The organism is Cupriavidus sp. 22TCCZM04-2 (assembly GCF_057798895.1).
Map to the genome: position 1 here is coordinate 1 of NZ_JBYOJS010000028.1, position 55,449 is coordinate 55,449.

General features: G+C 66.7%; 58 protein-coding genes (1 of these 58 only partly in view). 19 read left to right on the forward strand and 39 right to left on the reverse strand.

Annotation, left to right across the window (positions count from 1 at the left end):
• The 13 genes from AC3FKG_RS27485 to AC3FKG_RS27545 form a co-directional block, all read right to left on the reverse strand.
• A partial coding sequence (locus tag AC3FKG_RS27485; protein ID WP_488744660.1) for a carboxyl transferase domain-containing protein occupies positions 1–1,463 on the reverse strand: 1,463 nt, incomplete at its 3' end.
• Positions 1,464–1,537: 74 nt separating this feature from the next.
• Entirely contained in the window at positions 1,538–2,224 is a 687-nt protein-coding gene (locus AC3FKG_RS27490; protein ID WP_488744661.1) for a glutathione S-transferase family protein, read from the reverse strand.
• Positions 2,221–2,652 (reverse strand): YchJ family protein, encoded by a 432-nt coding sequence (locus AC3FKG_RS27495; protein WP_483710137.1) that lies wholly within the window; start codon positions 2,650–2,652, stop codon positions 2,221–2,223. Before AC3FKG_RS27495 ends, AC3FKG_RS27490 begins: the two co-directional genes overlap by 4 nt.
• Positions 2,649–3,356 (reverse strand): HAD family hydrolase, encoded by a 708-nt coding sequence (locus tag AC3FKG_RS27500; RefSeq protein ID WP_488744662.1) that lies wholly within the window; start codon positions 3,354–3,356, stop codon positions 2,649–2,651. Before AC3FKG_RS27500 ends, AC3FKG_RS27495 begins: the two co-directional genes overlap by 4 nt.
• Entirely contained in the window at positions 3,353–4,012 is a 660-nt protein-coding gene (locus AC3FKG_RS27505) for a 2-hydroxychromene-2-carboxylate isomerase (protein WP_488744663.1), read from the reverse strand. The genes AC3FKG_RS27500 and AC3FKG_RS27505 overlap by 4 nt, the downstream gene beginning before the upstream one ends.
• Before the next feature lie 106 nt (positions 4,013–4,118).
• The gene (locus tag AC3FKG_RS27510; RefSeq protein WP_488744664.1) at positions 4,119–5,249 is read right to left on the reverse strand and encodes an acyl-CoA dehydrogenase family protein; all 1,131 of its coding nucleotides are present in this window, start codon (positions 5,247–5,249) and stop codon (positions 4,119–4,121) included.
• A 32-nt stretch (positions 5,250–5,281) separates the two neighbouring features.
• Positions 5,282–5,962 carry an SDR family oxidoreductase gene (locus tag AC3FKG_RS27515; protein WP_488744665.1) on the reverse strand — a complete coding sequence of 227 codons (681 nt, stop codon included), beginning with the start codon at positions 5,960–5,962 and terminating at the stop codon, positions 5,282–5,284.
• 81 nt (positions 5,963–6,043) lie between these two features.
• A complete protein-coding gene (locus tag AC3FKG_RS27520) occupies positions 6,044–7,225 on the reverse strand; it encodes an acetyl-CoA C-acetyltransferase (protein WP_483710132.1) in 1,182 nt (393 codons plus the stop codon).
• A 53-nt stretch (positions 7,226–7,278) separates the two neighbouring features.
• Positions 7,279–7,950, reverse strand: a complete 672-nt coding sequence (can, locus tag AC3FKG_RS27525) for a carbonate dehydratase (RefSeq protein ID WP_211946889.1) — start codon at positions 7,948–7,950, stop codon at positions 7,279–7,281.
• Positions 7,947–9,770 (reverse strand): bifunctional isocitrate dehydrogenase kinase/phosphatase, encoded by a 1,824-nt coding sequence (gene aceK, locus AC3FKG_RS27530; protein WP_483710131.1) that lies wholly within the window; start codon positions 9,768–9,770, stop codon positions 7,947–7,949. The genes can and aceK overlap by 4 nt, the downstream gene beginning before the upstream one ends.
• A 90-nt stretch (positions 9,771–9,860) precedes the next feature.
• Positions 9,861–11,042, reverse strand: coding sequence for an isovaleryl-CoA dehydrogenase (locus tag AC3FKG_RS27535; protein WP_483710130.1), 1,182 nt, complete (start codon positions 11,040–11,042; stop codon positions 9,861–9,863).
• A gap of 43 nt (positions 11,043–11,085) precedes the next feature.
• Positions 11,086–11,562, reverse strand: a complete 477-nt coding sequence (locus AC3FKG_RS27540; protein WP_488744666.1) for a PaaI family thioesterase — start codon at positions 11,560–11,562, stop codon at positions 11,086–11,088.
• 92 nt (positions 11,563–11,654) lie between these two features.
• Positions 11,655–12,110, reverse strand: coding sequence for a MerR family transcriptional regulator (locus tag AC3FKG_RS27545; protein WP_488744667.1), 456 nt, complete (start codon positions 12,108–12,110; stop codon positions 11,655–11,657).
• Positions 12,111–12,330: 220 nt separating this feature from the next.
• Between AC3FKG_RS27545 and AC3FKG_RS27550 the strand changes: the two genes are divergently transcribed.
• Positions 12,331–13,407, forward strand: coding sequence for an MBL fold metallo-hydrolase (locus AC3FKG_RS27550; RefSeq protein WP_488744668.1), 1,077 nt, complete (start codon positions 12,331–12,333; stop codon positions 13,405–13,407).
• 84 nt (positions 13,408–13,491) lie between these two features.
• Here the strand turns inward: AC3FKG_RS27550 and AC3FKG_RS27555 are convergent, their stop codons facing one another.
• The 5 genes from AC3FKG_RS27555 to argS all read right to left on the reverse strand — a co-directional run bounded on the left by AC3FKG_RS27555 (position 13,492) and on the right by argS (position 18,598).
• Positions 13,492–14,319, reverse strand: coding sequence for a helical backbone metal receptor (locus AC3FKG_RS27555; RefSeq protein ID WP_483710126.1), 828 nt, complete (start codon positions 14,317–14,319; stop codon positions 13,492–13,494).
• 2 nt (positions 14,320–14,321) lie between these two features.
• Entirely contained in the window at positions 14,322–15,119 is a 798-nt protein-coding gene (locus AC3FKG_RS27560; RefSeq protein WP_488744669.1) for an SDR family oxidoreductase, read from the reverse strand.
• A gap of 66 nt (positions 15,120–15,185) precedes the next feature.
• A complete protein-coding gene (locus tag AC3FKG_RS27565; RefSeq protein WP_483710124.1) occupies positions 15,186–15,821 on the reverse strand; it encodes a thiol:disulfide interchange protein DsbA/DsbL in 636 nt (211 codons plus the stop codon).
• Positions 15,822–15,913: 92 nt separating this feature from the next.
• Complete coding sequence (locus AC3FKG_RS27570; RefSeq protein ID WP_488744670.1) at positions 15,914–16,669, reverse strand: SPOR domain-containing protein; 756 nt, start codon at positions 16,667–16,669, stop codon at positions 15,914–15,916.
• A gap of 141 nt (positions 16,670–16,810) precedes the next feature.
• Positions 16,811–18,598, reverse strand: a complete 1,788-nt coding sequence (argS, locus tag AC3FKG_RS27575; RefSeq protein ID WP_483710122.1) for an arginine--tRNA ligase — start codon at positions 18,596–18,598, stop codon at positions 16,811–16,813.
• Between the two features lie 287 nt (positions 18,599–18,885).
• Here argS and AC3FKG_RS27580 point away from each other — a divergent pair, with 287 nt between their 5' ends.
• Positions 18,886–19,203 carry a DUF1840 domain-containing protein gene (locus tag AC3FKG_RS27580; RefSeq protein WP_483710121.1) on the forward strand — a complete coding sequence of 106 codons (318 nt, stop codon included), beginning with the start codon at positions 18,886–18,888 and terminating at the stop codon, positions 19,201–19,203.
• Positions 19,204–19,361: 158 nt separating this feature from the next.
• On the opposite strand, the gene AC3FKG_RS27585 is transcribed toward AC3FKG_RS27580, so the two are convergent.
• Together AC3FKG_RS27585 and AC3FKG_RS27590 are read right to left on the reverse strand one after the other, a co-directional pair.
• Positions 19,362–19,787, reverse strand: coding sequence for an ElaB/YgaM/YqjD family protein (locus AC3FKG_RS27585; RefSeq protein ID WP_483710120.1), 426 nt, complete (start codon positions 19,785–19,787; stop codon positions 19,362–19,364).
• A 46-nt stretch (positions 19,788–19,833) separates the two neighbouring features.
• On the reverse strand, positions 19,834–19,998 hold the full coding sequence (locus AC3FKG_RS27590; RefSeq protein ID WP_211946877.1) for a DUF1328 domain-containing protein: 165 nt from the start codon (positions 19,996–19,998) through the stop codon (positions 19,834–19,836).
• Between the two features lie 299 nt (positions 19,999–20,297).
• Between AC3FKG_RS27590 and AC3FKG_RS27595 the strand changes: the two genes are divergently transcribed.
• A complete protein-coding gene (locus tag AC3FKG_RS27595; RefSeq protein ID WP_483710119.1) occupies positions 20,298–21,704 on the forward strand; it encodes a sensor histidine kinase in 1,407 nt (468 codons plus the stop codon).
• A 58-nt stretch (positions 21,705–21,762) separates the two neighbouring features.
• On the opposite strand, the gene AC3FKG_RS27600 is transcribed toward AC3FKG_RS27595, so the two are convergent.
• The 5 genes from AC3FKG_RS27600 to AC3FKG_RS27620 all read right to left on the reverse strand — a co-directional run bounded on the left by AC3FKG_RS27600 (position 21,763) and on the right by AC3FKG_RS27620 (position 27,591).
• Complete coding sequence (locus tag AC3FKG_RS27600; RefSeq protein WP_483710118.1) at positions 21,763–22,173, reverse strand: response regulator; 411 nt, start codon at positions 22,171–22,173, stop codon at positions 21,763–21,765.
• Between the two features lie 75 nt (positions 22,174–22,248).
• Positions 22,249–22,881 carry a response regulator gene (locus AC3FKG_RS27605; protein ID WP_011296311.1) on the reverse strand — a complete coding sequence of 211 codons (633 nt, stop codon included), beginning with the start codon at positions 22,879–22,881 and terminating at the stop codon, positions 22,249–22,251.
• A gap of 217 nt (positions 22,882–23,098) precedes the next feature.
• A complete protein-coding gene (locus AC3FKG_RS27610; protein WP_488744671.1) occupies positions 23,099–23,509 on the reverse strand; it encodes a hypothetical protein in 411 nt (136 codons plus the stop codon).
• A 261-nt stretch (positions 23,510–23,770) separates the two neighbouring features.
• Positions 23,771–26,518: a methionine synthase gene (gene metH, locus AC3FKG_RS27615; RefSeq protein ID WP_483710116.1), complete on the reverse strand. Its 2,748-nt coding sequence runs from the start codon at positions 26,516–26,518 to the stop codon at positions 23,771–23,773.
• 17 nt (positions 26,519–26,535) lie between these two features.
• On the reverse strand, positions 26,536–27,591 hold the full coding sequence (locus AC3FKG_RS27620) for a homocysteine S-methyltransferase family protein (RefSeq protein ID WP_483710115.1): 1,056 nt from the start codon (positions 27,589–27,591) through the stop codon (positions 26,536–26,538).
• A gap of 175 nt (positions 27,592–27,766) precedes the next feature.
• Here AC3FKG_RS27620 and AC3FKG_RS27625 point away from each other — a divergent pair, with 175 nt between their 5' ends.
• A complete protein-coding gene (locus AC3FKG_RS27625) occupies positions 27,767–28,159 on the forward strand; it encodes a rhodanese-like domain-containing protein (protein WP_483710114.1) in 393 nt (130 codons plus the stop codon).
• Between the two features lie 87 nt (positions 28,160–28,246).
• Here the strand turns inward: AC3FKG_RS27625 and AC3FKG_RS27630 are convergent, their stop codons facing one another.
• From AC3FKG_RS27630 to AC3FKG_RS27645, 4 genes are all read right to left on the reverse strand, one after another.
• Positions 28,247–28,504, reverse strand: a complete 258-nt coding sequence (locus AC3FKG_RS27630) for a BTH_I0359 family protein (protein ID WP_211946871.1) — start codon at positions 28,502–28,504, stop codon at positions 28,247–28,249.
• A 215-nt stretch (positions 28,505–28,719) separates the two neighbouring features.
• The gene (gene pcaD, locus AC3FKG_RS27635; RefSeq protein WP_488744672.1) at positions 28,720–29,568 is read right to left on the reverse strand and encodes a 3-oxoadipate enol-lactonase; all 849 of its coding nucleotides are present in this window, start codon (positions 29,566–29,568) and stop codon (positions 28,720–28,722) included.
• 51 nt (positions 29,569–29,619) lie between these two features.
• Positions 29,620–30,609 carry a DUF3108 domain-containing protein gene (locus AC3FKG_RS27640; protein WP_488744685.1) on the reverse strand — a complete coding sequence of 330 codons (990 nt, stop codon included), beginning with the start codon at positions 30,607–30,609 and terminating at the stop codon, positions 29,620–29,622.
• Positions 30,610–30,694: 85 nt separating this feature from the next.
• The gene (locus AC3FKG_RS27645; RefSeq protein ID WP_483710112.1) at positions 30,695–31,528 is read right to left on the reverse strand and encodes an IclR family transcriptional regulator; all 834 of its coding nucleotides are present in this window, start codon (positions 31,526–31,528) and stop codon (positions 30,695–30,697) included.
• A 251-nt stretch (positions 31,529–31,779) separates the two neighbouring features.
• Here AC3FKG_RS27645 and AC3FKG_RS27650 point away from each other — a divergent pair, with 251 nt between their 5' ends.
• From AC3FKG_RS27650 to rfaE2, 8 genes are all read left to right on the forward strand, one after another.
• Complete coding sequence (locus tag AC3FKG_RS27650; protein WP_483710111.1) at positions 31,780–32,787, forward strand: Bug family tripartite tricarboxylate transporter substrate binding protein; 1,008 nt, start codon at positions 31,780–31,782, stop codon at positions 32,785–32,787.
• Between the two features lie 40 nt (positions 32,788–32,827).
• Entirely contained in the window at positions 32,828–33,808 is a 981-nt protein-coding gene (locus AC3FKG_RS27655; RefSeq protein ID WP_483710110.1) for a fumarylacetoacetate hydrolase family protein, read from the forward strand.
• Positions 33,809–33,926: 118 nt separating this feature from the next.
• Positions 33,927–34,760: an enoyl-CoA hydratase/isomerase family protein gene (locus AC3FKG_RS27660; protein WP_488744673.1), complete on the forward strand. Its 834-nt coding sequence runs from the start codon at positions 33,927–33,929 to the stop codon at positions 34,758–34,760.
• A gap of 74 nt (positions 34,761–34,834) precedes the next feature.
• Positions 34,835–35,602, forward strand: a complete 768-nt coding sequence (locus AC3FKG_RS27665) for a PhaM family polyhydroxyalkanoate granule multifunctional regulatory protein (protein WP_488744674.1) — start codon at positions 34,835–34,837, stop codon at positions 35,600–35,602.
• Positions 35,603–35,632: 30 nt separating this feature from the next.
• A complete protein-coding gene (locus tag AC3FKG_RS27670) occupies positions 35,633–36,916 on the forward strand; it encodes a patatin-like phospholipase family protein (protein ID WP_488744675.1) in 1,284 nt (427 codons plus the stop codon).
• Between the two features lie 193 nt (positions 36,917–37,109).
• Positions 37,110–37,967, forward strand: a complete 858-nt coding sequence (locus AC3FKG_RS27675; protein ID WP_483710106.1) for a ferritin family protein — start codon at positions 37,110–37,112, stop codon at positions 37,965–37,967.
• Between the two features lie 660 nt (positions 37,968–38,627).
• Positions 38,628–39,581, forward strand: a complete 954-nt coding sequence (locus AC3FKG_RS27680) for a LysR family transcriptional regulator (RefSeq protein WP_488744676.1) — start codon at positions 38,628–38,630, stop codon at positions 39,579–39,581.
• Positions 39,582–39,646: 65 nt separating this feature from the next.
• Positions 39,647–40,141 (forward strand): D-glycero-beta-D-manno-heptose 1-phosphate adenylyltransferase, encoded by a 495-nt coding sequence (rfaE2, locus tag AC3FKG_RS27685; RefSeq protein WP_483710104.1) that lies wholly within the window; start codon positions 39,647–39,649, stop codon positions 40,139–40,141.
• Between the two features lie 55 nt (positions 40,142–40,196).
• Here the strand turns inward: rfaE2 and AC3FKG_RS27690 are convergent, their stop codons facing one another.
• The 3 genes from AC3FKG_RS27690 to AC3FKG_RS27700 form a co-directional block, all read right to left on the reverse strand.
• The gene (locus AC3FKG_RS27690) at positions 40,197–40,946 is read right to left on the reverse strand and encodes an SPOR domain-containing protein (RefSeq protein ID WP_488744677.1); all 750 of its coding nucleotides are present in this window, start codon (positions 40,944–40,946) and stop codon (positions 40,197–40,199) included.
• A 74-nt stretch (positions 40,947–41,020) separates the two neighbouring features.
• A complete protein-coding gene (locus AC3FKG_RS27695; protein WP_483710102.1) occupies positions 41,021–41,848 on the reverse strand; it encodes a type III pantothenate kinase in 828 nt (275 codons plus the stop codon).
• Positions 41,845–42,705, reverse strand: a complete 861-nt coding sequence (locus tag AC3FKG_RS27700) for a biotin--[acetyl-CoA-carboxylase] ligase (RefSeq protein WP_483710101.1) — start codon at positions 42,703–42,705, stop codon at positions 41,845–41,847. The genes AC3FKG_RS27695 and AC3FKG_RS27700 overlap by 4 nt, the downstream gene beginning before the upstream one ends.
• A gap of 183 nt (positions 42,706–42,888) precedes the next feature.
• On the opposite strand from AC3FKG_RS27700, the gene AC3FKG_RS27705 reads away from it, so the two are divergent.
• From AC3FKG_RS27705 to AC3FKG_RS27725, 5 genes are read left to right on the forward strand one after another with little or no spacing between them, the layout of a single operon-like run.
• The gene (locus AC3FKG_RS27705) at positions 42,889–44,025 is read left to right on the forward strand and encodes an MlaE family ABC transporter permease (RefSeq protein WP_483711578.1); all 1,137 of its coding nucleotides are present in this window, start codon (positions 42,889–42,891) and stop codon (positions 44,023–44,025) included.
• Positions 44,022–44,894 carry an ABC transporter ATP-binding protein gene (locus AC3FKG_RS27710; RefSeq protein ID WP_488744678.1) on the forward strand — a complete coding sequence of 291 codons (873 nt, stop codon included), beginning with the start codon at positions 44,022–44,024 and terminating at the stop codon, positions 44,892–44,894. Before AC3FKG_RS27705 ends, AC3FKG_RS27710 begins: the two co-directional genes overlap by 4 nt.
• Positions 44,891–45,832 (forward strand): MlaD family protein, encoded by a 942-nt coding sequence (locus AC3FKG_RS27715; protein ID WP_483710099.1) that lies wholly within the window; start codon positions 44,891–44,893, stop codon positions 45,830–45,832. The genes AC3FKG_RS27710 and AC3FKG_RS27715 overlap by 4 nt, the downstream gene beginning before the upstream one ends.
• A 37-nt stretch (positions 45,833–45,869) precedes the next feature.
• Entirely contained in the window at positions 45,870–46,505 is a 636-nt protein-coding gene (locus AC3FKG_RS27720) for an ABC-type transport auxiliary lipoprotein family protein (protein WP_483710098.1), read from the forward strand.
• Between the two features lie 12 nt (positions 46,506–46,517).
• Positions 46,518–47,777 (forward strand): VanZ family protein, encoded by a 1,260-nt coding sequence (locus AC3FKG_RS27725; RefSeq protein WP_488744679.1) that lies wholly within the window; start codon positions 46,518–46,520, stop codon positions 47,775–47,777.
• 15 nt (positions 47,778–47,792) lie between these two features.
• Here the strand turns inward: AC3FKG_RS27725 and AC3FKG_RS27730 are convergent, their stop codons facing one another.
• The 7 genes from AC3FKG_RS27730 to pxpB all read right to left on the reverse strand — a co-directional run bounded on the left by AC3FKG_RS27730 (position 47,793) and on the right by pxpB (position 52,944).
• Entirely contained in the window at positions 47,793–48,023 is a 231-nt protein-coding gene (locus AC3FKG_RS27730; protein ID WP_488744680.1) for a hypothetical protein, read from the reverse strand.
• A gap of 61 nt (positions 48,024–48,084) precedes the next feature.
• Positions 48,085–48,735 carry a pyroglutamyl-peptidase I gene (gene pcp / locus AC3FKG_RS27735; protein WP_483710095.1) on the reverse strand — a complete coding sequence of 217 codons (651 nt, stop codon included), beginning with the start codon at positions 48,733–48,735 and terminating at the stop codon, positions 48,085–48,087.
• 15 nt (positions 48,736–48,750) lie between these two features.
• A complete protein-coding gene (locus AC3FKG_RS27740; protein WP_488744681.1) occupies positions 48,751–49,701 on the reverse strand; it encodes a DUF979 domain-containing protein in 951 nt (316 codons plus the stop codon).
• 3 nt (positions 49,702–49,704) lie between these two features.
• Positions 49,705–50,433, reverse strand: a complete 729-nt coding sequence (locus AC3FKG_RS27745; RefSeq protein ID WP_483710093.1) for a DUF969 domain-containing protein — start codon at positions 50,431–50,433, stop codon at positions 49,705–49,707.
• Positions 50,434–50,524: 91 nt separating this feature from the next.
• Positions 50,525–51,265, reverse strand: coding sequence for a 5-oxoprolinase subunit PxpA (gene pxpA, locus AC3FKG_RS27750; RefSeq protein WP_483710092.1), 741 nt, complete (start codon positions 51,263–51,265; stop codon positions 50,525–50,527).
• Positions 51,266–51,277: 12 nt separating this feature from the next.
• A complete protein-coding gene (locus AC3FKG_RS27755) occupies positions 51,278–52,297 on the reverse strand; it encodes a 5-oxoprolinase subunit C family protein (RefSeq protein WP_488744682.1) in 1,020 nt (339 codons plus the stop codon).
• A complete protein-coding gene (pxpB, locus tag AC3FKG_RS27760; protein WP_483710090.1) occupies positions 52,294–52,944 on the reverse strand; it encodes a 5-oxoprolinase subunit PxpB in 651 nt (216 codons plus the stop codon). The genes AC3FKG_RS27755 and pxpB overlap by 4 nt, the downstream gene beginning before the upstream one ends.
• Before the next feature lie 407 nt (positions 52,945–53,351).
• Here pxpB and AC3FKG_RS27765 point away from each other — a divergent pair, with 407 nt between their 5' ends.
• Together AC3FKG_RS27765 and AC3FKG_RS27770 are read left to right on the forward strand one after the other, a co-directional pair.
• Positions 53,352–55,319, forward strand: coding sequence for an IucA/IucC family protein (locus AC3FKG_RS27765; protein ID WP_488744683.1), 1,968 nt, complete (start codon positions 53,352–53,354; stop codon positions 55,317–55,319).
• Positions 55,316–55,449: the 5' end (the start) of a rhizoferrin export MFS transporter gene (locus AC3FKG_RS27770; protein WP_488744684.1), read on the forward strand. It continues 1,114 nt past the right edge of the window; 134 of the gene's 1,248 nt are visible here — the first part of the coding sequence; it begins with the start codon at positions 55,316–55,318; its stop codon lies off the right edge, out of view. Before AC3FKG_RS27765 ends, AC3FKG_RS27770 begins: the two co-directional genes overlap by 4 nt.

A 55,449-nucleotide genomic window follows, 5' to 3' on the forward strand; every position in this document is an offset into this window, starting at 1 on the left:
TGGTGTTCGTACTGGTCGCGGATCGGCTGCTTGAACGCGTCTTCCTCTTCCTGGCTCCACTGGCCGCCCTTCGCCTCGATGCCATCGCGGCGCACGGTCGCCAGCACGCTCGCGGCCTGCTCGCCGCCCATCACCGAGATGCGCGCGTTCGGCCACATCCACAGGAAACGCGGCGAATACGCGCGGCCGCACATGCCGTAGTTGCCGGCGCCGAACGAGCCGCCGATGATCACCGTGAATTTGGGAACCTGTGCGGTCGCCACCGCCGTCACCATCTTGGCGCCGTTGCGCGCAATGCCTTCGTTCTCGTACTTGCGGCCCACCATGAAGCCCGTGATGTTCTGCAGGAACACCAGCGGAATCTTGCGCTGGCAGCAGAGTTCGATGAAGTGCGCGCCCTTGAGCGCCGCTTCCGAGAACAGGATGCCGTTGTTGGCCACGATGCCGACCGGGTAGCCCCAGATGCGCGCGAAGCCGCATACCAGCGTGGTGCCATAGCGCGCCTTGAATTCGTCGAACTCGGAGCCATCGACGATGCGCGAGATGACCTCGCGCACGTCGAACGGCTTGCGCGTGTCGGTCGGGATCACGCCGTACAGTTCTTCCACCGGATACAGCGGTTCGGCCGGCTCATGCAGGCGGATCTGGTCGGGCTTGCGCCGGTTCAGGTGCCCCACGATATTGCGCGCCAGCGACAGCGCGTGATGATCGTTCTGCGCGAAATAGTCGGCCACGCCCGATAGGCGCGTGTGGACATCGGCACCGCCAAGGTCCTCGGCGCTGACCACCTCACCTGTTGCGGCCTTCACCAGCGGCGGGCCGGCGAGGAAGATGGTGCCCTGGTTCTTGACGATGATCGACTCGTCGCTCATCGCCGGCACGTAGGCGCCGCCGGCCGTGCACGAGCCCATCACCACGGCGATCTGCGGGATGCCCTGCTTCGACAGGTTGGCCTGGTTGTAGAAGATGCGGCCGAAGTGGTCGCGATCGGGGAACACCTCGTCCTGGTTCGGCAGGTTGGCGCCGCCCGAGTCCACCAGGTAGATGCAAGGCAGGTTGTTCTCCTCGGCAATCTCCTGCGCGCGCACATGCTTCTTGACCGTCATTGGGTAGTACGTACCGCCCTTGACCGTCGCGTCGTTGCAGACGATCACGCATTCCTGCCCGGCCACGCGGCCGATGCCGGTGATGATGCCGGCGCCCGGGGCGGCATTGTCGTACATGTCGTATGCCGCTAGCTGCGACAGCTCCAGGAACGGCGTGCCCGGGTCCAGCAGTTGCTGCACGCGGTCGCGCGGCAGCAGCTTGCCGCGCGACAGGTGCTTGTCGCGCGCGGCATCGCCGCCGCCTTCGGCGAGCTTCGCCACCTTGGCCTTGAGGTCGGCCACCAGCGCCTGCATGGCTTCGGCGTTGGCCTTGAACGATTCGGAACGCGCGTTGAGTTTGGTTTCCAGCGTGGGCATGTTGAGGTCTCTTTCCGGTCTCTTGCCGCTTGGTGGCTCGAAATCTTTCGCGTCAGGATCGCCGCCTGCCAGCGTCAGCCGCTGCGCTTGGGCAGCGGATGCCCGGGCATCAGGTCATACGGATGCTTCCACCCCGGCAGCACACGCATGCGCTCGGTCCACGCGTGGATGTGCGGATACTCCTTGCGCCAGTGCACGCCGATCTCGTCGTCGAAGAACACATAGCCCGCCAGCGAGAAGTCCGCGATGGTCGCATGCTCGCCCGTGACGAAGCTGCGGCCGGCCAACTGCGCGTTCAGCACGCTCCATGCGCCTTCGCAGCGCGTGCGGAAGAACTGCAGCACCGTCTGGTCCGGTGTCGCGGTGAAGGCGCGCAGGAAGCGATAGGTAGCGGTGTACGACGTGAACTTGTGGTTGTCGAACAGCAGCCAGCGCAGGATTTCGGCGCGTTCGGCCTGGTTCGCGGCGCCGTAGGCATCGAGGCGCGATGCCAGCGTTTCGAGGATCACGCCCGACTGGGACAGGCGTTGCCCGCCGAACTCCAGCACCGGCACCTCGCCCATGACATTGATGGCGCGGTACTCCGGCGTGCGCGTCTCGCCGTTGAAGTAATCGACAAAGCGCGGCTGCCACAACGGCCGGTCGCGTTGCGCGCTGACGGTCTCCAGCAGCAGTGCCACCTTGTAGGCATTACCGGACTGGGCAAAGCAGTACAGCAGGTATTCCGGCGTGCTGCCGGATGCCGTCGATTCGATGCTCATGACGCCTCCCCGATCATGTCGCCATCCACATACAGCCACACCGGCGCCTCGCCGGCCGCGCGCGGCTCGCGCACGAACCGGCTGCGCTCATGCAGCCGCCACGCGCGCCCGCCCACCTTGTAGCGCGCCACGAATTCCACCTCGGCATGCGTATCGTCCTGCTGCGAATGGGCCTTGATGGCGAGACCCAGCCAGCGCGTGCCCGTGTCCGGCGCCAGGTCGGCCGGGCAAGTGGACGGGTGCCAGGTCTGCCGCAACCAATCCATATTGCCCATGACATACGCGGTATAGCGCGAGCGCATCAGCGACTCCGCATTGGGCGGCACGGCTTCGCCGCGATGATAGCGGCCGCAGCACGCGGCATAGTCCGCGCCGAGGCCACAGGGGCATGGCGCGGTGGTGGCGCGAGGCGGTCGCTTTGCGCTCATCCCAGCAACTCCGCCAGTTCGCGCATGTCAGTGAACAGATGGTGGGCGCCGGCTTCGCGCATCAGTGCAGGATCGTTGCGCGCCGCATAGCCGAAAACAGTCATGCCCGCCGCCACGCCGGCGGCGATGCCGGTCGGGCTGTCCTCCACCACCGCGCAGCGCGACGGCTCCACGCCCATGGTGCGTGCGGCGAGCAGGTACACATCCGGTGCAGGCTTGCTGCGCTCCACCTCGGTGGCCGAGAAGATATGCTCGCGTTCGTCCTGCTGGAACAACTCCACCAGGCCCGTGCGCGTGAGCTGCAGCTTGACCTTGACGCGGTCCGCGCCCGATGCGACGCACACCGGCATGCCGGTCGCGGCAATCGCGGATACCGCTTCGCGCACGTAGGGCACGCTCTGCACTTCGGCCTCCAGCACCTGGTTGCGTCGCACAAACCATTGCGACAGCCAATTCTCCGGCAACGGCGCGCCGCGCCTGCGCTCGATATTGCCGAGCTCTTCGCGCACGGCACGCCCCAGGAACCACTTTGTCGAATCCTCGAGCGAGATGGCGATGCCAAGCTCGTTGAGCATTTCGTTGAGCAAGCGGTTGACGATCGGCTCGCTGTCGACCAGCACGCCGTCGCAGTCGAAGATCACACAATCAAAACGCGACGATGGGCCGGAGGTTGGACCATTCACGGCCCGGTTTGCTGCAGTCATGCGGGTTTCTTTTCCTTGTTGCCGTCCACGCTGCTCACGGCGCGCAGTTCGGTCTGGCGGTCGCGCTTCAGGTGGTCTTCGATCTGGTTGAAACGGTCGAAGCCCCAGAACGGCTCGCCGTCGATGATGACGAATGGCGAGCCGAACACGCCCTTGGCCATGGCGACCTCGATCTCGGCCTTGAGCTGGTCCTTGATCTGGTAGCCGGTCGCGCCGGCATCCATGGCATGCACGTCCACGCCAAGGGGTTCGGCCAGCTTCGAGATCTCGGCCGGCTCGGCGATGTTGATGTCGTCCACGAACAGCGCGTGGTACACCGACCTGGCAAACGCCGTGGCGACATCCGCGCCGTGGTGGTTCTGCAGCCACAGCATGGCACGCGCGGCATGCGTGGTCGGCAGCGGGAAGTGCGTCGGGCGCTTGTATTCGATGCCGTGAAAGCGCGCGCTGCGCTCGAAATCGCGCCAGCAGTATTCGCCCTTGAGCGGGATCTGCGGCAACGGCGAGGAGCCGGTGGTCTTGAACACCACCCCGAGCAGGATCGGATGCCAGGCCACGAAGCGACCGTACTTCTGCGCCAGCTCGTCGATTCGCGTACTGGCGAAGTAGCCATACGGCGACGAGAAATCAAAGTAGAAGTCGATCGCAGCGGTCATGGTCGGGGGCCCTTGGTCGTGGTGGATGGTCGGATGGCTCGGGAAGCCTCCAGGACGCCTGGCCGTGCTTCCCCAGCCCCATGGTACGCGTGTCGGCGCGCCGCGGCTACGCCAGGGCGCGCGCGATCAGGATCTTCTGGATGTCGCTGGTGCCTTCGTAGATCTGGCACACGCGCACGTCGCGATAGATGCGCTCGACCGGGAAATCGCTGACGTAGCCATAGCCGCCGAAAACCTGGATCGCATCGGAACAGACCTTCTCCGCGATCTCGCTGGCAAACAGCTTGGCCATGGCCGCCTCTTTCAGGCAGGGCCGGCCGGCGTCCTTGAGCGAGGCCGCGTGCCAGATCATCTGGCGCGCCACGTCGATGCGCGTGGCCATCTCGGCCAGGCGGAACTGCACGGCCTGGTGCTGGAACAGCGGCTGGCCGAAGCTCTCGCGCTCCTTGGCGTAGGCCAGCGCTGCGTCGAACGCCGCGCGCGCCATGCCGATGCTCTGCGAGGCAATACCGATGCGCCCGCCTTCCAGCCCCGATAGCGCCATCTTGTAGCCCGCGCCTTCGTCGCCGAGCAGGTTGGCGGCCGGCACGCGGCAATCCTCGAACAGGATCTGGGCGGTGTCCGACGAATGCTGGCCGAGCTTGTCTTCGATGCGCGCCACCACATAGCCAGGGGTGCTGGTCGGCACCAGGAACGCGCTGATGCCGCGCTTGCCTGCGGCCTTGTCGGTCACGGCCATGACGATGGCCACGTCGGCATTCTGTCCGCTGGTGATGAACTGCTTGACGCCGTTAAGGACGTAGTGATCGCCATCGCGCACGGCGGTGGTACGCAGCGCCGCGGCGTCCGAGCCCACGTGCGGCTCGGTCAGGCAGAACGCGCCGAGCATTTCGCCGCGCGCGAGCGGCACCAGCCACTTCTGCTTCTGCGCTTCATCGGCGAACGCCATCAGCATGCTGCAGACGGGGCAGTTGTTGACGCTGATGACGGTCGAGGTGCCGCCATCGCCCGCGGCGATTTCCTCCAGGATCAGCGCCAGCGACAGGTAGTCGAGGCCGGCGCCGCCATACTGTTCCGGGACCGCCACGCCGTAGGCGCCCAGCGCCGCGAGTTCGCGATGCACGTCCTTGGGGAAGGTCTTGTCGCGGTCCCACTGCGCGGCCTGAGGCGCGATCACCTCCTGCGCGAACTGGCGCACGGCGTCGCGGATCATTTCCTGTTCGGATGTCAGCAGCATGTCGTTTCTGTATGAGTGAGTCCGGCCCGCGCTTACCAGGGGATGGGGGTGCCGTCGTAGTTGAAGAAGCTGCCGTTATCGCGGCGTTTGGCCCCCGCCAGCAGCTGGCGCATGCCCTTCACGCTCTGCTGCGGCGTGATGTCCGCCGCCTTGCCGCCCATGTCGGTCTGCACCCAGCCCGGATGCAGCGCCACGCAGGTGGCATGGCGCGCGTCGAGCGATACCGACTTCAGCGCCGCGTTGACGCCGGCCTTGCTGACGCGGTAGAGCCAGCTGCCATTGCTGTCCATCGAGCCAAGGCTGCCCATGCGCGATGACAGCACCGCCAGCACGCCGCCATGGCCGCCCTGCCCGGTCTCGACATAGGGCAGCACCAGCGGCAGCGCCATCATCGGGCCGAGCACGTTCACGTGCATCACGCGATCAAAGTCCTCGCGCGTGACCGGCTGCGCGCCTTCGGTGCGCGGTCCCAGCACGCCGGCGTTGTAGATGGCCACGTCGAGCGATTCGCCATCGAGCTTCCAGCCCAGGCCGGCCACGGCACCGGGATCGGCCAGGTCGGCCTGGTGGGCTTCGGCGCCCAACGCGTTGAGCGCGGCGACGCCTTCAGGCGTGCGCGCCGCCGCGATGACGCGCCAGCCGCCGGCACGGTACTGGCGGACGAATTCGAGACCGATGCCGCGCGAGGCACCGAGGATAAGTGCGGTTGGCATGGCTGGGCTCCTGGCAAGGGTTCATCGATTGTCTTTCGGTTCCTCCCTCTCCCATAAATGGGAGAGGGGAGAAGCCGCGCCTCAGACGATCTCGATCCCCACCGCCGTCGCCTCGCCACCACCGATGCACAAACTGGCCACGCCGCGCTTGCCGCCGGTCTTGCGCAGCGCGCCGATCAGCGTGGTCATGATGCGCGCGCCCGAAGCGCCGATCGGGTGGCCCAGCGCACAGGCGCCGCCGTGGATGTTGACCTTCTCGCGCGGGATCTTGAGGTCGTGCATGGCGGCCATCGGCACCACGGCAAAGGCCTCGTTGATCTCGAACAGGTCGACGCTGTCGGTGGTCCAGTCGAGCTTGCGATAGAGCTTGGCCATGGCTTCCACCGGCGCGGTGGTGAACCAGCCCGGCGCCTGCGCGTGCGTGGTGTGGCCCAGCATGCGCGCGATCGGCTGCAGGCCGAGCTTCTTCGCGGTGGATTCGCGCATCATCACCAGCGCCGAGGCGCCGTCGTTGATCGACGACGACGATGCCGCCGTGATGGTGCCGTCCTTGGCGAACGCGGGCTTCAGCGCGGGAATCTTGTCGAGCTTGATGCGGCGCGGGCCTTCGTCGGTATCGATGACGGTGTCGCCGCCCTTGCCCGACACGGTGACCGGGGCGATCTCCCAGCGGAAATCGCCCGACTCGGTAGCCTGTTGCGCGCGGCGCACGCTTTCGATCGCGAAGGCGTCTTGCTGCTCGCGCGTGAAACCGTATTTGGCGACGCAGTCCTCGCCAAAAGTGCCCATGGCGCGGCCCTTGTCGTAGGCATCTTCCAGGCCGTCCAGCATCATGTGGTCATAGATCATGCCGTGGCCGATGCGGTAGCCGCCACGGCCCTTCGGGATCAGGTACGGCGCATTGGTCATGCTTTCCATGCCGCCGGCAATCGCGATGTCGAACGAGCCGGCCACCAGGCCGTCATAAACGTTCATGGCCGCGCGCATGCCCGAGCCGCACATCTTGTTGACCGTGGTACAGCCCACGCCCAGCGGCAGGCCCGCGCCGAGCGCCGCCTGGCGCGCCGGGGCCTGGCCCTGGCCGGCCGGCAGCACGCAGCCAAACACCACTTCCTCGACCTGCTCCGGCTTGATGCCGGCGCGTTCGACCGCTGCGCGAATGGCAACGGCGCCGAGCTGCGGCGCGGTCAGCGACGCGAATTCACCCTGGAATGCCGCCATGGGGGTACGGGCGGCGGAAACGATGACGATGGGGTCTTGCATGTCTGTTCTCCTGGTATCGGTATGCGCGAATCGTGTGGTGTTGGCGGCCGCGATCAACGGATCGACGCCTGCGGCGGGTCGCCGAACTGGCGATAGGCGGCGGCCAGCTGCTCGTGCAGCTCGTCGTTGTTGCTGGCGGCCATGCCGAGGTCACGCAGCAGGCCGTCTGACACGCCGTAGACCCAGCCGTGCACGGTCACGTCCTGACCGCGTGCCCATGCGTCCTGCAGCACGGTGGTCTGGCAAACGTTGTTGACCTGCTCGATCACGTTCAGCTCGCACAGGCGGGTGTGGGCGTCGTCCTCGCGCAGGATGGTGCCGAGGTAGGCCTCATGCTTGTCGGCCACGTCGCGCACATGGCGCAGCCAGTTGTCGGCCAGGCCGATGCGCTCGCGCTTGAGCGCCACCTTCACGCCGCCGCAGCCGTAGTGGCCAACCACCGTGATGTGGCGCACCTTGAGCACTTCCACGGCGAACTGGATCACCGACAGCGCGTTCAGGTCGCTGTGCGCGATCACGTTGGCGATATTGCGATGGACGAACACCTCGCCCGGCGCCAGCCCCAGGATCTGGTTGGCGGGCACGCGCGAGTCGGAGCAACCGATCCACAGGTATTCAGGCGCCTGCTGGTTGGCCAGGCGCATGAAGAAGGTCGGGTCTTCCGCATTGACGCGGTCGACCCAGTCGCGGTTGTTGCGGAACAGCTGGGCGATGGCGTCACTCATGCGACTCTCCTTGCAATGCCGGCGACAGGCGCGCTGCGACCGGAACCATAGCGGTGGATGAAGCGTTCGGAGATGGGATAGGCAAAGAAGTCATGAACTTGTCCGGCCAGCAGCCGGTCCTTGTGGCCCTGCCACATGGCAGGGTCGAATAAATCTTCGTGATGGCGCAGGAATGGCTCGCGCACGCGCGGGTTGCCCAGCAGGAAGGTGCGGAAGGTCTCGGGGAAGATGTCGTGCGGACGCACGGTGTACCAGGGTTCGCCCGACATCTCCTCCTCTTCGTTGCGCGGCTCGGGCACGTGGCGCACGTTGCAGTCGGTGAAGTACTCGATCTCGTCGTAATCGTAGAACACCACGCGGCCATGGCGCGTTACGCCAAAGTTTTTATACAGCATATCGCCAGGGAAGATATTCGCGGCGATCAGTTCCTTGATGGCATTGCCGTACTCGATCACGCCGTGCTCCACCTGCTCGTCCGTGCCTTCCTGCAGCCACAGGTTCAGCGGCGTCATGCGGCGCTCGATATAGACGTGCCGCACCACGATTTCCTCGGCGCCATCCTTGGCGCGCTGATACTCGATCATCGACGGCGCGTGGTGTTCGAGTTCGCGCACCAGCTCGTCATCGAAACGCGACAGCGGGAAGGCCACGTTCGAATACTCCAGCGTATCGGCCATGCGGCCGACGCGGTCATGCTGCTTGACGAGCAGGTACTTGGACTGGACCAGCGCGCGCGTGGTTTCTTTCGGCGCCGGATAAAAGTCCTTGATCACCTTGAACACATACGGGTACGACGGCAGCGTGAATACCAGCATCACCAGCCCCTTGATTCCCGGCGCGCTGATGAACTTGTCGGACGAGTGCTGCAGGTGGTGCAGGAAATCCCGGTAGAACAGGTTCTTGCCCTGCTTCTGCAAACCCAGCGAGGTATAGATCTCCGCGCGCGGCTTGCGCGGCATGATGTCGCGCAGGAAGGTCACATAGGCCGACGGAATTTCCATGTCGACCATGAAGTACGAGTGCGTGAACGAGAACAGGATCATCACCTGGAGCTTCTTCAGCAGCACCGCATCGAGCACCAGCTTGCCCGACGCCCCGTGCACGATCGGGATCGCCAGCGGATAGGTGCGGTCGGCGTTCAGGATGCGCCCGATGATGAAGGCCGTCTTGTTGCGGAAGAACAGCGACGACAACACGTGGATCTGGAAATTTGGCGCGATGCGCGCATCGCCGAAATGCTCCTCGACGGTGCTGACCACGTAGCCGATATCGCGCCGCAGGTCCTCGAACGGCCGCTCGAGCTGGTAGTTGTGCACGATGCGCTCGAAGCAATCCGCCATGCCGTGGCGGCTGCCTGGATAGTAGGCGCGAAACGTCGGCTTGATCGGCGACTCCTCGTTCTCGATGTACTCGGTCGAGATGGCCGGGCGCACGAAAATGAAGTCGTTATTGAAGTACGAGCGGTGCAGCAGGCGCGTGCAGACGGAGTTGAAGAAGGTCTCGGCCAGTTCGGGCTGGTGGTGGTTGGTCAGCAGCCCGATGTAGTGCAGCTTGATCTGCTGCCAGATTTCGTCCTCGATATTCTCGGCGTCGTACTCGTCTTCGAGCAACACGCTGGTCTCGCGCACGCGCTCGTTGTAGAAATCAATGCGGTCGCGCTGGATCTGCTGCAGGCCCAGCCAGTCGCCCGCCTCGAACTTCACCTTGGCCTGGTGGCTGACCTCGCGGAACAGCCGGTAATGCTTGTCGAACCCGTCCAGCATGGTCCGCGCCACGTCGAAGGCAATCTGCGAAGAGAGCAGTTTGGGGAAGTGGGACATGGGACGGGGTGGACAGTAGGGCGGGGGCTGGGAGAATTGTAAATGGGTTTTGAGGCTCGATTTTGGGGCGCGAGACGAGCGCCCCGAAAATCACATCGTCTCGGCAAACAACTCCCGACCGATCAGCATCCGCCTGATCTCCGAAGTCCCCGCACCGATCTCATACAGCTTGGCATCGCGCCACAGGCGACCAGCCGGGTATTCGTTGATGTAGCCGTTGCCACCCAGGATCTGCACGGTCTCGCCGGCCATCCACGTGGCCTTTTCAGCCGTATAGAGGATCACCGCCGCACAATCCTTGCGCACCTGCCGCACGTGATCGACACCGAGCGAATCCAGGTTCTTGCCCACCGTGTACAGATAGCTGCGGGCCGCCTGCAGCGTGGTGTACATATCGGCCACCTTGCCCTGGATCAGCTGGAATTCGCCGATGCTCTGGCCGAACTGCTTGCGGTCGTGGATGTAGGGGGTGACCACGTCCATGCAGGCCTGCATGATGCCGACTGGTCCCCCCGACAGCACGGCGCGCTCGTAGTCGAGGCCGCTCATCAGGACCTTGGCACCGCTGTTCTCGCCGCCGAGGATGTTCTCGACCGGTACTTCCACGTCCTCGAACACCAGCTCGCCGGTATGCGAGCCGCGCATGCCGAGCTTGTCCAGCTTTTGCGCCACCGAGAAACCCTTCATGCCCTTCTCGACGATGAAGGCCGTCATGCCGCGCGCGCCGAGGTCCGGTTCGGTCTTGGCATAGACCACCAGCACGTCGCAATCCGGACCGTTGGTGATCCACATCTTGGTGCCGTTGAGCACGAAGCGATCGCCCTTGAAATCAGCGCGCAGCTTCATGCTCACCACGTCCGAGCCGGCATTGGGCTCGCTCATGGCCAGCGCGCCGATCCATTCGCCCGACACCAGCTTCGGCAGGTACTTTGCCTTCTGCGCGGCGCTGCCATTGCGGTGGATCTGGTTCACGCACAGGTTCGAGTGCGCGCCGTACGACAGGCCGACTGAAGCCGAAGCCCGGCTGATTTCCTCCATCGCCACCATGTGGGCGAGGTAGCCCATGTTGGCGCCGCCATACTCTTCCGCCACGGTGATGCCGAGCACGCCAAGGTCGCCCATCTTCTTCCAGGCGTCCATGGGGAACTGGTCGGTGCGGTCGATCTCGCCGGCGCGCGGGGCCAGTTCCGCCTGGGCCCAGCCGCGCACGGCGCCGCGCAGCATCTCGATGTCTTCGCCCAGGTCGAATTTCAGGCCAGGGAGTTCGGTCATGATGGTCTCCGGTTGGAAGCTTGCTGGCGTCGCAATGTGCGCGTCAGACGTGTTCGAGCGTGCGTACCACGCAAAGGGTCATCAGCATGGTCGCCACGAGCTTGCGGCGGCCCTGCTGCTCGACGAAGACATCGCCCTGCGCCACGATCAGCGTGCGGCCGGGCTTGAGCACGCGCCCCACGGCGATCAGGCGTTCGCCCTGCGCCGGCGACAGCAGGTTGATCTTGTACTCGGCGGTCAGGCCTGCCTCGCCCTCTCCCACCATGGTCAGCGCGGCATAGCCGCATGCGCTGTCGGCCAGCGCACCGACGACGCCGCCATGGAAGAAGCCGTGCTGCTGGGTCACGCCCTCGGACCACGACATGGCGATCTCGACCTCGCCGCGTTCGACGCGGGCCAGGGCGGCGCCAATGGTGCGCATCAGTCCCTGGCGGGCAAAGCTGCTGGCAATGGTGCCGGCCCGGTCCGCAGACAGTTCGGGCTGGACGGGACTGGCGGCAGCATCAAGGTCCTGCGTCATGGCAACTCCATGGTGAGAGGGTTCGAGGTATTCTATTTACGTTTACGTAAACGTCAACCCGCAGAGCCACCGAGATGAGCGAAAGTGCAGCGTCAGGCAGCTTCGTGCTTGGCCGGTCCACCGGTGCGCGCATGCTGTGCGTCCAATAGCGCCCTGCAATGCTTCTCATGCTGGTCGATCTCGGCCAGTTGCGCCTGCAGGTCTTCAAGCTGGCGTTCCAGTGCGGCCCGGTGGCCGGCCAGCGCACCCAGGAAGCGTTCGAGTTGCGGTGCGCTGTCGCGCGGAGACTCGTAGAGGTCAAGAATCTCGCGGATCTCGTTGAGAGTAAGCCCCAACCTCTTGCCGCGCAGCGTGAGCTTCAGGCGGGTACGTTCGCGCCCGTTGTACACGCGCGTGCGGCCGCCGGGGCCGGCGCGCTCGGGCGCCAGCAGGCCCTGGTCCTCATAGAACCGGATGGCGCGCGGCGTGATATCGAACTCGCGCGCGAGGTCGGTGATCGTATAGGTGGCGGGTCCGGGAGACGATCCGGAAACGTTAGTGGCTGCCATGGTGCGCCCAATGAAAGTGAACGGTCGTTCGTTGCGAAGTCAACTTTTGGCTTAAGATTGAGACGAGTCGCACGGATTGACGTTTACGTTAGCGTCAACCCACGCGACTGGCAACCGGCGTCGTCATGCGCGCTCGCATTGGCTTTGCATGACGGCAAACACGAGAAGGCCCCGCCTGCCCCGGCATGCAAGGCGCAGGGCTTCGACGACGAGACTCCTCATGAACGCACTCGAACACCAGCTCCAATACCCGTTCGCGGACACCATGCCCGAGCCCGGCACCAAGCAGGAAGTGGCGCCCGGCGTCTACTGGCTGCGCATGCCGCTGCCCTTCGCGCTGGACCACATCAACCTGTGGCTGCTGCGCGACCGGATCGACGGCCGGAACGGCTGGACCATCATCGATTGCGGCATCACCAACGACACCATCAAGGCGCACTGGGAAACCATCTTCGCCAACGAACTCGAAGGCCTGCCGGTGCTGCGCGTGCTGGTCACGCACAGCCACCCCGACCACGTTGGCCTGGCGCACTGGCTGTGCAAGCGCTTCGACGTGCGACTGTGGATGAGCCTGGGCGACTACATGAGCGCCCGCGTGATGGGCAGCGGCACCGGCGCGGGCTCCAGCGCCGGCGGCGAACTCGCGGCCGAGCACTTCGCGCTCCATGGCCTGACCGACCCCGACAGCCAGGAGAAGCTGCGCGCCCGCAAGACCTACTATCCGTCGCTGGTGCCGGACCTGCCCACGCGGTACCGCCGCCTGATGGACGGCGACACCGTCGCCATCGGCGCCGAGCCGGCCACCGCCGGCTGGCGCGTGATCACCAGCTTCGGCCATTCACCCGAGCACGTGGCGCTGTACAACACCGCTACCAACGTGCTGATCTCGGGCGACATGGTGCTGCCGCGCATCTCGACCAATGTCAGCGTGTTCGACATGGAGCCGGAAGCCAATTCGCTGCAGCTCTACCTCGATTCGCTCGGAAAGTACCAGGACCTGCCCGACGACGTGCTGATCCTGCCGTCGCACGGCCGCCCCTTCCGCAACCTGCATACGCGCATCACGCAGCTGCGCGAGCACCATGTGGACCGGCTGGCCGAAACGCTGGACGCCTGCCGCGAAAAACCGTGCAGCGCGCATGACATCGTCGGCGTGATCTTCAAGCGCCAGTTCGATATCCACCAGATGACGTTCGCCATGGGCGAGTCGCTGGCGCACCTGCATGCGCTGTGGCATCGCGGGGAACTGGTGCGGGAACTCGGGGATGATGGGGTGATCCGGTTCCGGGCGGGGTGAGCTTCGGGACACCTTCTGTTTTCTCCCCTCTCCCGCTGCGGGAGAGGCGAGAAAACCAACGCTGAATGACACCTCGCGTATCAGTCAGACGCTACCGGCCAGCCGCGCCAAATAGCGCACCCCTTCGATCGCCCGGCTGCCATACCACGACAGCATCTCCCCATCGACCAGCTGCACCGGCTTGCCGAGCTGCCGCTCCAGCGCATCGGCATGGTCTTCGGTAAAGCGGTAGGGCTCGGTGGACAGCAGCACCTCGTCGAGCCCGCGCACCAGCGCATCGCTCCAGCGGAAGCTCGGATAGCGTTCCCCCGCCGCGTTGGGACGGCTGCAGTCGCCGTCCGCGCAGGCCTGCGGCACGTCTTCCGGCCAGGTCTGCCAGTTCACCAGCGCCAGCATGCGGCTGATATAGGTGTCGCGCGACACCGTCATCCAAGGATCCTGCCAGATGGCGTAGAGCACCTTGCGCGCCGGCCATGCGCGGGCGCGCACAGCGTCCAGTTCCGCCTGCAGCGCGGCACACAGCGCCTGCGCCCGGGGCTGCCGTCCGAAGATGCCACCCAGCAGCCGGTACAGCGCCAGATTGTCTTCCGGCGCGCACGGATGCGTGACGATCACGTTCGGCACGAAGCGGCGGATCTCGTCCACGGTTTCACGCCGGTTCTCGTCGATATTGACCACCACATGCGTCGGCGCAAGCGCGCGCAGGCGGTCGAGCTTCACGTCCTTGGTGCCACCGACCTTGGCCACCGCGCGCACGTCCGGCTCCGGATGGATGCAGAAACCCGTGCGCGCCACCATCTGTCCGCCCAGTTCGAGCGCGAACAGCAGCTCGGTCACCGACGGCACCAGCGAAGCAATGCGGACCTCCCCACTGGCCGCGGCGTGGTGCTGGCCGATGGCGTCGCGCCACATGGTCAGTCTCCCGCGCCGCCGCGCGGTTTGCGCGGAGCCTTTGCCGCCAGTGCGTCGTAGAGCCAGCGCGGCATCACGTGCATCAGCGACGCGACCACGCCCATTTGCCACGGAATCACCCGGAAGCGGCTTCCCGCTGTAATCGCGCGCACGGCCTTGCGGGCGAACACGTCGGCATCGGTCAGGAACGGCATGCGGTAAGGGTTGTGGGCTGTCATCGGCGTACGGATATAGCCGGGCGCGATGGTCACCACGCGGATGCCATGGCGCCGCTGCTCCAGCCGCAGGCTTTCCAGCAGCTTGATCACCGCCGACTTGGACGCGCTGTAGGCGCCGCCACCGGGCAGCCCGCGCACGCCCGCCACGCTGGCAATGCCCACCAGCGTGCCGCGCCAGCCGCCGGCGCCCGGTTCGCGGTCTTGCATCGGCTGCAGGAACGGCTGGAATGTGGTCAGCATGCCGAACCAGTTGGTGTCCATGACCATGCGGAAGACCTCCAGGTCCTCTCGCTCGCTGGCCACGGTACCCACCGAAACCCCGGCGTTGGCGATCACGACGTCGGGCACGCCGATGCGGTCCAGGAAATGCTGCGCGGCCCGCGCCATGGCGTCGGCGTCGCGCACGTCGGCGGCATAGACATGGACCGCGCCGGGATTGGGCAGGGTCTGGGCCAGGTCGCGCAAGGCGCCCTCGCGCCGCGCCACCAGTCCCAGGATGGCGCCTTGCCGCGCATACTCGCGTGCCAGCGCGTGGCCCAGGCCGCTGGAGGCGCCGGTAAGAAAGACTTTCAGGGGGCGCATCGGTCTACCGGAGGCTCAAATGAAAAAAGGCCGGTACGCAACCGTACCGGCCTTCGGGAATACCGCTCAGAGCTTCTTGTCGCGGACCTGCGTCACCAGGTAATCCATGGCCTGGATCGCGCCGGTCTTGGTGCCCGCGATGGACGGCGAGGTCTCGTACTTGCCCTGGACCACCACGGTCGGCACGCCATCGACCTTGTAGGCGTCGGCGATCTTGTTGGCGCGTTGCGCGTTGGTGGTCACCGAGAACGAGTTGTAGGCATCCAGGAACGCCTTGCGGTCGATGCCGTTCTTGGCCATGAAGTCGGCGATCTCGTTCGGGTCCAGCATGCGCTTGCGCTCGACGTGGATCGCATTGAAGACCTTGGCGTGCATGGCGTCCAGCTTGCCGAGGGACTCCAGCGCATAGAAGATCTTGGTATGCGGCAGCAGGTCGTCGCGGAAGGCGACCGGCACGCGCTTGAACACGACGTCCTTGCCCTGCTTCTTGACCCAGGCCTCGAGCTCGGGCTCGAAGTCAAAGCAGTGCGGGCAGCCGTACCAGAAAAACTCGGTAACCTCGATCTTGCCTGCCGGCACGGGCTGCGGCGCCTTCAGCACCTGGTATTCCTTGCCTTCGGTGGGCGCCGCCTGGGCAGGGGCGTTCATCAGCAGGCCGCCGACAGCGGCAAACGTGGCAATCAGTGCGGCGAGTTTCTTCATCTTGGAGCAGCCTTCCGGGTTGGGCGATGAGCGTATGACAGCGGCGGCGGCATCCGGTTCAGCGGGCCGCCGGCCCTGGGGGTTACAGCGCGTTACTGCTTGGTGAAGCGGATCACCGAGGCGTCGAAGCCGGCCGACTGCAGCCGGTCGCGCGCCTTGTTCATGTCCTCGATGCGGTTGTACGGGCCGATCCGCACGCGGTACATCTTCACGCCGTTGACATCGCGGTCGGTAATCCTGGCCTCGAAGCCCTGCATGGCGAGATTGGCCTTCTGGCGGTCGGCGTCGTCCGACGAGCGGAACGCACCCACCTGCAGCAGGTAGCCGACCTTGTTGGCATCGGCCTGGGCGATCTCGGCAATCGGATCCGCCACCGGCTTCTCGACCGGCTTGTTCATGGCAAGGGGCTTCTCGGCAGACTTTTCAGCCGGCTTCTCAGCCGGCTTCTCGGCCGGCTTTTCCGCCGGACGCGCCACGGCTACCGGCGGCTGCCGATCGCCGTTGCTCCGGTCGGGCGCCGCTTGCTGCGACGGCGCCTCGGGCGCGGGCTGGCCGACCGGCTTGGCCGGGGTCTTGCTCCACAGCGGCTTGTTCGGGTCGGTCGGCCCTTCCTGCTGGGACTGGGATTGCGTGGGGCTGGGCAGCGTGCTGGCCACGTTGCCCGGCTCGGCGGCCGGCCGCGGCGCGTTCTTCTGCTGGAACGGCGCCGGGGACTTGGTGATGTACAGGGCGACGACCACGGCGATGGCCAGTCCGACGATCAGCCCGAGCACCAGGCCCAGGAACGTTCCACCGCGCTGCTGGCTGCGGCGGGCACTACGCGCATCGCGCTTGCGTTGCTGTTGCATAAGTCCTCTTAGGTGTTGCCGGGAGATTATAGTGCCAGCGCCGCCCGCGCAGGCACCGGCCGCGGCGCGGGCGGCCCTTGGGCGGCCCGTCCTTCTCCGGCCTGGTCCTGCGGTCGCGTCCTGACCTACATGCTTACATGCTTACATGCGACGAGGCGCCGAGACGCCGATCACCGCCAGGCCGTTGCGCAGTACCTGGCGCGTGGCCGCCAGCAGTGCCAGGCGCGCGCGCTTGACCGATTCGTCGTCGACCAGCACGCGGTCGGTGTTGTAGAACGCATGGAAGTCGCCCGCCAGGTCGCGCAGGTAGAACGCGACCGCGTGCGGTGCCAGTTCGCCCGCGGCGGCGGCCAGCATCTCGGGGAACTCGGCCAGGCGCTGGCCCAGTGCCAGTGCCTGCGGGCTGACGTCGGCGCCGGTGACGGCGGCCAGGTCGGTGCCGGCCAGTTCGGCCAGGCGGCCTTCCCACTCGGCGCCCCCCCACGATTCGAAGATCGAGCAGATGCGCGCATGGGCGTACTGCACGTAGTACACCGGGTTCTCGTCGTTCTGCTTGAGCGCCAGGTCGACGTCGAACACGAATTCGGTATCGGCCTTGCGCGACAGCAGGAAGAAACGCACCGCGTCGCGCCCGCGCGTGAAGTGCGCGGGCCAGTCGGCCACGCCGGCGTCCAGGCAGCCGCGGATGGTTTCGTCGCCACCGTTGGACCATTCGATCAGATCGCGCACGGTCACGTAGGAGCCGGCACGCTTGGAGATCTTCACCTCCTCGCCGTTCTTCATCACGGTGACCATCTTGTGCAGCACGTAGTCGGGGTAGCCCTTGGGGATGCCGATGTCCAGGCCCTGCAGCCCGGCGCGCACGCGCGCGATGGTGCCGTGGTGGTCGCTGCCCTGCACGTTGATGACCTTGCCGAAGCCGCGCTCCCACTTGGTGGTGTGGTAGGCCACGTCCGGCACGAAGTAGGTGTAGGTACCGTCGGTCTTCTTCATGACCCGGTCCTTGTCGTCGCCGTCGTCGGTGGTGCGCAGCCACAGCGCGCCCTCGCTCTCGTAGGTCTTGCCCTTGGCGACCAGCCCCCGGACCGCGGCTTCCACGCGGCCGTCGGTGTACAGCGACGACTCCAGGTAATAGCGGTCGAACTTGACGCCGAAGGCCTGCAGGTCGATGTCCTGCTCGTTGCGCAGGTAGGTCACCGCGAACTTGCGGATCGAGTCGACATCCTCGGGATTGCCCGATGCGGTCACCGGCTGGCCGTCCGAGGCGCTCACGGTCTTGCCAGCCAGGAAGTCGGCGGCGATGTCGGCAATATAGTCGCCGTTATAGGCGGCTTCCGGCCAGTTGGCGTCGCCGGGCTTGAAGCCGCGCGCACGCGCCTGGACCGACACGGCCAGGTTCTGGATCTGCACGCCGGCATCGTTGTAGTAGAACTCGCGGTGCACGTCGTAGCCCTGCCAGGACAGCAGGTTGGCGAGCGCATCGCCGAGCGCGGCCTGGCGGCCATGGCCGACGTGCAGCGGGCCGGTCGGGTTGGCCGAGACGAACTCGACCAGCACGTTGCCATGCATGCCACGTTCCTGCGCGCCGTACCGGTCGCCCTGGTTCAGCACCGCGCGCAGCACGTCGGCCTTGGCCGCCGGTGTCAGGCGCAGGTTGATGAAGCCGGGGCCGGCGATCTCCATGGCCGCGACCAGGCCGGCCGCGCGCGGATCGGCCTGGACTGCCGCCACGATGCGCTGCGCCAGTTCGCGCGGATTGCTCTTGAGCGCGCGTGCCACCTGCATGGCGATGTTGCACGCCAGGTCGCCGTGGGCGGCGGCCTTGGGCCGCTCGAAAGTCACGGCCGGCAGGGCCGCGTCGGCCGGAGCGAGCGCGCGCACCGCATCGGTGAACGCAGCGGCAAGATTGGAGGTCTGAACAGGCAGCATGGATGTCAAAGCCCTGGTGGGCAGTAAGTCTGGCAGGCGGCGCGACGGCGCCCGGGAGCCCAGCCGGCAATGCCGGCGTAAAGCCACGGGCAAGGCGCCGCGGAGTCGAACGAAGCGGCGCGCAAGTGAACGCCGCGCCGCGTGACCGGCAATGGAATTCGGAAACGCGGAATTTTATCAGGTGCTATGCTGACATCATGCGCGCGGCTCGCAAGAGCCACAATCCGCGCGGCCGCTCCCGCCCCCGGGAGACCGCGTCATGCGTGTCCGTAAAAGGAAACAACATCATGCTGATCACCTTTAAATCCCACGCCGCGCAAGACCTGATCATGATGAGGGATCTGGCCGTAACGCTCCTGGGCATCATCGGCAAGCATCTCGGAGAGCGGGGGGTGATCACCACGGAAGAGATGCCACGCGCGATCCAGAAGCTGGAAGCCGCCGTGAGCGACGCCAAGCGCAATCATCCCGCGGAAACCGCCGTCAACGAAGACAAGCATGACGATGAGGACGAACCGCTGCACCTCGGCCAGCGTGCCTACCCGTTCCTCGACATGCTGCGCGCCTCGCAGAAGGAAGGCGTGGATGTGCTCTGGGGCGTCTGACGGGGATCAGGACCGGGACTCACCGGCAACGGCCGGCGAACAAAAAAACGCCTGGCGCCGCCTCAGCGGGGCCAGGCTTCCGGAACGTGGATGTCTTCCGGACAAGGGGGGAACGTTGCCGCCGGCCGTCGCGCCTGCCCGCGGACGGCCGCAGCGAGCTACTCCCGGTTACTCCCGCTACGCGTTGCCAGCAACAGGCCAATCAGCGCACCGATCGCGGCGGCGAGGCCGACCGCCTTGAGCGGGGACTCGGCCACGCGCTGTTGCGCCTGCACGACCGCACCATCCATGCGCTCGCGAACCTGCGTCACACTGTCGCCGGCCTGCGCGCGCAGGCGATCGGTCATTTCGCTGGCCCGTTCGCGCAGGCGGCGCCCGGCGCTCAGGCTCTGCTCGGATCCTTCGGTGGCCAGCACTTCGATGGTGTGCTGAAGTTGCGCGATCAGGGACTTCACTTCGTTCGAGATCGGGCCGGCGGCATCGCGCGTGTCGCGTGCCGCATGCCGGATCCGGCGAATCGTACTGTCGGCGCTGTCGGCGAGGTGGGTGATTTCCTTCCGGACTTTCGGGTTCTGCGTCAGCATAGGGCTACTCCTAAGTCTCAGGGCACGGTTCGGGACACGTCGCGCGTCACCGCCTGCGGACCAGACCCATCACGGCGGCGACCAGGGCCACGATCAGGAAGATGAAGAACAGGATCTTGGCGATCTCCACGGCGCCGGCAGCAATACCGCCAAAACCGAACACCGCGGCAATCAGCGCGATTACGAAAAAGACGAGTGCATATTGCAGCATGACTGAACTCCCGATGGTGGCGACAGGTGCCCGCCGGACGGGCAGCATCGCCGGTTAGGACTTGCGCGGTGACGTGCAAGCTCATAGCCTCATCGTAGGAAGCCGCCCCCGGCACAGACACCGAAAGCGGGCCGATTCCGCTGTCAGCCAAGTCCTACAGTGCCGTCCGCGACCGTATTTCCGGCTCGCCGAAGGTCCTTCGAGACGTGGCCGGGGACACAGTCGCAGGTTGACCTCGCCGTGAGTATGTGATCCCATGGCCGCTCCCGGCGGCAAGCGCCCCACCGAGGAATTGCCTCATGCTCAAGCAGTTCAAGCAGTCCTTCCTGCCCCATACCCTGCTGCTTGCCGGCGGCATCCTGCTGACCCTGGCGGTGCTGGTCGCCTCTGAAACCGGCAATATCCGCCTGCGCGAGAGCTACAACGATGTCATCCGCTCGCAGCGCCTGCAGACGCATCTGGCCGCGCTCCAGGGAGAACTGGTCAATGCGGAGGCCGGCCAGCGCGGCTTCCTGCTGACCGGCAAGGACACGTATCTGGAGCCCTACTACAAGGCCCTGCCGCGCATCGCCGACCTGACGGCAAGCATCCGCGCGGACTACGCCACCGACGAAGAAGGGCTCAAGCTGTTCGGCGACACGTCCAAGCAGATCAGCAGCAAGCTCAATGAAATGGCACTGACGCTGCTGTACGGCAAGCGCGACCTGATGGTGGCGCTGGACCTGGTGCGTACCGACTACGGCAAGCAGACCATGGACAACGCGCGCCGCGGCCTGGACCAGCTCCAGGCGCGCGAAGCGGAGACCGTCGCCCACCGGCTGGTGGGCGCGGAGCGCGACGTGCAGTTGTCGCGTTACGGCATCGGCCTGCTGACGGCCATCAATATCGTGCTGCTGATCGCGGTGGGGCTGGGCCACGCCAAGCGCCTGACCATGTCCGAAGCCGCGCGCTCGCAGGCGGAAGAAGAAGGTCTGCGGCTCGACCGCAAGGTGCGCGCGCGCACGCGTCAGCTGTCGGCGCTCGCCGGTCACCTGCAGCGCGTGACCGAAGACGAGAAGACGCGCCTGGCGCGCGAACTGCACGACGAACTCGGCGCCATCCTCACCGCCATCAAGCTGGACCTGCACTGGGTCCGCCGGCGCGTGCAGGAGAGCCACCCGGAAGCCGCGGACAAGCTGACGCGCGTGATGCTCCACGTGGACCAGGGCATCCAGATCAAGCGCCGCCTGATCGAAGACCTGCGGCCGACCGTGCTGCTCAACCTGGGGCTGCGGGCGGCGCTGTGCCAGCTGGTCGAGGACGTCGCCGGGCGCAATCACTGGGAGTCCGAAGTCAGCATTCCCGACGATCTCCCGCGCCTGCGCGACGATGCCGCGATTGCGCTCTATCGGATCGCCCAGGAATCGTTCACCAACGCCAGCAAGTATTCGGAGGCAACCCATATCCGCCTGTCGCTGGGCCACACGGAGACGCAGCTCACGCTGACGATCCACGACGATGGCAAGGGCCTGCCGCCCGACTTCGATGCCGGCAGCACGGCCGGACACCATGGTCTGCTTGGCATGGAGCAGCGCGTGACGGCGCTCGGCGGCAGCATGGAGATCGTGTCGTCGCCCAATACCGGCGTCAGCATCCGCGTGGAGGTGCCGCTCACCGCGTCGGTGCTGGCACCGGCGGAGGAGCCGGCCGAGACCCAGCCGGAATAGCCGGTCAGCGCAAGCGGCAAGGCAGGGCGAGGCAGTGCGGGACGCACTGGGAAGCAGGTCAGGCAGCGCCCGCCGCGTGTTCCTCGATCACGCGGAACACCTGCTCGAGTTCGAGCGACTTGTCGAAGAAATAGTCGGCCCCGGCCTCGGCGCACTGGCGCCGGTACATCGAGACCTGCGCGTGGTTGGTGTACACGATGCGCATGCCGGGCAAGCCCTGGCTCTTCATGGCGCTCAGCACATTGATGCCATTGCCCTGGCGCAGCTGCAGGTCGACGATCACCACGTCATACGGCTGGCCGTTGGCCAGCAAGCGCAATGCCATGGCCTCGGTATCGGCCCAGTCGATGCTCTGCACATAGGGAAAGTCGCTCAGGTACTCAAGGAGCATGCCGCGCAGCACTGCCGAGTCTTCGATCAGAAGAACGCGCAGTGCCCGGTATGGGGGGTTCGAAGCCTGCTCCGACATTCGTCAACTACGTCCGGTGGTGGGGTTGCCCCATCGCGCCAGCCAGCCCTGCGCGACGAGATCGCCTGATCCGATCTATTCGACCAGGCCGTTCTTGATGGCGTAGTAGGTCAGATCCGCGTTGGTCTTCATGCCCATTTTCTCCAGAATGCGTGAACGGTAAGTGCTGACGGTCTTCACGCTCAGGAAGAGTTCGTCCGCGATCACCGATACCGACTGGCCGCGCGACAGCTTGCAGAAAATCTGGAACTCGCGCTCGGACAACATCTGGTGCACCGGCTGCTCGGTCGGCTTGTCGAGGCCGCCGATCAGCAGGTCCGCCACGGCCGCGCTGACGTAGCGCCGGCCTTGCGCCACGGTGCGGATGGCCTTGACCAGGTCATCCGGCGCGCTTTCCTTGGTCAGGTAGCCCGAAGCCCCGGCGCGAATCAGGTTGATCGCGTACTGGTCTTCGGGATAGGTGGAAAGGATCAGCACCGGCAGGTCGGGCTTGCGCTGGCGAATCAGCTTGAGCACGTCGATGCCATTGCGTTCGGGCATCGAGATGTCGAGCACCAGCACGTCGAATTCGCCATCGCGCAATTGCGCCATGACTTCGTCGCCGCTACCGGCCTCTCCGGTGACCTGGATATCAGGTTCATCAGCAAGGAACTGGCGCAGCCCTGCGCGAACAATCTCGTGATCATCAGCGATCAGGACGCGGATCATCATGGCTCCACTGTTGGGGCTTTCGCCCAAAGACGGGTGCAGGCGGAACCGCTTGCTGTGTAAGCATTGTAGTGCCGCAACGCGCCGCGGACTGTCAGTGTCAGGCTGACATGGCGCTGCGTGACAACCGCACGCACCAAAGCAGAGCGGGACGGCTGGAGGTCCGTCCCGCTCTGCTGCGTTGCATCAAACCGGCTGGGCCGGCCTGCGCTTTGGCTTATTGGGTGTTGGCACCCGCTTCGGCGCCTGCGCTGGCCCCCAGGGAGGCGTCAGACTTGTCCTTCTTGTGCGACTTGGCGCTGTGCTTTGACTTGCCCTTGCCGGTATCGGCCTTGGCCGGGTCAGCCGGCTCGGCCGGGGTTGCAGGCGTGGCACGTGTGGAGGATGTGGCCGGTGTGGCCGGCGTGGCGGGTGTGGCCGGCGTGGCGGCATGGCCCTTGTCCAGAGAGGTCGACGCACCCACGCCCGCTTGCGCCCCGCCGGCTGTCGGAGCCGGCGCGTTCACGGCGGCACCGACGTCGGCCCTGACGCCGGGGTTGCCCGTGGTGGTACCGGTGCCTTGCGCCATGGCCAGCGACGAAGCAGCAGCGATCGACAGGGCGGACAGGGAGATCAGCAGTTTCTTCATGGAAAGGCTCCTTTCAGGTGATCCGCAGCGAAACATTCGCCGCGGCATCCACGCTGTTGTTCACGTGAACTTGGAACCAAGTCTAGGGATGCCCCCGCCCGCGGTCTGTGAGCGATTGCAATGCAGTGTAAGGAGATGTGAAGCGGCGCGAACGCCGCCTTCGAATGGCCGATGCTGCGAAGCAAGGCAAATTCCCTGCTGCATCAGCGACCTGCGCGATTCCGGGCACCGCACGTTCGCGGTGCCCACGCGTGCATGCCGTTACAGGTTGGGCGCAAGCGCGCGCGCCACGGCGTTGCGGTCCTCGTGGCGGCGGGCCGCCATGTCGTCGAGCTGGTCCTGGCCGATCTTGCCGATCGTGAAGTAGGTCGAGTCCGGATGCGACAGGTAGAAGCCGCTGACCGAGGCCGCCGGCGTCATCGCCAGCGCCTCGGTAATGCCCATCCCGATCTCCGCGCAGTCGAGGAAGCTGAACATCGGGCCCTTGACGGTGTGCTCCGGGCAGGCCGGGTAGCCGGGCGCCGGGCGGATGCCGCGGTACTTCTCGGCAATCAGGTCGTCGTTGCTCAGGTGCTCGGCGGCGTCGTAGCCCCAAAGGTCCGTGCGCACACGCTGGTGCAGGCATTCGGCAAAGCCTTCTGCGAAGCGGTCGGCCAGTGCCTTCAGCATGATGGCGCTGTAGTCGTCGTGGTCGGCTTCGAACTGGGCTTCCTTCTTGTCGACGCCGATACCGGCCGTCACCGCGAACAGCCCGATGTAGTCCGCCACGCCCGAGGCCTTGGGCGCGATGAAATCAGACAGGCAGCGGTTGGGACGGCGTACGCCGTCCACCACGGGACGCTCGCCCTGCTGGCGCACGTTGTGCCACGTGAGGGCAACCTTGCTACGGGTTTCGTCGGTGTAGATCTCGATGTCGTCGTCGTTGACGGTGTTGGCCGGCAGCAGCGCCATCACGCCGTTGGCGGTCAGCCAGCGGCCCTGGATCAGGCGAGACAGCATGGCCTTGCCATCCGAGTAGACCTTGCGCGCGGACTCGCCGACGATCTCGTCGTTGAGGATGTCCGGGAATTTGCCGGCCAGGTCCCAGGTCTGGAAGAACGGGCCCCAGTCGATGAATTTGGCCAGTTCCGCGAGGTCGTAGTTGCGGAACACGCGCCGGCCGATGAACTTCGGCTTCGGCGGCACGTAGCCGCTCCAGTCGATCGGCGTCTTGTTGGCACGGGCCTCGGCCAGCGTCACCATCGGCAATGCCTTCTTGCCGGCGTGCTGCGCGCGGATGCGGTCGTAGTCGGTCTTCAGTTCGTCGAGATACTTCGTAGCGCCTTCGTCCGACAGCAGGCTCGATGCCACGCTGACCGAGCGCGAAGCGTCCGGCACGTACACCACCGGGCCTTCGTAGTTCGGCGCAATCTTCACCGCCGTATGCACGCGCGACGTGGTCGCGCCGCCGATCAGCAGCGGGATCTTCTTCACGCGGAAGTAGTCGTCGCGCTGCATTTCCGACGCCACGTAGGCCATCTCTTCGAGCGACGGCGTGATCAGCCCCGACAGGCCGACGATATCCGCGCCCTCGACCTTGGCCTTGGCCAGGATCTCGTTGCACGGGACCATCACGCCCATGTTGACCACTTCGAAGTTATTGCACTGGAGCACCACCGACACGATGTTCTTGCCGATGTCGTGCACATCGCCCTTCACGGTGGCGATCACGATCTTGCCGCGCGAGCGCACATCGCCGCCGGCCTCGGCCAGCAGGCGCTTCTCTTCCTCGATGAAAGGCAGCAGGTGGGCCACTGCCTGCTTCATCACGCGCGCGCTCTTGACCACCTGCGGCAGGAACATCTTGCCCGCGCCGAACAGGTCGCCGACGATGTTCATGCCATCCATCAGCGGGCCTTCGATCACCTCGATCGGACGTCCGCCGCGTGCGGCGATCTGCTGGCGGGCTTCCTCGGTATCTTCGACGATGAAGTTGGTGATGCCGTGCACCAGCGCATGCGCCAGGCGCTCGCCTACCGACACCGGGGCTTCCGGCGTGCCGCGCCAGGCGAGATTCTCTTCGCGCTTTGCGCCGCCGCCCTTGAAGCGGTCGGCGATCTCCAGCAGGCGGTCGGTCGCGTCATCGCGGCGGTTCAGCACCACGTCTTCCACGCGCTCGCGCAACTCGGGATCGAGCTGGTCGTACACGCCGAGCTGGCCGGCGTTCACGATGCCCATGTCCATGCCCGCCGCGATGGCGTGGTACAGGAACACGGTGTGGATCGCCTCGCGCACCAGGTCGTTGCCGCGAAACGAGAACGACACGTTCGACACGCCGCCGCTCACCTTGGCATACGGCAGGTTCTGCTTGATCCAGGCCGTGGCTTCGATGAAGTCCACCGCGTAGTTGTTGTGTTCCTCGATACCGGTGGCCACCGCGAAGATGTTCGGGTCGAAGATGATGTCCTCGGGCGGGAAGCCGACTTCGTTCACCAGGAAGTCATAGCTGCGCTTGCAGATCTCGGTCTTGCGCGCGAACGTGTCGGCCTGGCCCTGTTCGTCGAAGGCCATCACCACGGTGGCGGCGCCGTAGCGGCGGATCAGCTCGGCATGGTGGCGGAACTGTTCCTCGCCTTCCTTCAGCGAGATCGAGTTCACCACGGGCTTGCCCTGCACGCACTGCAAGCCGGCCTCGATCACTTCCCACTTGGAGGAGTCGATCATGATCGGCACGCGCGCGATATCGGGCTCGGAAGCAATCAGGTTCAGGAAGCGGACCATGGCCGCTTTCGAATCCAGCATCGCCTCGTCCATATTGATGTCGATGATCTGCGCGCCGTTCTCGACCTGCTGGCGGGCCACCGCCAGCGCCTCGTCGAACTGTCCGTTCAGGATCATGCGGGCGAAGGCTTTGGAGCCCGTGACGTTGGTCCGTTCGCCGACGTTGACGAAGAGCGTGTCGTCGTCGATCGTGAACGGCTCCAGGCCGGACAGGCGCATCGGGCGCGGGGGCAGTTGGTTCGTGCTCATGGGTTCTTCTCGCCGGCTCAGGCGGCTTCGCTGTACTGGCCCGGCCACGTGCGCGGGGTCTTGTTGGCCACGCGCTGGGCGATCGCGGCAATGTGTTCGGGCGTGGTGCCGCAGCAGCCGCCCACCAGGTTCACCAGGCCGGAGGCCGCAAATTCCTCCACCAGCGACGAAGTGACTTCCGGCGTTTCGTCGAAACCGGTGTCGCTCATCGGGTTGGGCAGGCCGGCGTTCGGGTAGCAGGAAATCGCCACGTCGCACACCTTCGCCAGCTCGGCGATATACGGACGCATCAGCGTCGCGCCGAGCGCGCAGTTCAGGCCGAAGGTGACGGGCTTCACGTGGCGCAGGCTGTTCCAGAACGCTTCGACGGTCTGGCCCGAGAGGATGCGGCCGGAGGCATCGGTCACGGTGCCGGAGATCATCACGGGCAGTCGTTCGCCGGTGTCCTCGAACAGCTGGTCGATGGCAAACAGGCAAGCCTTGGCGTTGAGCGTGTCGAAGATCGTTTCGACCAGGAACACATCGGCGCCGCCTTCGAGCAAACCCTTGCCCTGCTCGTAGTAGGACTCGCGCAGTTGCTCGAAGGTGACATTGCGCGCGCCCGGGTCATTCACGTCGGGCGAGATGCTTGCGGTCTTCGGCGTCGGGCCGAACGCGCCGGCGACGAAGCGCGGCTTGTCCGGCGTGCTGTACTTGTCGCAGGCCGCGCGCGCGAGCTTTGCTGCCTCGACGTTCATCTCGTACGCCAGCTCGGCCATCTTGTAGTCTTCCTGCGCCACGCTGGTGGCACCGAAAGTATTGGTCTCGATGATGTCCGCGCCGGCGGCAAGGTACTGCTCGTGGATCTCGCTGATGACCTGCGGGCGCGTGAGCACCAGCAGTTCGTTGTTGCCCTTCACGTCGACCTTGTGTTCCGTGAAGCGCGCGCCGCGGTAGTCGGCCTCGGTGAGCTTGTAGCGCTGGATCATGGTGCCCATGGCGCCGTCCAGGATCAGGATGCGCTCGCGCAGCAGCCGGGGCAGGTTGGCAGCCCGGGTATAGGGACGCACGGAGGGTTGGTCAGGGGCACTCATGGCGGGGACTGTGGAAGGCGGGACAAATCGTCAAGAGGGCGATTTTATCAGGTGTATCAAGGCCTTGCGGGCGCCGGAGGTTGCCTGTGCGCGCGCTGCGGACCTACACTGAGAGGCGTAACAGTCACCATCGGATCCCCATCGCCGGCATTCCTGCCGGCTCCCGCGCCCTGCCATGGAACATCTCAGCCCCGCCGACGCCCAGAAGTTGCTGCTGGAATCCCCCGACACGCTGTTTATCGATTGCCGCAGCGAAATGGAATACCTGTTCGTCGGCCACCCCAAAGGTGCGCACAACGTACCGTGGAACGACGGGCCGGACTGGGAAGTGAATCCGCATTTCGTGCAGGTCGTGAAAAAGCTGGCCGGCCACGTTTCAGCGCGACCCGTGCTGCTGATCTGCCGCAGCGGCAATCGCTCCACGGCGGCGGCGCGCGCGCTGGAGGGGGCGGGCTTCTCCAGCGTCTATAACGTGCTGCACGGATTCGAAGGAGATCTCGATGCGCAGCGGCATCGGAATACGGTTAACGGATGGCGGCATGAAGGGTTGGATTGGGAGCAGTACTGACGTATTGGCCCTTGAAGACGTTTAAAAAAACAAAAACGCCCGCGCAAGCGCGGGCGTTACCACCACCAGACGCGATTCGTTCGAGCGTCAGTGCATCACCAGCGGATGCGTCATGACCGTATCGAACTTCCCGAGAAAATCGTCAACTTCTTCGACCGACGGCTCGCTCTCGATCAGCCGCTGCACATCGGCCCTGAAGTTCTCGGCCAGCTTGCCGCCAAGAAAAATCTCGCGCTTCATGTTCTTGTCTACGATTTCATAACCGCCGAATTCGAGAGGCGCTTGCTCGACATCCACACCAAATTCCACGATGCAGTAGTTGTCGCTGTTGTAGATCATTTGCATGGCACACCTCCTCGCGTCATGGTTGGCGGCGGGCCCTTTCATTGTTGCAAATTGAGCGGGGGCGCCGCGTTCTTACCTCCAAGCTAGGGGCGGCCACGCCGATTTCAAGTTTTGCGTGCGAGCCGCCGTACGGATACAACGTTTTCTGCCTCTGTAAGTTGGGCAACGGCAACATCAACAAGTTTCTTGAGAATAGGGCACCACTGCGTTGTGCGTTATGGAACGTCGCATTGGCCGCCGCAGGCAGCGTTGCCAAGGAAGGCGTCAAGAGCGGCGTGAAAGCGCTCAGCCTGCTCGATCGACACCAGATGCGCCGCCGGCAAGACTTCGAGCCGCGAGCCGGGAATCGCCTCGGCGATGGACTGCGCCATCGCCACCGTCGCGCCCTGGTCGTGTTCGCCCGCGACCAGCAGTGTCGGGCAGTGGATGCGGGACAGCGCGCTGCGCACGTCGAACGCCATGATGGCCTGCCCCACGCCGACATAGCCGCGCACCGGCGTGGCCAGCAGCATGGCGCGGATGCGCGCGACCTCGTCCTCGTGCGCCTGGCGGTAGGGCTTGGTCAGCCAGCGCTCCAGCGTGGCATCGACCAGTCCGGACATGCCATGCGCCTCGACCTGCCCGATGCGGTTATGCCACATCGGGTGCGCATCGAGCGGCGTGTGGCTGATGGTGGCCGCGAGCGTCAGCGACAGCAGCCGCTCGGCATGGCGCACGCCCAGCGTCTGGCCGATCATGCCGCCCACCGAGATGCCGCAGAAATGCGCCTGCGGGATCTGCAGCGCATCCATGATGGCCGCGACGTCGTCGGCCAGGCGCATCATGGTGTAGGGGCCGACCGGGGCGTCGCTGGCGCCATGCCCGCGCATGTCCGGTCGCACCACGCGATAGCGCGCGGACAGGTGGCGCGCCGTCGCATCCCAGAGCGTATGGTCGGCACCGAGCGCATGCGCAAGAATCACCCAGGGGCCATCGGCGCCGTCCACGCGAACGTGCAGGCCGACGCCCTCGACCTGGATGCGATGCGACTCGCCGGAGGCAGTGGTGGCGGTGCTGGCGGTCATGGCGGAACTCCTTAAAGGGTTGGCGTGTGAACGCGGGCAGCGCCGCTGCCATTACTGGCCCTCGGTACTGCGGTAGACGAGGTCGATCTGCGTACCGTCCGGCTCGGTCTGGCGCAGTCTGACCGGCATCCAGCCAAGCGCCTGCGCCAGCCAGATTTCCACGCGGCGCTTGTCGCCCGCGTGCCGCTGGAGCCGCACAAAGTGCTTGGCGCGCACCATGCCGCGGCCGGTATCAATCTCCTCCTCTCCAACATACTGCACTTGCATCGGTTGCATGTCGCGCGTATCCGCCACCTGGAATGTTTCGGTGACGCCTGGCGACGCATAGCGCTGCGGGTTGCCGCGTACCCGGCCGACCAGTTGCAGGAAGACGCTGAAGCGGTCCTGCGCGCCCGGCGGCAACGCTGCCTGCGTACCCGGCGAAAACGCCACGGTGCCACCGGCCTGGTCGAAACGCGCGGCCTCGGACTTGCCGCGCCGGTTTTCCTCGTAGCGTTCGGGCAGCAGCCCGTTCTCCGTCATGGCGCCGCTGCTCTGGAAGGCAAAGCGGAACCACAGCACGCGCGTCTCGACCGATAGCCGATAGTGCTTGCCATCCTGCTGCCAGCGGATCAGCCCATCGGGGTTCTGCACGCCGTTGACGAAGCTGGCGTAGTGCATGGTGGCCGACGGCGGCGCGAGGTACTTCTCGCCCTCCTGCGCGGGCGGGCCGGGCGGCGCTGGCGGGGCGGGCGTCGGCGCGGCGGCAGGCGCGGCACCGCTGCCGCCGGGGCCGGTCACGGTTTCCTTGATGCCACGGTCGGACGTCGCCACGGCGGGTGCGGGCGGCTCGGGCGGCGTTTCGACGACTTTCGGTGCTGGCTGGGGCGGTGCCGGTTGCGGCGGGGCCGGGCGCGGCTTCGCCGCGGGCTGTGGCATTGGCGGAGGCGGACGTATCGGCTTTGGCGGCGGCAGCAATACCGCCTCGAGCGCCGGTGTCTCGCTGACATCGAGCGGAATCAGCGGCCCGGGCATGCGCAGGAAGCCAATCACGGCGAGCATATGCACGAGCAGCACCAGCAGGATGACGAGGATCCAGCGCCGCCGCCGCCATGCGCGCGGGTCGGCGCCGGCTCTGGCGCGGGAATCAGGAGTGGCCGGTCCGTCCGGCCGTTTGGGCGGCACCAAGATAGCCGAGTTCCGATGAAAGCTGTTGGGCGATCTCACGCACGCGGCGATCGACTGTACCACCCCATTCTGCATCGAATATGCTTTGCGCGCCCAGCACGATCAAACCCATGGCCAGGTGACCATTGGCGTCGAACACCGGCATCGAGAACGCATTGATGCCGGGCAGCACGCCGCCACGCGTGCGGGCCGCGCCATGGGCGCGCACCTCGGCACAGATAGCGTCATAGTCGGCGGGGCTGGCCGGTATATCGGGCACGTCGTCCTGCCCGCGCGCGGCGAGTTCGCGCTCGATCAGTGGCTGGGTCTGCTTGCGCGACAGGTAGGCGCCGTACAGGCGGCCGGTGGCCGAGTTCAGCATCGGCATCACATCGCCGAGCCGCAGGCTGACGGTGACCGGATGGCTCGATTCCTCCCAGTGCACGATGGTTGGCCCGTGGTTGCCCCACACGGCGATGCCGGCGGTCAGGTCGATCTCGTCGCGCAGCTGCGACAGGATCGGCCGCGCCTTCTTGACCGGATCCAGCCGGTTCAGGCCGGCCAGCCCAAGCTGCAGGGCGAACGGCCCCAGGTCATAGCGCCCGCTCACCGGATCCTGCGCCACCGCGCCCAGGCGCAGGAAGCTGACCAAGTAGCGGTGCGCCTTGGCCGGGTTCATCTCGGCGGCGGCGGCGAGGTCGCGCAGCATCATCGCGCGCGGCGAGGCGGCCAGCGCCTGCAGCAGCTTGAAACCCACCTCGATGGACTGGATACCGGAGCGCAGCTTGGCGTCGTCTTCGTCAAGTTCGGTCATGCGCGGCGAGGGTTGGGCACCGTGAGTGAAAAGATTGGGTGAGTCAGCGAACAACAGCAGGATTGTGGGGGATTCGCCGCCGCCAGCACAGGGCCTCCGGTGAAATCCTTACGGAAATTTACTATAGCGAAATCGATTTACCAATTTTTAAACGGTGAGTAGACTTTCGCGACAGACCCGGTGCACCGGCCGGTCCGCCATGGACCACGGTGACGCCAAGCCGGGCTGAGGACCCCAGACGGAGACAACCTGTGACGCCCTTCCGCCCTTCGCGCGCCGCGCTACGCGCCGCCTGCTGCGCCCTTGCCACCTTTGCCGCCTTTGCCGCCACCGCCGGGGCCACCGCCAGTGCGGCGGATGCCTGGCCGTCGCAGCCGATCCGCTGGGTCGTGCCCTATCCTGCCGGCGGCGGCACCGACGTGGTGGCGCGCACGCTGGGCCAAGCCATCTCGCCCGCGCTGGGCAAGCAGGTCGTGGTCGACAACCGGCCTGGCGCGGCGACCATCGTCGGCGCTGACGCGGTCGCCCACGCCAAGCCCGACGGCTACACGGTCCTGACTGCCGACACCGCCACGCTGGCCGCCAACCCGTCGCTGTACAAGAAGCTGCCCTACAACGCCGAGAAGGATTTCGTCCACGTCGGCATGGTGGCGCGTTTCCCGCTGGTGCTGGTGGCCGCGCCGAACTTCCCGGCCAAGACGCTCAAGGAAGCCATCGAGTACGCGCAGCACAACCCCGGCAAGGTCAACTTTGCCTCGCCGGGCGCGGGCAGCCCGCACCATCTGGCCATGGAACTGTTCATGGACCAGGCCCACATCAAGATGACCCACGTGCCCTACAAGGGCGCCGCGCCGGCCGTGCAGGACCTGCTGGCCGGGCAGGTGGACCTGATGTTCGTGGACCTGGCATCGGGCCAGCAGAACATCACCGGCGGCAAGCTGCGGGCGCTCGGCACGGCCACGCCCAAACGCCTGGCCGTGCTGCCCAATGTGCCGACCGTGGCCGAAGGCGGCATCGCCGGCTTCGAGGCCTACGCGTGGCAAGGGGTGGTGGCGCCGGCCGGCACGCCCAAGCCCGTCGTCACCCGGCTCAACGCCGAACTGGTCAAGGCACTGAAGAGCCCCGAGGTGCAGAAGCGCATGGAAGGCGTCGGCGTCGAGCCGGTTTCGAGCACGCCGGAAGAGTTCGCGCAATACGCGCACGCCGAGGCCGAGCGCTGGGGCAAGCTGATCAAGGCAAAAGGCATCACGGTAGACTGACGGTCGACTCATCAAGCCAAGGCTTTTACCTTTACCGACCATGAAACTCGCCACCCTCAAGGATGGCTCGCGCGACGGCCAGCTGGTGGTCGTCTCGCGCGACCTGAAGACCGCCCATTACGCCGCCGATGTCGCCGGCCGCCTGCAAACCGTGCTGGACGACTGGGCCTTCTACGCGCCGCAGCTTCAGGATCTCTCCGACGCCCTCAATGCGGACCGCGCGCGCCACCCGTTCCCGTTCGATCCAAAGCACTGCATGGCGCCGTTGCCGCGCGCCTACCAGTGGGCCGACGGCTCGGCCTACGTCAATCACGTCGAACTCGTGCGCAAGGCGCGCGGCGCCGAGATGCCGCCCGAGTTCTGGACCGATCCGCTGATGTACCAGGGCGGCTCCGACGATTTCCTGGGCCCGTACGACGACATCGTGTGCGCCAGCGAAGCCTTCGGCATCGACTTCGAAGCCGAGGTCGCCGTCATCACCGGCGATGTGAAGATGGGTGCCACGGCCGAGCAGGCCGCCGAGGCCATCCGCCTGGTGCTGCTGGCCAACGATGTGTCGCTGCGCAACCTGATTCCGGCCGAACTTGGCAAGGGCTTCGGCTTCTTCCAGAGCAAGCCGGCCACGGCGTTCTCGCCGGTGGCGGTCACGCCCGATGAACTCGGCGAGGCCTGGCGCGAGCGCAAGGTGCACCTGCCCATGACCGTGCACTGGAACAGCAAGAAGGTGGGCCAGCCCGACTGCGGCACCGACATGGTGTTCGACTTCGGCCAGCTCATCGCGCATATCTGCAAGACGCGCAACGTGCGCGCCGGCAGCATCGTCGGTTCGGGCACCATCTCGAATGTCGACCGCAAGAAGGGCTACTGCTGCATCGCCGAGAAGCGCATGCTGGAAACCATCGAGGACGGCAAGCCGTCGACCGAGTTCATGAAGTTTGGCGACGCGGTGAAGATCGAGATGTTCGACGCCCAGGGCCATTCGGTGTTCGGCGCCATCGACCAGCTCGTGGCCCAACCCTGACGGCAAGACCGCAGGCCAGACAGGGCCGTGCCGGATATGCATATAATTTACCGACCGGCCGGTTGGTGAATTGGTCCATGCACCCGGCACGGCGCTTTTTCCATTGCACAGGCCTGCCATGACGACACCTACACCGGCCCCCACGCCGCCCTCTTCCCGCTACGAACGCTATCGCGCCCTCACGCTGCGCCAGCATGGCCCGATCCTGGAGATCATCATGGGCGCGGCGCAGTCCGCCAACCAGAAGCTGGCCACCGCGGATGCCAATATGCACCGCGAGCTGGCCGAGATCTGGCGCGATGTGTCGGCCGACCCCGACGTGCGCGTGGCGCTGATCCGCGGCGAGGGCAAGGGCTTTTCCGCCGGCGGCGACCTGTCGCTGGTGGAGGCCATGGCCACGGATTTCGAGACGCGCACGCGTGTCTGGCATGAGGCGCGCGACCTGGTCTACAACGTCATCAACTGCGACAAGCCGGTGGTCTCGGCCATGCACGGCCCGGCGGTCGGCGCGGGCCTGGTGGCCGGGCTGCTGGCCGATATCTCCATCGCGGCAAAGACCGCGCGCATCGTCGACGGGCACACGCGCCTGGGCGTGGCGGCCGGCGACCACGCCGCGATCGTGTGGCCCCTGCTGTGCGGAATGGCCAAGGCCAAGTACTATCTGATGCTGTGCGAGTCGGTCAGCGGCGAGGAAGCCGAGCGGATCGGCCTGGTCTCGCTGGCGGTGGATGAAGACGAACTGGTCGGGCGCGCATTTGACGTCGCCAACCGGCTGGCAGCCGGTTCGCAGACGGCGATCCGCTGGACCAAGTACGCCCTCAACAACTGGCTGCGGATGGCCGGTCCCGCCTTCGATTCCTCGCTGGCGCTCGAATTCATGGGCTTTGCCGGCCCCGACGTGCACGAAGGCATGGCGAGCCTGCGCCAGAAGCGGCCGCCTGAGTTCAAGTAGTCCAACGCGATTGGACGGAGGCAGACCGCGGCGTCCCTTGCCCGCCCGGCTGGCTCCATGACGGAGCGCATGACATGTTCGGACAGATTCCCGATTTCACCAACGGCTTCGAATTCATGCGCAAGCTGTGGGGCAGCGGCGCGGGCATGCCCGGCAGCCTGATGCCCGGCCTGCAGGCGGCCATGACGCCGCCCATGAACCTTGAAGACCTCGACAAGCGCATCCACGACCTGAAGGCCGTGGAAAGCTGGCTGCAGCTCAACACCAACCTGCTGCACACCACCATCCAGGGCCTGGAGGTGCAGCGCGCCACGCTGGTGGCGCTACAGACCTTCGGCAACGCGCTGTCGCCGGAGGCCATGCAAAGCGCCATGGAAACCGTGGCGCGCGCCGCCACCGAGCCCTCGCCGCAACGTCCGGCCGCCAGTGAACAGCCCGCCCGGGACACCGCACCGGAACCCGGCGCGCAGGCCGACGCCTCGGCCGAGACTGGCACCGGCAAGGCTACCGAAGAGGCGCCGCCGCCCAACGCATCGCTGTGGTGGGACATGCTGCAGCAGCAGTTCAACCAGATCGCGAGCGGCGCGGCGGCAGCCAGCATTGCGCCGTTCGGCATGAGCGGCTTTGGCGCCGGTACACCGGCCACGGCGGCAAAGCCTGAAGAAAAGCCGGACGACAGGCCGGCCAAGCCTGCCGCCACGGACAAATCGGCAGCCAGCCCCGCGCGCAACGCCGACACCGCACCGAAGGGGGCCACGAAGGATGCGGCCAGGAGCACGGCCGCGCGCAAGAAGCCGTCGGGCGCTGGCAAGACGGCCAAGCCTGCCAACGGCGACAAGTAACTCCGCTGCCCCCCGCCTGCCCGGCGCCGCATGCATCGAGACAGTTTCACCCACCACGCCACCACGCCGCGCCATGGACACCATGGCGGCGTGCAACGCAACGCCACCGCGCTGATCATGATGGGCGGCGGCGCGCGCGCGGCCTACCAGGCCGGCGTGCTCAGCGGCGTGGCGCGCATTGCCGCGCAGCATGGGCATGCCCATGAACCGATACCGTTCGGCATCCTCGCCGGCACCTCGGCAGGCGCCATCAACGGTGCCGGGCTGGCGATCCAGGCGGCGGACTTCCAGGCCGCCGCGGACAGCCTCTCGGCACTCTGGCACGGCATCCACACCGACGACGTCTACCGCACCGACGTGCTGCGCGCGGGCGTGTCCGGCGCGCGCTGGCTGTCGGCGCTGGCGTTCGGCTGGGTCACGCAGCGGCGCGCGCCGCGCGCACTGCTCGACAACGCGCCGCTGGGCAGCATGCTGTGCGAACTGTTCGACGGCCAGCGCGTGCAGGCGAGCCTCGATGCCGGCGTGCTGCAGGCGTTCGCGGTCACGGCACTGTCCTACAGCACCGGCCGGCACGTGACGTTCTACCAGTCGCACCGCCGCATCCACCCGTGGCACCGCAGCCAGCGCATTGCGGTGCCCGCGCAGATCACGGTGGACCACCTGCTGGCGTCGTCGTCGATCCCGTTCCTGTTCCCGGCCATGGCGCTGGAACTCGATGGCCATCACGAGTGGTTCGGCGACGGCACCATGCGCCAGATGTCGCCACTGTCACCGGCCATCCACCTGGGCGCCGCGCGCGTGCTGGCCATCGGCTCGGCATCGCGGCAGCGTCCCGGCTGGTTCGACACCGTGCCGTCCGGCGGCTATCCGTCGCTGGCCCAGGTCGGCGGGCAGGCGTTGGCGAGCATATTCCTGGACGGGCTTTCGGCCGACCTGGAGCGCCTGCTCCACATCAACCGCCTGCTGGCGCGCATGCCCGAACTGGCGGGCGATGCCGAAGGCTGGCGCCCGGTGCAGGTCATGACAATCTCGCCGAGCGAGCCCATCGAGGCCATTGCCGCCGAACACCTGCAGCAGTTGCCGCGCACCGTGCGCGCACTGCTGAGTCCGCTGGGCGGCACCGAGGCGCGCGGAGCCGCGTTCGCGAGCTACCTGCTGTTCGAGCCCGAGTTCACCCAGGCCCTGATCGCACTCGGCGAACGGGACGCCGCGGCCCAGGCCGATGAACTGGCGGCCTTCCTGTATGGCATCATCCCGGGCACGCCGGCGGGCCACGCAGGCGCCGCGCAGATCACCCATGCACACGTCGTATAAAGACAGGCTCACGGCCGACAAGCGCCGCCATTGGCACATGGCTGCACGAGCGTGTCGCTAATCGCCCAAATATGGCGCTGAATCCGCCCGAACCACTGAGATAGTCGTTGCATTTGCGGCGATCCGCCCTAAAAAAGGGAATAGAGAATAATTCGCATCTGGTAGAATCCGCCCGTAATTTCAAAGGCTTACCATGCTCTACCCCGAACTGTTCAAATCGTTGGAAGCGGTCCGCTGGCACATGGACAAGGACATCCCCTGGGATACGTTCGACGCCAGCCTGCTGACGGACGACCAGGCCAAGACCATCCGCATGAACGCCATCACGGAATGGTCGGCCCTGCCGGCAACCGAGATGTTCCTGCGTGACAACCGCCACGACTCCGACTTTTCGGCCTTCATGAGCATCTGGTTCTTCGAAGAGCAGAAGCATTCGCTGGTGCTGATGGAGTACCTGCGCCGCTTCCGCCCGGACCTGGTGCCGACCGAGGAAGAGCTGCACGCGGTGCGCTTCGAGTTCGACCCCGCCCCGCCGCTGGAAACGCTGATGCTGCATTTCTGCGGCGAGATCCGCCTGAACCACTGGTACCGTCGCGCGGCCGAATGGCATTCGGAACCGGTCATCAAGCATATCTACCGCACGCTGTCGCAGGACGAAGCCCGCCACGGCGGCGCCTACCTGCGCTACATGAAGAAGTACCTGGCACAGTTCGGCGACAACGCGCGTGCCGCGTTCGCCAAGATCGGCGTGCTGATGGCGTCGGCGCGCCGCACCGAGAAGCCGCTGCACCCGACCAACCTGCACGTCAACAAGGCGCTGTTCCCGAACGACACCGTGCAGTCGCGCCTGCCCGATCCCGATTGGCTGGAAACGTGGCTCGACGAGCAGATCCGCTTCGACGAAGGCTGGGAAAAGAAGGTTATCGAGCGGATCCTGCACAATATGTCGCTGCTGTTCGAGCGCACCTTCGAAACGGTGCAGGACCTGAACCGCTATCGCAAGGAACTGAACGCCAGCCTGCAGGCCGGCGGCGGCGAGCAACCGGCCTGAACCCCGGACTGACTCCCGCAGACTGAAAAGCCCCATCGGATCGATGGGGCTTTTTTCTTTGGTGCCCGCCGTTTTAGATGGACGAACGCGCCGCCATAGTGACATCCGCTCGAAACCTCCCTGACACGATCATCGTGTAGCGATGGGGCGGAACAACGCGTCAATGCGCTTAAAATCGCCGCGGCATTCAAAGGGGCCAGGATGCTATCGGCAATATTGCCCGCCCAGGTAGTAACGGGTTACCACATCGCTGGCATCGTCGAACACATCCCCCCGCAGCTAGGCTTGCCGTCTGGGTTTCCGGGTTTTTCACGAAACCATTGAAATCACAAGAAAGAAAAATTAAATCACCATCACGGATTAATGTGGTAACGATTTTTTATTATTAATGTTCGTTTTGCAAAACATTAGAAGATTCAATCTAGCCATTTTGTAAGGATCTGAAATATACGATAATATAATCGCACCTCCTGCTCTGGAGAGGACTTGCTGTAGTGCCCATAGCCCGAATGGGTGAGCCACCCTGCGTTGAAGCGGGATCCCATTCCGACATATCCGGATTTTCCACCAAAGCATGGAAATTCCCGGACAAGACCGGTTATTCGATCGGCTGGCATTTTAATTAGGCACGCGGCAACATAATCGCTGGGGAGTTGAATATTGCGTCACATTGATTTCAAGGCCCTCGATGTCTTTCTCCACGTCATGCGCCACGGCGGCATTGCCAGCGCCGCCGTGGCACTGGGCATGCGCCCGCCCACGGTGGTCTACGCCATCCGCAAGCTGCGTGAAGTGACCGGCGACCCGCTCTTCCTCGAACGGCGCGGCAACCTGGTGCCGACCGCGCGGGGGCTGAAGCTCGAGAAAGCGGCCACCGGCATGCTGCAGAACTGGCACGGCCTGATCGAACACAACCGCCAGGCGCCGCGGCTTGCAGGACCCAGGCAGACGCTGCGCATCGGTCTGTCGATGGCAATCGGCGACCCGGCGCTGACGCAAATCCTGGCACGGCTCTCGGCCGCGCTGCCGGAGCGCCAGATCGTCTCCAGCGTGCTCGACAACGGCCGCCAGGTCGGCCAGGCGCTGCGCAAGGGGCTGATCGATTGCGCGGTGACGGTCGACGGCGTGGTATCGCTCGACGGCGTCGCGAGCGAGCACATGCTCAGGGCCCAGCGCTGCATGATCGGCCTGCCGACGGCGGACACCGGCCCGGGCATCGGCCAGCGCGAGCATTGGACCCTGCTCAGCGACGATGCCGATTCCGACAGCCCGGTGCGGCGCTACCTGGCCGGGGCGGCGGATGGCGTGCGGCTGACCGTGGCGCCGTCCTGGAACGGGCAGCTGGCGTTGTGGCGCTCGCGCGGCGGCCTGACACCGGTGCTGAAGTTCAACGTGCCGTGGATCGATGGCGCCAGCGCGGCCTACGTGACCGACGTGCCGCCGGGCTTCCCGGCCTGGGCCAACCTGAGCCTGTTCTACCTGGCCGGATGCGCCGAAGCGCCGTGGCTCGACACGGTGCGGCGGGAGCTGCTGACGGTGCTGCGCGGGATTGCGGCGGCCACCATGCCGCTACCCGCCAATGACGATGCCCTGCCATGGCGGCGTGCCGGCTGAATCGGCTGCCAGCGGACAAGCCGGCGTGAGGTACCATTCCGGGGATGAAACACCTGGCCCCAGACATGTCCGTACCCGCCTTCGAATCCAAACTGACCCTGCCCGACGATGCCGCGGCGCTGGCCGCGCGCATCGCGGCGCTGCCGCGCCCGCTGGTGTTCACCAATGGCGTCTTCGACATCCTGCACCGGGGCCACGCGACCTACCTGGCGCAGGCGCGCGAACTCGGCGCCAGCCTGGTCGTGGGCGTCAACAGTGACGGCTCGGTGCGGATGCTCGGCAAGGGCGACGACCGCCCGCTGAACCATGAATCCGACCGCATGGCATTGCTGGCCGCGCTCGCTTCGGTGGACCTGGTGGCGATGTTCCGCGAGCAGACCCCGGTGGAGCTGATCCGCCAGGTGCGCCCGGATATCTATGTGAAGGGCGGCGACTACGACATCGAGACGCTCGAGGAAACGCGGCTGGTGCGCAGCTGGGGCGGCAAGGCCATCGCCATCCCGTTCCTCCACGACCGCTCGACCACCAAGCTGCTGACCAAGGTCCGGCAGCATCGTTAAGGCAACGGGCCGGCGCTCCGGTCCGCCGTCCGTTTGCTCCACCGGATCCGGATGCTCAGGTGCCGCCGCAGGTCAGCAGCGTCTCGGCGCCGTAGCGCTGGCGCATCGCTTCCAGCCGTGCGCGCGCCGCTTCGTCGGCACCGCGCACGCGCAGCCACGGGCGCATGAACGGGTGCGGCGCGTCAGCCAGCACGGCGGTGCGCACGCCCTGTCCACGCAGCGTCTCCAGGTAGTGTTCGGCGTGTTCGCGCTCGCGGAACAAGCCTAGCGATACCGTGAACGACTCCGCGTCGGGCGTGCCGCTGGTCAGCACCGCGTAGTCGGTCACGTTGCGGCGGCGCAGCTCGGCCAGCTTGCGTTCGAGATTCTCGCGCGTGGGCTGGGCCGGCAGGTGGATCCACCAGCGCACCTGCTCGCGGCGCTCGAACTGCTCGACCTGCCAGGAACCACCGGAAAGGTCTTCGGCCGCACGGCGAACGGCCTGCGCGCTGAACCCGCCGATTTCCACGCACTGGCTGTTGTCGCTGCCCGCTCCCGCTGCCGCTGCCGCAATGACCTTGCCGGCCGGACCCGCGCTGCGCGGAACCGCCTCGGGCGCCGGGAGCGCTGGGCGGAGCTCCATGCGTTCGGTGCGCACCTGCTGCCGCAGCCGTGCCGGTTCGCGCGGCGTGCCGAGCCAGCCCGACATCGGGTCCGGGCCGAACGCGCCCAGCACGGCCGCGAGCAGGACGACGTTTGCCAGCAGCAACAGCGGCAGCAGGATCGACAGCCAGTGCGGCGGGTCGGGCGGGCCAAGGCGGAACATGGGGCGGGGGAATGTGAAAGGGGCGACGCGTGGACGATTGCCGGGGCGCAGCGATAACGGCGGCGGCGTGGCGCTCAGGCCGTTGCCATCGCGTACAGCCCGAGCAGCACGAGATTATCGTGCATCTCGAACGGCACGGCGAGCGCTCCCGCCAGCGCGTCCCGCGCGCCGCCCGACAGCAGGCAACGGGTGCGGCTGCGCGCGCTCAGCGTGTGCCAGGTCCGTTCGACGGCGCCGGCCTGCGCGGCCAGGCAGCCCGCGGCAATGGCGTCATGGGTGTTGTCAGCCCACGACAGGCGCGTGGCGGCTGCGGTGCCGGCGTCTTCCACATCCAGTGCCGGCAGTTGCGCCGTGTTGCGCGCCAGCGTGCCGAGCATCAACGCCAGGCCCGGCAGGATCAGGCCGCCCTCGAAGCATGCCGGGCCGCCGGGCTGCGCCGTGACGATATCGAGCGTGGTCGCCGTGCCGGCCGTGACGATCAGCAGGGTCTCGCCAGGCAGCCAGCGATGCGCGCCGACGCTGCTGACCCAGCGGTCCACGCCAAGCTGCGTGGGCTCGCGATAGCCGTTGACGAGATCGCCGTGGCTGGCCGCGCTGCGCACCCATTGCACCTCGGGGCATTCGCCGAATGCGGCCACCAGCATGGCGTCGACCTGCGCGGCAATCACCGGTCCCGCGACATTGGTGATCCATACCGTCGGCATCGGCCCCTTGCCGCGCAGGTCGCGCAACGCGCAGGCCAATGCGTCCATGGCGCCGTCTTCGGTGTGCGCAAGGGCGCCGCCGTGCCGCCATGGCGTGGGCAGGTGCCCAGGTTCGGCCACGTGCGTCCGGCCAGCCTCGCACCAGGCCCATTTCAGCCTGGTGTTGCCGATGTCGACCAGCAGCAGCGGCGCGCTCATGCCGCGCCCCCGGCGGGCCGCAACGACAGCTCGCCGCTGTTGATGCGCTCCATGCCCGCTGGCGTTTCCAGCAGCAGCTGACCATCGCCGTCGACGCCCCGCGCCATGCCTTCGGCCAGCACCTTGCCATCGTGCAGCAGCCGGACCGGCTGGTCGCGATATGCATCCAGTGCGGACCATGGCGCCGCCATGGGCGCAAAGCCCTGCGCGAGGAACAGCTCGCGCATCGCACCCAGCCGCGCGAGCACGGCGGCCAGCAGCCCCGTGGCGTCGCGCTGCGCATCAAAGCCCGGCAAGGCCTCCGCCACGCCGGCCAGTTCACGCCCGAGCGCAAGCTCCATCTGCGGATCGCGCACCAGGTTCAGGCCGATGCCGATCACGGCCCATACGCGTTGCGGGCCGGCCGGCACGGCCTCGATCAGGATGCCCGCCAGCTTGCGCCCGTCGATCTGCAGGTCGTTCGGCCATTTCAGGCCAACGCGCGCGCCCAGGCCCGCGTCGACATCGCCAAGCGCCTGCGCGAGCGCCAGCCCGACGGCCAGGCTCAGGCCGCTCAGCTGCGACGGCGCCAGCGCCAGCGGCAACGCTACCGAGAACGTCAGCCCCGCCTGCCCCTGCCATGGACGGCCCTGGCGGCCACGGCCGGCAGTCTGGCGGTAGGCCAGCCGCAGGGTGCCCGCATCCGACCACGGCGCCTGCCGGCAGGCCTGCGTCAGGTCGGCGTTGGTGGAGCCGGTCTCTTCGACCAGTTCCAGCGCCCACCCCTGCAGCGACTGGGGCAATGCCGCGCGCAGGACGGCGGCGTCGATGCGCCAGGATGGCGCGTGGGCGGGCTGCGGATCAGGGGCGGCGGTCATCGGAAAGCGAGGAAAGGACGTGGCAAGGGCGTGGAAAGCTGGTAAGCGGCGCCGGTCCGGCCGGCTCCGGGAACCGCCGCGATGCAAGCGCCGGTTCCAAGGCCGCATTGTAGCCGCGGGCGCCCTTTGCTCGCGCCGGTCCGGCCTGTGGCTTAGAATCGGGACTAAGCCATCACATTGTCCCTGCCCTTGGAAAGTCAGACGACGCCTGCCTTCAACATCACTCGCGAGGACGGAAACGTCAGCGTGCAGCTGTGCGGTGACTGGACCGCGCTGGCGCTGGCCGGTTGCCATCAGGCGCGCACCATGCGCTCCCGGCTGCATGCACTGGCCGATGCGCCCGACGATGCCCACTGGTCGCTGGCCGGCGTGGACAAGCTCGACCACGTGGGCGGGCAACTGCTGTGGCAGGCGTGGAACGGCAAGCTGCCGGAGCGGCTCGATGCCAGCGACGGCCAGCGCCGCGTGTTCGAGCGCATCGCCAACCTGCATAGCGATGGCTGGAAGAAACATATCGTCGAGCGGTTCAACCCGATCACGGAATTCGGCGGCTCGGTGCTGTCGTTCGGCGCGCAGGCCGCCAATGGCGTCAGCATGCTGGGACAGCTCGCCTTCGACCTGATCCGCTTCGCACGCGTGCCGCAGCGCGGACCGTGGCGCGAGATTTCAGCCAATATCTACAACATCGGCTACAAGGCGCTCGGCATCACCGCACTGGTCGGCTTCCTGATCGGCATCGTGCTGTCGTACCTGTCGGCCAACCAGTTGCGCACCTTCGGCGCCAGCACCTTCATCGTCAACATCCTGGGCATGGCCGTGATCCGCGAGCTGGGCCCGGTGCTGGCCGCGATCCTGGTCGCCGGGCGCTCGGGCTCGGCCATCACCGCTCAGATCGGCGTGATGCGCGTGACCGAAGAACTCGACGCCATGCGCGTCATGGGCATTTCCCACGGCTTCCGCCTGATCATGCCGCGCGTGGTCGCGCTGGCCGTGTGCATGCCGCTGCTGGTGGCGTGGACCGACGTGCTGGCACTGGCCGGCGGCATCATTTCCGCGCGCATGCAGCTCGGCATCAGCCCGACCTTCTTCCTGCGCGCGCTGCCCGACGCCGTGCCCGTGGCCAACCTGTGGCTGGGGCTGGGCAAGGGCGTGGCCTTCGGCATGCTGATCGGGCTGGCCGCCTGCCACTTCGGGCTGCGTATCCGGCCCAATACCCAGAGCCTGGGCGAAGGCACCACGGCCTCGGTGGTGGTGTCGATCACCATCGTGATCATCGCCGATGCCATCTTCGCCGTGATGTTCAAGGACGTGGGAATATGACCACCGCGACCCGCCCGCCCCCATCGGCGACCTTGCCCGCCGCCTCGTCCACCTCCCGGCCGCCCGCGCGCGGCGAAGCCGTCATCGAGGTGCGCGACCTGGTCAAGCGCTACGGCAAGGCCGTCGTGCACGACGGCGTGAACCTCGATGTGTACCGCGGCGAAGTCCTGTCCATCGTGGGCGGATCGGGCAGCGGCAAGACCGTGCTGCTGCGGCAGATCGTCGGGCTGGAGCGGCCCACGTCAGGGTCGATCCGCGTCTTTGGCGAAGACCCGGCCCGCCTGAAGCCCGCACAGCTGCAGGCGCTGCGCAATCGCTGGGGCCTGCAGTTCCAGGGCGGGGCGCTGTTCTCGGCCTTGTCGGTCATCGACAATATTGCGCTGCCGCTGCGTGAACTCCGGGCCCTGCCCGACAATCTCATCTGCCAGGCTGCCCTGCTCAAGCTGCAGATGGTGGGCCTGTCGGCGCGCGATGCCGACAAGATGCCGTCCGACCTGTCCGGCGGCATGATCAAGCGGGTGGCGCTGGCGCGCGCGCTGGCGCTGGAACCGGAACTGCTGTTCCTGGACGAACCCACCGCCGGCCTTGACCCGATGGCGTCCGACGGTTACGTCGAGCTGATTCGCGAGTTGCGCCGCGAACTGGCGCTGACCGTGGTGATGATCACCCACGATCTCGACACGCTGGTGGCGCTGTCCGACCGCGTCGCCGCGCTCGCCGACCACAAGGTGCTGGCTGCGGCGCCGATCGAGGAAGTCGTCAAGGTGGACCACCCGTTCATCCGCGAATACTTCCTGGGCGAACGCGCTCAGCGCGCGATGCAGGCCCTGCAGCCGGCCAAGGGCGGCGCGCAACCTGGAGAAGCATGATGGAAAACAAGTCACACGCCTTCCTTGCCGGCCTGTTCACGATCGGCCTGGCCGTGCTGGTGCTGTTCGCGATTTTCTGGTTCAGCAGCGACCACGCCGTGCGCGTGCCGTACGACCTGATCACGCGCTCCACGGTGAACGGCCTGGGGCCGCAGGCGGACGTGAAGTACCGCGGCCTCGAAGTGGGCAAGGTGGTGTCGATCCGCTTCGACCCGCAAGTGCCGGGCCAGATCATCGTGCGCGTCAACGTGAACCAGGACACGCCGATCACGCGGACCACGTATGCCACGCTGGGCTTCCAGGGCGTGACCGGCATCGCCTACGTGCAGCTGGACGACACCGCCGCGGAAGAAGGCGCGGTCACGTCGCCGCCGCTGCGCACCTCGCCCAAGGCCGTGGCGCGCATCGCCATGCGCCCGGGATTCTTCGAAGAACTGGAAAAGCGCGGCGACTCGCTGCTCACGCAGGTCGAGACCATGATGACCTCGCTCAACGACATGTTCCAGACGAACAACCGTGCCGAGCTGATGGCGGCCATCCGCTCGATCCACAAGACCGCTGATGACTACTCGAAGCTGTCGGCGTCGCTCGCGCCCGCGGCGGCGCGGCTGCCGCAGGTGGCCGAGAACCTCAACGTGACGCTGCAATCGACGCGCCGACTCACGCAGGAACTGGCCAACCCGAACGGCACGGTACTGCGCACGGTCGATACAGTCGGGCGCGACCTGCAGGGCGCGGCCGAATCGATCCAGTCCGCCGCCGGCACGCTCAGCCAGGAAACGCTGCCGCAGATCAACGGCCTGGCACGCGACGCGCGCCAGACCGCGCGCACCTTCGAACGCGCCGCCGGTCAGTTCAGCGACAGCCCGAACAGCCTGCTGTTCGGCTCGCCGACGCCGGTGGCGGGCCCGGGCGAGCCCGGCTTCAGCGCGCCGTGACCCATATGCCAGCCCTGATGAACCAACGAGGCCAATCGTGACATCGACACCAGACCTGCCCACCGCACGCCGCGCCGCCGGGAGCCTGTTCGCCGCACTGGCCATTGTGTCCGCTCTTGCTGGCTGCGCGCTGACCCGCTCGTCGCCGCCCGTCACGACCTATGACCTGGGGCCGCCGCTGGCCGCGGAACATTCTGCCGGGACGCTGCCCAAGCTGCCGAAACTAAGAATCGCCCAGACCGACGGCCCGACCTGGATGGAAAGCAATGCGCTGTTTTACCGCCTGCAGTACGCGCAGGCGCAGCGGATGCAGTCCTATGCCACGCAGCGCTGGGTGATACCGCCCACGCAGCTGTTCGATGGCCGCCTGCGCGAAGCCGTGGCCGCGCGCGGTGCGTTGACGTGGTTTGGCGATACCACTGTGCCCGCGCTCAAGATCGACATGCTCGAGTTCGAGCAGGTGTTCGACAGCGCGACCGAAAGCCGCGGCGTGGTGCGCGTGCGCGCCACGGTGTACCTCCACGGCATGATCGGCCAGCAGACCTTCACCGCGCGCGAGCCCGCGCCCAGCGCCGACGGCGCGGGTGGCGTGAAGGCGCTGGCGGACAGCACCGACAAGGTCATCGCCGACATGCTGGCTTGGGCGGCCACCCTGCCCATGCAGGGCAAGTAGGGCGACAGCACCATGGTGCCGGCCCGCACGCCGCCCGCCATGCCGCCGCAGGCGCCACTGCCTGAGGTGGACGCGCCCCGGCACTCGCCGCTGGCGCGAGTGGGGCTGGTGTGCTTCACGCTGCTGGTGGTCTATGCGAGCCTGTACCCGTTCAGCGGCTGGGTCGACAACGGCATCTCGCCGTTTGCGTTCCTGACGGCGCCCAAGCCGCGCTACATCACCGAGTTCGACCCGCTCACCAACGTGCTCGGCTACTGTCCGTTCGGCGCGCTCGTCGTGCTCGCGCTGCATCCGCGCATGTCCGGTGCGCGCGCCACGCTGATCGCACTGGTGGCGGGTGCGCTGCTCTCCGCCTGCATGGAAGCGCTGCAGACCTGGCTACCGAGCCGCATCTCGTCGAACATCGACCTCATCACCAATGCGCTGGGCGCGCTGCTCGGCGGTGCCGTGGTGGCGCCGTTCACCTCCGCGCTGATCGACCGCGGCACGCTCACACAGCTGCGCAGTGCGTGGTTCGAGCCGCATGCGAGCTTTGCCATCATCCTGCTGATGCTGTGGCCGTTCGCGCAGATATTTCCGCAAGAGCATCTGTTCGGCATGGGCGGCATCGTGCGCGAATGGCTGACCGATCCGGACTCATGGCCGATGCAGGTTTTGCAGATGCTGGTGCCGTCGCTGCCGGCATGGCAGGAAAGCATTGGCCTGCGTCCTGACGACATGCAGAGCCAGCAGTTGCTGGAAACGATGGTGACAGCCAGCAGCTGGCTTGGCACCGGCCTGTTCGCTTCGATCTCGATGCGGCGGCACGCGCCGATGCTGCGCATCCTGGCCGGACTGCTTGCCGCGGCGCTGCTGCTCAAGGCCGCGGTGGCGGAACTGCAGTTCCCCGACGGCAACGCTTTCATCTGGCTGTCCGAAGGCGGCCGCTTCGCGCTGCTAACGAGTTCTCTGGCGCTGGCGCTGTTGCTGTACGTGCCGCGCTGGCTGCGCGCGGTGCTCGCCATGGCTGCGCTGATCACGCTGGTCATGCTCACCAATGTGCTGCCATCGAATCCGTATGCGTGGATTTCCGAGCAGGGCTGGCGGATGGGACGGTTTGTGCATTTCAACAGCCTGGCGCAGTGGCTGGGCTGGTTGTGGCCGTTCCTGGCGTTCTGCTATGTGATGTGGCGGTTTGAACAGGTGAGCCTGATCCGGCATGAGCGTCGCAAGGCGGCTGCGGCGCGGCGGGAAGCGGTCAAGCGGGAGAAGGTGGTGGTGTCGGGAGATTGATGGAGGCGCGCGCCATCAGAACGCCAATCCAATCTGCGCGGCGATGTCGGTGCCGTGGGTACGGAAGTTGTCCGGCTTGCTGACCGGCGTGCCGAGCGTGACCTCATACGACAGCGCGGCAAGGCTCCCTAGCCGCCATCGTCCACGTGCCCCGATGACCGCGCCCATCAGCGTCTGTCCAACCTGGAACGCCGCCGACGGGCCGCTGACGTGGCGCATGTCGAAGCCTACGGACGGGTCCCTCACCCCCGGCCCCTCTCCCGCTAGCGGGAGAGGGTAGGAACCATCGGTGTCGTAATCCGGGCGCTCAATGCAATTGCCCGCCCTGCTCCCGCACATCGACTTCCGTTGCCAGCGTGGTGGCAACAGCCTGGCGGATGCCGCGGATCATCATCTCCAGCGACATGCTGGGCTGGCCCGGATGGCGCGCGGCCTGCTCGGGCAGATAGGGAATATGAATAAACCCGCCACGCACGCCTGCGCAGCCAGGGGCAGCAAGGCAATGCATCAGGCCATAGAACACGTGGTTGCAGACGAACGTTCCCGCCGTTTGCGATACAGCGGCAGGCACGCCGGCCGCCCGCATGTCGCGCGCGATCGCCTTGATCGGCAGCGTGGAGAAGTACGCAGCGGGACCTTGCGCAGCAATCACCGTGTCGATCGGTTGCGCGCCGGCGTTGTCGGCAATGCGGGCATCGTCGACATTGATCGCCACGCGCTCGACCGACATTTCCATGCGTCCGCCCGCCTGCCCGACCGCGATGGCCACTGCGGGCTTCAGCTCGCGCAGCAGCGCGTCCATGGCATCGATCGCCGCGCCGAACACGCAAGGCAACTGGCGCGCGACGACCACGGCATCGCCGATGCGCTCGCCATCGAGCGCGCGCACCGCTTCCCAGGATGGATTGATCGGCTCGTTCTCGAACGGCTCGAAGCCGGTGAGCAATACGGTGCGCATGACGGGTCTCCGGATTTACATGAGGAAATACAGCAGCGCGATGTTCGCGACGAGAATCGCCAGCGCGGTCGGCACCTGCGCGCGAATCACGGCGTTCTTGTCTTCGAGTTCGAGCAGCGCGGCCGGCACGATGTTGAAGTTCGCCGCCATCGGCGTCATCAGCGTACCGCAATAGCCCGAGAACATGCCGATCGCCGCCATCACCGCCGGGTTGCCGTGGAACATGCCAACCAGGATCGGCACGCCGACACCACCCGTCATGACCGGGAACGCCGCAAAGCCATTGCCCATGATCACGGTGAACAGCGCCATGCCGACGCAGTACACCACCACGGCAACGAGCTTGTAGTCCATGTTGATGTAGGCCGTGGTCAGGTGTGCCACGGCCTTGCCCACGCCGGCATCGGCGAACACCAGGCCCAGCATGGCCAGCATCTGCGGCAGCACCAGCGCCCAGCCGAGCGATTCCGTCAGCCGGCGCGATTCGCGCACGCCTTGCGCAACCGTGTCGCGCGTGAGCCAGCACACTACGCCCAGCGAGATCAGGCAGCCGATGCCGAGCGAAACGAAAGTCACGTTCTTCGGATCGAGCAGGGGAACGCCGGCGATCTTCACATCCTTGAACAGCACGGTGCCGATCACGGTCACCACAGGAATCAGCAGCGCCGGGATGAACAGCTTGTTGCCGAGGCGGCGCGCGCTGGCGCGGCGCTCGTCTTCGGGCAGCGTGTCGTGCTTGCCGTGGCCGACGCCGCCGAAGCCGGCAATCAGCGCCATCACCACGGCGCCAATGCCCACCGCCGCGGGCGGCAGGCGGTCACCGATCAGGAAGACCGCCGCATACAGCAGCCAGAACAGGCCCGTGCTGAAGCGGCGCGGATGCTCGCGGTCGGCAAAGGTCAGCAGCGCGGTAATGGCCAGCACCAGGCCCGCCAGCCAATACAGGTACTCGATGGAAATGATCATGGCTTACTCCCCGCTCTTGGCAGCGACATCGGCAGCGGCGGCCTTGCCGCCAAGCTCGCGCTCGAGCCAGAAGTCCAGGCGCCTCAGGCGGACAGCGTGGATCAGGAACGCGCAGACCGCGGTCGGGATGCCCCACACGGCAATGTGCAGCGGCTCCACGTCGATGTTCGACGACAGCAGGAACGTGTGCATCAGCGCGATAGCGCCGAACGCCACGAAGATGTCCTCGCCAAAGAACAGCCCCACGTTGTCGGTGGCGGCGCAGAACGCCAGTACGCGCTGACGCACCGGCTCCGGCAGGTGGCCGAAGCGGTTCTCCGCGGCGCCTTCCGCCATCGGCGCCAGCAGCGGGCGCACCATCTGCGGGTGGCCGCCGAGGCTGGTCAGGCCGACGGCCGCGGTCAGCTCGCGCACGCCGAGATAGACAATGAGCAAACGGCCGACGGTGGCCGACGCGATGCGCGCGATCCAGGCCTGCGCATGCTCGCGCAGCCCGTGCCGCTCCAGCAGGCCGATCACGGCCAGCGGCAGCAGGATGATCAGCGGCAGGTTGCGCGCCTTGACGAAGGCGGTGCCGATCGCGGAGAAGATCTGCATCACCGGCATCGATGCGGCAATGCCCGTGGCAATGGCCGCAAGGGCCACCACCAGCATGGGATTGAAGCGCAGCACAAAGCCGAGGATGATGACGCCGACCCCGACAAGGGGCCATAGGTTGACTGCCTGTTCCATGTGGGCACCAATAGAAGTGTGATGGAGGCGAGCGACCTTCAGCCGTCAGACTGCACGACAGGGAAAGCCGCGGGAAATGCCGGTTGCCGACCTAGGCTCCGGCGCGGACTGCAATGCCTTCGGCGCCGAGCCGTTCGCGGATGCGGCGCGCAAAGGCCAGTGCATGGGAGCCGTCGCCGTGCAGGCACACGGTCTCGGCGCGGATCGGTACCCAGTTGCCGTCGATGGCGCGCACGCGCTGCTCGCGCACCATGGTCAGCGTCTGGTTCAGGGCGACTTCCTCGTCTTCATGCAGCGCGCCCGGCGTGCCGCGCTTGACGAGCGAGCCGTCGGGGTTGTAGCCGCGGTCGGCAAAGACTTCTTCCTTGACGCGCAGGCCAGCCTGGCGCGCCACGTCGATCATCTTGCTGCCGGCCAGCCCGAAGAAGACCAGATCGGAGTCGAAATCGCGCACGGCACGCACGATGGCCCCGGCCAGCGCCGGGTCGCGCGCGGCCTGGTTGTACAGCGCGCCGTGCGGCTTCACGTGATGCAGCTGGCCGCCCTGTGCGCGCACGATCGCGGCGAGCGCGCCGATCTGGTACAGCACGTCCGCATAGACCGCTTCGGGGTCGCGCTGCATCTCGGTGCGGCCGAAATTCTCGCGGTCGGGGAAGCTCGGGTGCGCGCCGATGGCCACGCCCTTTTCAATGGCCCACTTCACGGTCTGCAGCATGGTGGCGGCATCGCCCGCATGCCAGCCGCACGCAACGTTGGCGGAACTGATCAGCGCGAGCAGCGCCTCGTCATTGCCGCAGCCTTCGCCAAGGTCGGCATTCAAATCGATCTGCATTGCGGTTCTCCCTCAGGCTGCGGCGCGCGTGCGGGTACGGCGGCGCGCGGCTATGGTCATGCCATCGCCCTGCCATTGCAGGGCCTGGTCGATCTGGCGCAGGTAGCGATCCACCGCTGCCTGCGCGGCGGCGGCCTCTTCGAGCGTGACGCGCACGAAACGTACCGGCGCGCCCAGCGGCACCTGCGCCAGGCGCCACAGGTCGGCGCCGATCACGACGCCGATCTTCGGGTAGCCGCCGGTGGTCTGCGCATCGGCCATCAGCGCGATCGGCTGTCCCGCCGGGGGCACCTGGATCACGCCCGGCACCACGCCGTGCGAAAGCAGGTCGGCACTGCATTCGGCCTTGCGCTCCAGTGCCGGCCCCTGCAGGCGCAGGCCCATGCGGTTGCTGTTCGGCGTGATGGTCCACTCGGATTCCCACAGCGCGGCCTGCGCAGCGGGTTCGAAATCGTCGTACTCGGGGCCGGGCAGCATGCGGATCGGCATGACGCCGCCGGCATCGGCACACGGCAGCGCCCACGACGGCGCTTGCACGCCGAGCCAGTCGGAGCCCTCGGCCACGCCGGGGCGTGCGGCGGCAAGGCGGTCGCCCTCATGCAAGGCACGGCCGGCAAAACCGCCGAAACCGGCTTTGAGGTCAGTGCTGCGCGAGCCCATGACAGGCTCCACATCGATGCCGCCCGCCACGCACAGGTAGACGCGCGTGCCGCCGCGCGTCGCGGGCAGCGTGAGCGTCTCGCCACGGTGGACATCGAAGGCATGCCACGACCAGACCGATACGCCGTCGAGGTTGGCGTTGCACTCGGCGCCGGCCAGTGCCACGCGCATATCTTCGTGGAAACGCACGGCCGCACGGCCGAGCGTGAATTCGACCGCGGCACAGCCGGCGGCGTTGCCGAGCAGCCGGTTGCCGATGGTCAGCGCCAGCGGATCCATGGCGCCCGCAAGCCCCACGCCAAAGCGGCGAAAGCCGGTGCGGCCAAGGTCCTGCACGGAGGCCAGCGCACCAGGCCGGACGATCTCGATCACGCGATGACCTCCTCGGCAACAAAACGCACGGTATCGCCGGGGGCAAACAGCGAAGGCGGGTCGCGGTCGGCCACGAACAGCGCGGCGTCGGTTCGCCCGATCAATTGCCAGCCGCCGGGGGCGGCAGCCGGATAGATGCCGGTCTGCTCGCCGCCGATGCCCACGGAGCCGGCCGGGACGGCCAGCCGCGGCTCGCGTCGGCGCGGCGTGGCCAGCTCCGGCGCCAGTCCGCCCATGTAGGCGAAGCCTGGCTGGAAACCCAGGAAGTAGACGACGTACTCGCCTGCGCTGTGGCGGCGCACCACTTCCTGCGCGCTCAGGCCCGTATGCGCAGCGACGTCGGCCAGGTCGGGCCCATGCTCGCCGCCGTAGCGCACGGGAATTTCCACGAGCCGGCCGGCGGCCTGGCTCGCCTCGCCCGAGGCCCAGGCGAGCTTCAGGTTGCGCTCCAGCGCGGCCACATCGGCGGCCTCGTCAAAGATCACCGTCAGGTTGTTCATGCCGGGCACGACATCGACGACGCCGCGCCAGTCGGACGCGCGCGCCGCCATGGCCCAGATGCGGCGCTGCGCCGCGAGCGAAGCCGGCGGCGGCACGCTGCAGAGCAGCGCCTGTTCGGCAAGACGGCGGACGGTGCATTGGGGCATGGCGACTACAGGTGAAAACAAGGCTGGCCACGGTATATGCAGTGTAGGCAGCAAAATACCGGGGCACGAAGAGCGTCGAAGGACGCCCGCGCGATTTAATAGCACTTCATCGACAATTTATCGATGAATTCATCATATCGAAACCCTGTCATGGCGGGCACCGGGGATGACCCTAGGTTTCCGCTGGGCCCGGACGGAATTCCGTATGACACAGATCGAGGAGGAGGCCAAAAAGCCATATATAATTGCAAATGATATTCGTTTGCGTTTAAACTACCGCGCAGAAAAAAACGCGCCATTCCCGGATCGCGTATCCGGTCCTCGATCGGTCCCTACATCAGGCCCCCTTGCGTCGCTGGGCGAGTTTCTGGCTCGTCCGCACGCGTCAATGACCTGTAGGAGCCATCGTGCAACGCCAAGCCGATTCCGCCGCCCTTGCAATCCCTGTCGCCGCGGCCGACAACCTGTCTTTCGAAGCGATTCCCGCGCTCGCCCAAGCCGGCGTCCGTGCCCCGCACTGGTCCGAGGCCCGGCAGATGGCACGCCGGCGCGTGCTGTCGCGCCTGTTGCAGGCGCTGTTTCGCGAAGCCCTGCTCAGTCCCGACCAACTGATCGTCGACACGTGTGCGGACGTCACGCTGCTGCCGGTCTGGCAGCAACGTGTGCTGCTGCGCTTCACCGGCCTTCGCCCGGGGGCGCTTGGCAGCTGGATCCTGGCCGGCGACGTGACCGTGCTCGCGCACGGTCGCCCGCCCATTCCTGTCGAGCGGCCGTCTGCCCTGCTCGATTGCCTTGGGCCGCTGCTCGACACGCAGGAGGCCGGGGCCGAGAGCCCGGCCGCCATCATCCGGCTCGCGACCGAACTCGACAACAGCCAGGACAACGACACGCTGTGCCAGGCGTACCGGCTTGCCTGGGGTGAACGGCTGGCGGCCGAACGCGCCGCCAGCGGAGCACGGGACGCCATCAGCCTGCTTGCGGGCGATGGCACGCCACCAGCCCTGGCGCGCACCGAGCAATGGGGCACGGGTGGCCATCCCTGGCACCCGGCCTGCAAGACCCGCCTGGGGTTGGCACCGAGTCAGGTGATCGCGTTATCGCCGGAGTTCCAGGCTCAGGTGCAGGTCGGCCTGACCGCGGTGGCCGCGCACCGTGTCAGTGTGACGACGATGGAAGGCACGCCGCAGTATGTCGCGTGGTTCGCCGCCACCTTCCCGGAGGCGATGGCCGGGTTCCGCCAGGCACTGGCGCAACGCGGACTCGCAGCCGAGGCATGGCTGCCCTTGCCCGTGCATCCGTGGCAGCGCGATGCGGCGTTGCGCGAGACCTTTGCCGCCGAACTGGCCACCGGCGAGCTGATTCTCCTGCCCGACCTGTCCATCGCCGCACGCCCGACCATGTCGTTCCGCACCGTGGCTGCCGACGGTGCGCCGGGCGGCCCGATGCTCAAACTGCCCGTCAGCATGAGGCTGACCAGCGTGGAACGCACGGTATCCCCCAAATCCGCCGTGATGGGGCCACGCGTCAGCACCCTGCTCGAGCGCATCTTGTCCGGCGATGTGGCGCTTGCGCGCGTGCTGTCGGTCGTTCCCGAACGCCATGGCCTGCATCTGATCGACGCCGACGACAATCGTGCGCGCCATCTGTCGATGATCGTGCGCGACAACCCGACCACATGCATTGCGGGCAACCAGCGCCTGCTGCCGGTCGGTGCATTGTTCACCCCGGACTTCACCGCCGACATGACGGGCGCTGCCGCGCCTGTGCTGCTCGACACCGTGCTCGCGCGCCAGGCCAACGGCAGCCGCGCCGAGCGCGCCATGCGCTTCTTCGACGCCTATCTGCGCGTGGCGATTCCGGCTATCGTTGGGCTCTACCTGCGCTACGGCATCGCGCTGGAAGCGCACCAGCAGAACACCTTCGTCGCGATCGACGCGGCAGGCATGCCGCAACGGCTGGTGGTGCGCGACTTCGGCGACGTGAAGATCGCGCTGCCCGCGCTCGAGGCGCAAGGCTTCTCCATCTCGCCGTTCCGTGCCGGCCACACCACCTACCCCGATCGCACCATTGCGCGCAGGAAGCTGATCCATGCCTTCCTGCTGTGCCATATCGGCGAACTGGCGCTCGCGCTGTTCCCCGAGCACGGCAGCGCGCAGGGCCTGCGCCAGTGGCATGAGGCCATGCACGCCGTGTTCGAACAGCATCGGACCTTGCTGGATGCCGATACATGGGCACACGAGCGTCACGCGCTGCTGCAGGCACCGTGGACCTTCAAGACCTTCGTGCGCATGCGCCTGCGCGACCAGTCGGACGACATGCACGCCACGCTGCCCAATCCATTGGCGAACATGGCAGCGCCGGCGGTGCCCGCATGAATCCGTCGACTGACGCCGGCGCCTGGCGCCGCGCCATCCGGTGGCTGCTCGCCATCCAGGCGCTGTCGATGGGCGCGATGGAAATGACCGGCCCGTTCTGGCCACTGTTCCTGCGCGAACTGGCGCCGCT

Coding starts and splice junctions, on each gene's coding strand:
- AC3FKG_RS27665 (WP_488744674.1), top strand. CDS start 34,835: ATGTTCGGACAGATTCCCGATTTCACCAACGGCTTCGAATTCATGCGC.
- AC3FKG_RS27625 (WP_483710114.1), top strand. CDS start 27,767: ATGGAACATCTCAGCCCCGCCGACGCCCAGAAGTTGCTGCTGGAATCC.
- AC3FKG_RS27710 (WP_488744678.1), top strand. CDS start 44,022: ATGACCACCGCGACCCGCCCGCCCCCATCGGCGACCTTGCCCGCCGCC.
- AC3FKG_RS27555 (WP_483710126.1), bottom strand. CDS start 14,319: ATGTGGCGCGACGCCATCGGCCAGCACCACGCCGCGGCCAGTGGGGAG.
- can (WP_211946889.1), bottom strand. CDS start 7,950: ATGAGTGACGCCATCGCCCAGCTGTTCCGCAACAACCGCGACTGGGTC.
- AC3FKG_RS27675 (WP_483710106.1), top strand. CDS start 37,110: ATGCTCTACCCCGAACTGTTCAAATCGTTGGAAGCGGTCCGCTGGCAC.
- AC3FKG_RS27620 (WP_483710115.1), bottom strand. CDS start 27,591: ATGAGTGCCCCTGACCAACCCTCCGTGCGTCCCTATACCCGGGCTGCC.
- AC3FKG_RS27495 (WP_483710137.1), bottom strand. CDS start 2,652: ATGAGCGCAAAGCGACCGCCTCGCGCCACCACCGCGCCATGCCCCTGT.
- rfaE2 (WP_483710104.1), top strand. CDS start 39,647: ATGTCCGTACCCGCCTTCGAATCCAAACTGACCCTGCCCGACGATGCC.
- AC3FKG_RS27630 (WP_211946871.1), bottom strand. CDS start 28,504: ATGCAAATGATCTACAACAGCGACAACTACTGCATCGTGGAATTTGGT.
- AC3FKG_RS27725 (WP_488744679.1), top strand. CDS start 46,518: ATGGTGCCGGCCCGCACGCCGCCCGCCATGCCGCCGCAGGCGCCACTG.
- AC3FKG_RS27560 (WP_488744669.1), bottom strand. CDS start 15,119: ATGCGCCCCCTGAAAGTCTTTCTTACCGGCGCCTCCAGCGGCCTGGGC.
- AC3FKG_RS27645 (WP_483710112.1), bottom strand. CDS start 31,528: ATGACCGAACTTGACGAAGACGACGCCAAGCTGCGCTCCGGTATCCAG.
- AC3FKG_RS27690 (WP_488744677.1), bottom strand. CDS start 40,946: ATGTTCCGCCTTGGCCCGCCCGACCCGCCGCACTGGCTGTCGATCCTG.
- AC3FKG_RS27585 (WP_483710120.1), bottom strand. CDS start 19,787: ATGCTGACGCAGAACCCGAAAGTCCGGAAGGAAATCACCCACCTCGCC.
- AC3FKG_RS27540 (WP_488744666.1), bottom strand. CDS start 11,562: ATGACGCAGGACCTTGATGCTGCCGCCAGTCCCGTCCAGCCCGAACTG.
- AC3FKG_RS27700 (WP_483710101.1), bottom strand. CDS start 42,705: ATGACCGCCGCCCCTGATCCGCAGCCCGCCCACGCGCCATCCTGGCGC.
- AC3FKG_RS27595 (WP_483710119.1), top strand. CDS start 20,298: ATGCTCAAGCAGTTCAAGCAGTCCTTCCTGCCCCATACCCTGCTGCTT.
- AC3FKG_RS27640 (WP_488744685.1), bottom strand. CDS start 30,609: ATGCTCGCCGTGATTGGCTTCCTGCGCATGCCCGGGCCGCTGATTCCG.
- AC3FKG_RS27600 (WP_483710118.1), bottom strand. CDS start 22,173: ATGTCGGAGCAGGCTTCGAACCCCCCATACCGGGCACTGCGCGTTCTT.
- aceK (WP_483710131.1), bottom strand. CDS start 9,770: ATGTCCCACTTCCCCAAACTGCTCTCTTCGCAGATTGCCTTCGACGTG.
- pxpB (WP_483710090.1), bottom strand. CDS start 52,944: ATGCCCCAATGCACCGTCCGCCGTCTTGCCGAACAGGCGCTGCTCTGC.
- pcp (WP_483710095.1), bottom strand. CDS start 48,735: ATGCGCACCGTATTGCTCACCGGCTTCGAGCCGTTCGAGAACGAGCCG.
- pxpA (WP_483710092.1), bottom strand. CDS start 51,265: ATGCAGATCGATTTGAATGCCGACCTTGGCGAAGGCTGCGGCAATGAC.
- AC3FKG_RS27610 (WP_488744671.1), bottom strand. CDS start 23,509: ATGAAGAAACTGCTGATCTCCCTGTCCGCCCTGTCGATCGCTGCTGCT.
- AC3FKG_RS27590 (WP_211946877.1), bottom strand. CDS start 19,998: ATGCTGCAATATGCACTCGTCTTTTTCGTAATCGCGCTGATTGCCGCG.
- AC3FKG_RS27695 (WP_483710102.1), bottom strand. CDS start 41,848: ATGAGCGCGCCGCTGCTGCTGGTCGACATCGGCAACACCAGGCTGAAA.
- AC3FKG_RS27500 (WP_488744662.1), bottom strand. CDS start 3,356: ATGACTGCAGCAAACCGGGCCGTGAATGGTCCAACCTCCGGCCCATCG.
- metH (WP_483710116.1), bottom strand. CDS start 26,518: ATGAGCACGAACCAACTGCCCCCGCGCCCGATGCGCCTGTCCGGCCTG.
- AC3FKG_RS27740 (WP_488744681.1), bottom strand. CDS start 49,701: ATGATCATTTCCATCGAGTACCTGTATTGGCTGGCGGGCCTGGTGCTG.
- AC3FKG_RS27580 (WP_483710121.1), top strand. CDS start 18,886: ATGCTGATCACCTTTAAATCCCACGCCGCGCAAGACCTGATCATGATG.
- AC3FKG_RS27715 (WP_483710099.1), top strand. CDS start 44,891: ATGATGGAAAACAAGTCACACGCCTTCCTTGCCGGCCTGTTCACGATC.
- AC3FKG_RS27510 (WP_488744664.1), bottom strand. CDS start 5,249: ATGCTGCTGACATCCGAACAGGAAATGATCCGCGACGCCGTGCGCCAG.
- AC3FKG_RS27670 (WP_488744675.1), top strand. CDS start 35,633: ATGCATCGAGACAGTTTCACCCACCACGCCACCACGCCGCGCCATGGA.
- AC3FKG_RS27565 (WP_483710124.1), bottom strand. CDS start 15,821: ATGAAGAAACTCGCCGCACTGATTGCCACGTTTGCCGCTGTCGGCGGC.
- AC3FKG_RS27520 (WP_483710132.1), bottom strand. CDS start 7,225: ATGCAAGACCCCATCGTCATCGTTTCCGCCGCCCGTACCCCCATGGCG.
- AC3FKG_RS27660 (WP_488744673.1), top strand. CDS start 33,927: ATGACGACACCTACACCGGCCCCCACGCCGCCCTCTTCCCGCTACGAA.
- AC3FKG_RS27745 (WP_483710093.1), bottom strand. CDS start 50,433: ATGGAACAGGCAGTCAACCTATGGCCCCTTGTCGGGGTCGGCGTCATC.
- AC3FKG_RS27505 (WP_488744663.1), bottom strand. CDS start 4,012: ATGACCGCTGCGATCGACTTCTACTTTGATTTCTCGTCGCCGTATGGC.
- AC3FKG_RS27535 (WP_483710130.1), bottom strand. CDS start 11,042: ATGACCGAACTCCCTGGCCTGAAATTCGACCTGGGCGAAGACATCGAG.
- argS (WP_483710122.1), bottom strand. CDS start 18,598: ATGCTGCCTGTTCAGACCTCCAATCTTGCCGCTGCGTTCACCGATGCG.
- AC3FKG_RS27605 (WP_011296311.1), bottom strand. CDS start 22,881: ATGATCCGCGTCCTGATCGCTGATGATCACGAGATTGTTCGCGCAGGG.
- AC3FKG_RS27655 (WP_483710110.1), top strand. CDS start 32,828: ATGAAACTCGCCACCCTCAAGGATGGCTCGCGCGACGGCCAGCTGGTG.
- AC3FKG_RS27490 (WP_488744661.1), bottom strand. CDS start 2,224: ATGAGCATCGAATCGACGGCATCCGGCAGCACGCCGGAATACCTGCTG.
- AC3FKG_RS27515 (WP_488744665.1), bottom strand. CDS start 5,962: ATGCCAACCGCACTTATCCTCGGTGCCTCGCGCGGCATCGGTCTCGAA.
- pcaD (WP_488744672.1), bottom strand. CDS start 29,568: ATGACCGCCAGCACCGCCACCACTGCCTCCGGCGAGTCGCATCGCATC.
- AC3FKG_RS27570 (WP_488744670.1), bottom strand. CDS start 16,669: ATGCAACAGCAACGCAAGCGCGATGCGCGTAGTGCCCGCCGCAGCCAG.
- AC3FKG_RS27550 (WP_488744668.1), top strand. CDS start 12,331: ATGAACGCACTCGAACACCAGCTCCAATACCCGTTCGCGGACACCATG.
- AC3FKG_RS27545 (WP_488744667.1), bottom strand. CDS start 12,110: ATGGCAGCCACTAACGTTTCCGGATCGTCTCCCGGACCCGCCACCTAT.